General features: G+C 70.5%; 49 protein-coding genes and 2 pseudogenes. 29 read left to right on the forward strand and 22 right to left on the reverse strand.

Annotated elements, in window-relative coordinates; genetic code table 11:
- Both OV207_RS05475 and OV207_RS05480 read left to right on the forward strand, forming a co-directional pair.
- Window positions 1-646, forward strand: a pseudogene (locus OV207_RS05475) (hypothetical protein); the annotation flags it as partial.
- Between the two features lie 95 nt (window positions 647-741).
- A complete protein-coding gene (locus OV207_RS05480; RefSeq protein ID WP_267553191.1) occupies window positions 742-1,329 on the forward strand; it encodes a hypothetical protein in 588 nt (195 codons plus the stop codon).
- A 51-nt stretch (window positions 1,330-1,380) separates the two neighbouring features.
- Here OV207_RS05480 and OV207_RS05485 read toward each other — a convergent pair whose 3' ends face one another.
- Complete coding sequence (locus OV207_RS05485; RefSeq protein ID WP_267553193.1) at window positions 1,381-2,976, reverse strand: sigma 54-interacting transcriptional regulator; 1,596 nt, start codon at window positions 2,974-2,976, stop codon at window positions 1,381-1,383.
- Window positions 2,977-3,207: 231 nt separating this feature from the next.
- Here OV207_RS05485 and OV207_RS05490 point away from each other — a divergent pair, with 231 nt between their 5' ends.
- The 3 genes from OV207_RS05490 to OV207_RS05500 all read left to right on the forward strand — a co-directional run bounded on the left by OV207_RS05490 (window position 3,208) and on the right by OV207_RS05500 (window position 5,709).
- Window positions 3,208-3,762, forward strand: a complete 555-nt coding sequence (locus OV207_RS05490; protein ID WP_267553195.1) for a peroxiredoxin — start codon at window positions 3,208-3,210, stop codon at window positions 3,760-3,762.
- 6 nt (window positions 3,763-3,768) lie between these two features.
- Window positions 3,769-4,296, forward strand: coding sequence for a carboxymuconolactone decarboxylase family protein (locus OV207_RS05495; RefSeq protein ID WP_193347334.1), 528 nt, complete (start codon window positions 3,769-3,771; stop codon window positions 4,294-4,296).
- Between the two features lie 144 nt (window positions 4,297-4,440).
- Window positions 4,441-5,709 (forward strand): pyridoxal phosphate-dependent aminotransferase, encoded by a 1,269-nt coding sequence (locus OV207_RS05500; protein ID WP_193347333.1) that lies wholly within the window; start codon window positions 4,441-4,443, stop codon window positions 5,707-5,709.
- Between the two features lie 21 nt (window positions 5,710-5,730).
- Here OV207_RS05500 and OV207_RS05505 read toward each other — a convergent pair whose 3' ends face one another.
- A complete protein-coding gene (locus tag OV207_RS05505) occupies window positions 5,731-6,423 on the reverse strand; it encodes an SIMPL domain-containing protein (protein ID WP_267553197.1) in 693 nt (230 codons plus the stop codon).
- A 62-nt stretch (window positions 6,424-6,485) separates the two neighbouring features.
- On the opposite strand from OV207_RS05505, the gene OV207_RS05510 reads away from it, so the two are divergent.
- Together OV207_RS05510 and OV207_RS05515 are read left to right on the forward strand one after the other, a co-directional pair.
- On the forward strand, window positions 6,486-7,736 hold the full coding sequence (locus OV207_RS05510; protein ID WP_267553199.1) for an MFS transporter: 1,251 nt from the start codon (window positions 6,486-6,488) through the stop codon (window positions 7,734-7,736).
- 154 nt (window positions 7,737-7,890) lie between these two features.
- On the forward strand, window positions 7,891-8,250 hold the full coding sequence (locus tag OV207_RS05515) for a GFA family protein (protein WP_193347329.1): 360 nt from the start codon (window positions 7,891-7,893) through the stop codon (window positions 8,248-8,250).
- A gap of 105 nt (window positions 8,251-8,355) precedes the next feature.
- On the opposite strand, the gene OV207_RS05520 is transcribed toward OV207_RS05515, so the two are convergent.
- The 3 genes from OV207_RS05520 to OV207_RS05530 all read right to left on the reverse strand — a co-directional run bounded on the left by OV207_RS05520 (window position 8,356) and on the right by OV207_RS05530 (window position 11,187).
- Entirely contained in the window at window positions 8,356-9,051 is a 696-nt protein-coding gene (locus OV207_RS05520; RefSeq protein ID WP_267553202.1) for a DNA-3-methyladenine glycosylase family protein, read from the reverse strand.
- Window positions 9,052-9,101: 50 nt separating this feature from the next.
- Complete coding sequence (locus tag OV207_RS05525; protein ID WP_267553204.1) at window positions 9,102-9,590, reverse strand: hemerythrin domain-containing protein; 489 nt, start codon at window positions 9,588-9,590, stop codon at window positions 9,102-9,104.
- An 82-nt stretch (window positions 9,591-9,672) separates the two neighbouring features.
- Window positions 9,673-11,187: an FAD-dependent oxidoreductase gene (locus OV207_RS05530; protein WP_267553206.1), complete on the reverse strand. Its 1,515-nt coding sequence runs from the start codon at window positions 11,185-11,187 to the stop codon at window positions 9,673-9,675.
- Between the two features lie 222 nt (window positions 11,188-11,409).
- On the opposite strand from OV207_RS05530, the gene OV207_RS05535 reads away from it, so the two are divergent.
- From OV207_RS05535 to OV207_RS05550, 4 genes are read left to right on the forward strand one after another with little or no spacing between them, the layout of a single operon-like run.
- Window positions 11,410-11,628 carry a hypothetical protein gene (locus OV207_RS05535; RefSeq protein ID WP_267553207.1) on the forward strand — a complete coding sequence of 73 codons (219 nt, stop codon included), beginning with the start codon at window positions 11,410-11,412 and terminating at the stop codon, window positions 11,626-11,628.
- Between the two features lie 4 nt (window positions 11,629-11,632).
- On the forward strand, window positions 11,633-13,747 hold the full coding sequence (locus OV207_RS05540; protein ID WP_267553210.1) for a PAS domain-containing sensor histidine kinase: 2,115 nt from the start codon (window positions 11,633-11,635) through the stop codon (window positions 13,745-13,747).
- Window positions 13,744-14,154 (forward strand): response regulator, encoded by a 411-nt coding sequence (locus OV207_RS05545; RefSeq protein WP_193347324.1) that lies wholly within the window; start codon window positions 13,744-13,746, stop codon window positions 14,152-14,154. Before OV207_RS05540 ends, OV207_RS05545 begins: the two co-directional genes overlap by 4 nt.
- Before the next feature lie 32 nt (window positions 14,155-14,186).
- Window positions 14,187-14,951: a GvpL/GvpF family gas vesicle protein gene (locus OV207_RS05550; RefSeq protein WP_267553212.1), complete on the forward strand. Its 765-nt coding sequence runs from the start codon at window positions 14,187-14,189 to the stop codon at window positions 14,949-14,951.
- Here the strand turns inward: OV207_RS05550 and OV207_RS05555 are convergent.
- From OV207_RS05555 to OV207_RS05575, 5 genes are all read right to left on the reverse strand, one after another.
- Entirely contained in the window at window positions 14,932-16,128 is a 1,197-nt protein-coding gene (locus OV207_RS05555; RefSeq protein WP_267553214.1) for a hypothetical protein, read from the reverse strand. The genes OV207_RS05550 and OV207_RS05555 overlap by 20 nt on opposite strands.
- The gene (locus OV207_RS05560) at window positions 16,125-17,999 is read right to left on the reverse strand and encodes a Gldg family protein (protein ID WP_267553215.1); all 1,875 of its coding nucleotides are present in this window, start codon (window positions 17,997-17,999) and stop codon (window positions 16,125-16,127) included. The genes OV207_RS05555 and OV207_RS05560 overlap by 4 nt, the downstream gene beginning before the upstream one ends.
- A complete protein-coding gene (locus OV207_RS05565; protein ID WP_193347320.1) occupies window positions 17,996-18,718 on the reverse strand; it encodes an ABC transporter permease in 723 nt (240 codons plus the stop codon). Before OV207_RS05565 ends, OV207_RS05560 begins: the two co-directional genes overlap by 4 nt.
- Window positions 18,715-19,638 carry an ABC transporter ATP-binding protein gene (locus OV207_RS05570; protein ID WP_193347319.1) on the reverse strand — a complete coding sequence of 308 codons (924 nt, stop codon included), beginning with the start codon at window positions 19,636-19,638 and terminating at the stop codon, window positions 18,715-18,717. Before OV207_RS05570 ends, OV207_RS05565 begins: the two co-directional genes overlap by 4 nt.
- A gap of 69 nt (window positions 19,639-19,707) precedes the next feature.
- Window positions 19,708-21,126, reverse strand: a complete 1,419-nt coding sequence (locus OV207_RS05575) for a TIGR01777 family oxidoreductase (RefSeq protein ID WP_267553218.1) — start codon at window positions 21,124-21,126, stop codon at window positions 19,708-19,710.
- Window positions 21,127-21,157: 31 nt separating this feature from the next.
- On the opposite strand from OV207_RS05575, the gene OV207_RS05580 reads away from it, so the two are divergent.
- The 7 genes and pseudogenes from OV207_RS05580 to OV207_RS05605 all read left to right on the forward strand — a co-directional run bounded on the left by OV207_RS05580 (window position 21,158) and on the right by OV207_RS05605 (window position 26,133).
- Entirely contained in the window at window positions 21,158-22,123 is a 966-nt protein-coding gene (locus OV207_RS05580; protein ID WP_267553220.1) for an L-threonylcarbamoyladenylate synthase, read from the forward strand.
- A gap of 70 nt (window positions 22,124-22,193) precedes the next feature.
- Entirely contained in the window at window positions 22,194-22,952 is a 759-nt protein-coding gene (locus tag OV207_RS05585; protein WP_267553223.1) for a DUF5953 family protein, read from the forward strand.
- A 109-nt stretch (window positions 22,953-23,061) separates the two neighbouring features.
- Window positions 23,062-23,301: a type I restriction enzyme endonuclease domain-containing protein gene (locus OV207_RS05590; RefSeq protein ID WP_267553225.1), complete on the forward strand. Its 240-nt coding sequence runs from the start codon at window positions 23,062-23,064 to the stop codon at window positions 23,299-23,301.
- Between the two features lie 205 nt (window positions 23,302-23,506).
- Window positions 23,507-23,608 (forward strand): annotated as a pseudogene (locus OV207_RS37750) (IS3 family transposase); the annotation flags it as partial.
- Between the two features lie 212 nt (window positions 23,609-23,820).
- Window positions 23,821-24,375 carry a hypothetical protein gene (locus OV207_RS05595; RefSeq protein WP_267553227.1) on the forward strand — a complete coding sequence of 185 codons (555 nt, stop codon included), beginning with the start codon at window positions 23,821-23,823 and terminating at the stop codon, window positions 24,373-24,375.
- 4 nt (window positions 24,376-24,379) lie between these two features.
- On the forward strand, window positions 24,380-24,874 hold the full coding sequence (locus OV207_RS05600) for an SMI1/KNR4 family protein (protein ID WP_267553228.1): 495 nt from the start codon (window positions 24,380-24,382) through the stop codon (window positions 24,872-24,874).
- 212 nt (window positions 24,875-25,086) lie between these two features.
- Window positions 25,087-26,133 carry a hypothetical protein gene (locus OV207_RS05605; protein ID WP_267553230.1) on the forward strand — a complete coding sequence of 349 codons (1,047 nt, stop codon included), beginning with the start codon at window positions 25,087-25,089 and terminating at the stop codon, window positions 26,131-26,133.
- On the opposite strand, the gene hemH is transcribed toward OV207_RS05605, so the two are convergent.
- The 6 genes from hemH to OV207_RS05635 form a co-directional block, all read right to left on the reverse strand.
- Window positions 26,069-27,175 carry a ferrochelatase gene (gene hemH / locus OV207_RS05610; protein ID WP_267553232.1) on the reverse strand — a complete coding sequence of 369 codons (1,107 nt, stop codon included), beginning with the start codon at window positions 27,173-27,175 and terminating at the stop codon, window positions 26,069-26,071. The genes OV207_RS05605 and hemH overlap by 65 nt on opposite strands.
- 26 nt (window positions 27,176-27,201) lie before the next feature.
- Entirely contained in the window at window positions 27,202-27,585 is a 384-nt protein-coding gene (gene apaG, locus OV207_RS05615) for a Co2+/Mg2+ efflux protein ApaG (protein ID WP_193347312.1), read from the reverse strand.
- A 69-nt stretch (window positions 27,586-27,654) separates the two neighbouring features.
- Window positions 27,655-28,641 carry a TerC family protein gene (locus OV207_RS05620; protein WP_267553235.1) on the reverse strand — a complete coding sequence of 329 codons (987 nt, stop codon included), beginning with the start codon at window positions 28,639-28,641 and terminating at the stop codon, window positions 27,655-27,657.
- 111 nt (window positions 28,642-28,752) lie between these two features.
- Entirely contained in the window at window positions 28,753-30,897 is a 2,145-nt protein-coding gene (glgX, locus tag OV207_RS05625; RefSeq protein WP_267553237.1) for a glycogen debranching protein GlgX, read from the reverse strand.
- Window positions 30,894-34,007 carry a malto-oligosyltrehalose synthase gene (gene treY, locus OV207_RS05630; RefSeq protein WP_267553239.1) on the reverse strand — a complete coding sequence of 1,038 codons (3,114 nt, stop codon included), beginning with the start codon at window positions 34,005-34,007 and terminating at the stop codon, window positions 30,894-30,896. Before treY ends, glgX begins: the two co-directional genes overlap by 4 nt.
- 175 nt (window positions 34,008-34,182) lie before the next feature.
- Window positions 34,183-34,521 (reverse strand): SWIB/MDM2 domain-containing protein, encoded by a 339-nt coding sequence (locus tag OV207_RS05635; protein WP_193347309.1) that lies wholly within the window; start codon window positions 34,519-34,521, stop codon window positions 34,183-34,185.
- A gap of 379 nt (window positions 34,522-34,900) precedes the next feature.
- Between OV207_RS05635 and OV207_RS05640 the strand changes: the two genes are divergently transcribed.
- The 5 genes from OV207_RS05640 (at window position 34,901) to OV207_RS05660 (ending at window position 43,756) form a co-directional block, all read left to right on the forward strand.
- Window positions 34,901-35,899, forward strand: a complete 999-nt coding sequence (locus tag OV207_RS05640) for an NAD-dependent epimerase/dehydratase family protein (RefSeq protein WP_267553243.1) — start codon at window positions 34,901-34,903, stop codon at window positions 35,897-35,899.
- Between the two features lie 103 nt (window positions 35,900-36,002).
- Window positions 36,003-36,668 (forward strand): HAD family hydrolase, encoded by a 666-nt coding sequence (locus OV207_RS05645; protein WP_120533186.1) that lies wholly within the window; start codon window positions 36,003-36,005, stop codon window positions 36,666-36,668.
- Between the two features lie 28 nt (window positions 36,669-36,696).
- Window positions 36,697-38,307, forward strand: a complete 1,611-nt coding sequence (locus OV207_RS05650) for a lactate racemase domain-containing protein (RefSeq protein WP_193347307.1) — start codon at window positions 36,697-36,699, stop codon at window positions 38,305-38,307.
- A gap of 17 nt (window positions 38,308-38,324) precedes the next feature.
- On the forward strand, window positions 38,325-42,731 hold the full coding sequence (locus OV207_RS05655) for an AMP-binding protein (RefSeq protein WP_193347306.1): 4,407 nt from the start codon (window positions 38,325-38,327) through the stop codon (window positions 42,729-42,731).
- On the forward strand, window positions 42,728-43,756 hold the full coding sequence (locus OV207_RS05660) for an NAD-dependent epimerase/dehydratase family protein (protein WP_267553246.1): 1,029 nt from the start codon (window positions 42,728-42,730) through the stop codon (window positions 43,754-43,756). The genes OV207_RS05655 and OV207_RS05660 overlap by 4 nt, the downstream gene beginning before the upstream one ends.
- Window positions 43,757-43,806: 50 nt before the next feature.
- On the opposite strand, the gene OV207_RS05665 is transcribed toward OV207_RS05660, so the two are convergent.
- Both OV207_RS05665 and OV207_RS05670 read right to left on the reverse strand, forming a co-directional pair.
- Entirely contained in the window at window positions 43,807-43,980 is a 174-nt protein-coding gene (locus tag OV207_RS05665; protein ID WP_267553247.1) for a hypothetical protein, read from the reverse strand.
- A 5-nt stretch (window positions 43,981-43,985) separates the two neighbouring features.
- A complete protein-coding gene (locus OV207_RS05670) occupies window positions 43,986-44,867 on the reverse strand; it encodes a diguanylate cyclase (RefSeq protein WP_193347303.1) in 882 nt (293 codons plus the stop codon).
- A 218-nt stretch (window positions 44,868-45,085) separates the two neighbouring features.
- On the opposite strand from OV207_RS05670, the gene glgC reads away from it, so the two are divergent.
- Entirely contained in the window at window positions 45,086-46,315 is a 1,230-nt protein-coding gene (gene glgC / locus OV207_RS05675) for a glucose-1-phosphate adenylyltransferase (RefSeq protein ID WP_193347302.1), read from the forward strand.
- An 84-nt stretch (window positions 46,316-46,399) separates the two neighbouring features.
- Here glgC and OV207_RS05680 read toward each other — a convergent pair whose 3' ends face one another.
- The gene (locus tag OV207_RS05680; protein ID WP_267553250.1) at window positions 46,400-46,873 is read right to left on the reverse strand and encodes a hypothetical protein; all 474 of its coding nucleotides are present in this window, start codon (window positions 46,871-46,873) and stop codon (window positions 46,400-46,402) included.
- Window positions 46,874-47,021: 148 nt separating this feature from the next.
- Window positions 47,022-48,185 carry an adenosine deaminase gene (gene add / locus OV207_RS05685; RefSeq protein WP_193347301.1) on the reverse strand — a complete coding sequence of 388 codons (1,164 nt, stop codon included), beginning with the start codon at window positions 48,183-48,185 and terminating at the stop codon, window positions 47,022-47,024.
- Window positions 48,186-48,271: 86 nt separating this feature from the next.
- Between add and OV207_RS05690 the strand changes: the two genes are divergently transcribed.
- Complete coding sequence (locus OV207_RS05690) at window positions 48,272-49,339, forward strand: PQQ-binding-like beta-propeller repeat protein (RefSeq protein WP_324291500.1); 1,068 nt, start codon at window positions 48,272-48,274, stop codon at window positions 49,337-49,339.
- An 18-nt stretch (window positions 49,340-49,357) separates the two neighbouring features.
- On the opposite strand, the gene OV207_RS05695 is transcribed toward OV207_RS05690, so the two are convergent.
- Complete coding sequence (locus OV207_RS05695) at window positions 49,358-50,626, reverse strand: MFS transporter (RefSeq protein WP_267553255.1); 1,269 nt, start codon at window positions 50,624-50,626, stop codon at window positions 49,358-49,360.
- 196 nt (window positions 50,627-50,822) lie between these two features.
- Between OV207_RS05695 and OV207_RS05700 the strand changes: the two genes are divergently transcribed.
- From OV207_RS05700 to OV207_RS05715, 4 genes are all read left to right on the forward strand, one after another.
- Window positions 50,823-51,902 carry a hypothetical protein gene (locus tag OV207_RS05700; RefSeq protein WP_267553257.1) on the forward strand — a complete coding sequence of 360 codons (1,080 nt, stop codon included), beginning with the start codon at window positions 50,823-50,825 and terminating at the stop codon, window positions 51,900-51,902.
- Between the two features lie 44 nt (window positions 51,903-51,946).
- The gene (locus tag OV207_RS05705; RefSeq protein WP_267553259.1) at window positions 51,947-52,537 is read left to right on the forward strand and encodes an RNA polymerase sigma factor; all 591 of its coding nucleotides are present in this window, start codon (window positions 51,947-51,949) and stop codon (window positions 52,535-52,537) included.
- Window positions 52,537-53,349, forward strand: a complete 813-nt coding sequence (locus tag OV207_RS05710) for a tetratricopeptide repeat protein (RefSeq protein WP_267553261.1) — start codon at window positions 52,537-52,539, stop codon at window positions 53,347-53,349. Before OV207_RS05705 ends, OV207_RS05710 begins: the two co-directional genes overlap by 1 nt.
- Before the next feature lie 88 nt (window positions 53,350-53,437).
- The gene (locus tag OV207_RS05715) at window positions 53,438-54,634 is read left to right on the forward strand and encodes a DUF7305 domain-containing protein (RefSeq protein WP_267553263.1); all 1,197 of its coding nucleotides are present in this window, start codon (window positions 53,438-53,440) and stop codon (window positions 54,632-54,634) included.
- A gap of 10 nt (window positions 54,635-54,644) precedes the next feature.
- Here the strand turns inward: OV207_RS05715 and purU are convergent, their stop codons facing one another.
- Window positions 54,645-55,508, reverse strand: coding sequence for a formyltetrahydrofolate deformylase (gene purU, locus OV207_RS05720; RefSeq protein WP_267553265.1), 864 nt, complete (start codon window positions 55,506-55,508; stop codon window positions 54,645-54,647).
- Between the last annotated feature and the right edge of the window lie 114 nt (window positions 55,509-55,622).

Below are 55,622 nucleotides of genomic sequence, written 5' to 3' on the forward strand. Positions count from 1 at the left end.
CTACGCGCAGGCCATGTTCGAGAAGGACCCGAACAAGAAGGCCGAGCTGATGCTGCTGGCCAACAACACCGTGGGCCTGCACGAGCAGACCCAGCTCCAGTCCTTCGTGGAGAAGGCGCTCAACGCGCCCGTGAAGGAGGTCTTCCGCGGCATCCTCGACAAGAGCATCGAGGCGGGCGCCGACGCGCTGCCCTTCCCGGCGGACCTCGCCGCCAAGGCCGCCCTCAAGACGGGCGTGGTGGACCTGGTCCTCAACCCGCTGGTGGACAAGCTGGCGGAGGTGTTCCGGGGCATCGCCACCGAGCACATGATGAAGCTCGCGGTTCCCGGCGAGGCGCTGAAGCTGGGCAACGACCTGCCGCCGCCCGCGGGCATGGAGGACACCCTCTTCCCGCCGCACCTGCGCAGCATCGAGAACCCGAAGCTGCGCGAGCTGCTCGGGCGCATGGACGCCTCGCCCGACAGCCTCAAGGGCACGGGCGCGAACGACTGGAGCCAGTTGGATCAGCGGATGAACTACATCGTGGACCTCTTCCGCACGCGCCAGTCGGATCCGCGCCTGTTCGACCAGCCGTTCGGCAAGGAGGCCCACTACCCGGTGAAGCCCGCCGCGCCGCAGGCGACGGGCGCGCTCGGGGTGGCGTAGGCCCGGGTCGTACCCCATGGGGAGTCGGGGTCCTTTGAATGCGCGGCGCCCTGCCCCGTCCATCAGGGCAGACACGCTCTTGAAGGAGACTCCCCATGGCGAAGTGGCTGCTGGCAACGATGGCGCTTTCCCTCCCGGCCCTGGCCTACGCAGACGACTTCCGCAGGCCCACCGAGCAGGGCCAGAACCGGCAGGAGCTGCGACAGAACCAGCGGGAGACGCGCGATGATCACCACGACCTGCGCCAGATGGAGTCGCTGCTCGCCCGGTACGACTCGGCTCGCGGCCGCTCCGCGCGACGCGACCTGATGCAGGTGGAGCAGGACCTGCGCGGCTATGTCGCGTCGGAGCTGAACGAATCCCACCGCGAGCTGGCCCAGGACAAGCGCGAGGTGCGCTCCAGCACCCGCGAGGTGCGCTACGACGGCAACCGCCACGACGACCGCAAGGACCGCCGCGACGACGTGCGCGACGCCCGCCAGGAGTCCCGCGCCCTGCAGCAGACGCGCGGCATCGCCCAGCAGCTGGAGCGGCTCTACGGCCGCATGGACAGCGGCAGCGTCGCGCGCAAGCGCATGCTGATGGCGGACCTGGTGCAGCTGGCGCGCTCCGAGCAGTCGCAGAACCGCCAGGAGATGCGCGAGGACCGCCGCGAGGCCCGCGAGGACGGCCGTTGGTACTGAGCCGGCGCGCGAGTCATGACAAGAGGAACCGGGAGCGCGTGAAGAGGTCCTTCACGCCTCCTCGGCCGTGAAGCCCTCCAGCCGCGCGATGCCCAGCTTCTTCATCCGGCTCTGCAGCGTGGACGGCTTGAGCCCCAGCAGCGCCGCGGCGCCGCCCTCGCCGTAGACGCGGCCCCGGGTCAGCGTCAGCACCCGCAGGATGTGCTCGCGCTGCACGGCCGCCAGCGTCAGCACCGGCGCTCCGGCGGGCAGCGCCGCCGGGGCCTCCACGGAGGCCATCCGCGCACCCATCGGCCCCCCACCCACCGGCAGGTCGAACGCGCTCGCCGACAGCTCCTGGCCCTGCGTCAGGATGGTGGCGCGCTCCAGCGCGTTCGCCAGCTCGCGCAGGTTGCCCGGCCAGTCGTACGCCGCCAGCCGCGACAGCCCGGAGGCCGTCACCCGCATGCCCCTGCGGCCAATGCGCCGCGCCTGCTCCTCCAGCAGGAACACCGTGAGCTGCGGCAGATCCTCTCGCCGCTCGCGCAGGGGCGGCAGCCGCAGCGGGAACACGCTCAAGCGGTAGAAGAGGTCCTCGCGGAAGCGCTTCTGGGCAATCGCCTGGTGCAGGTCCACGTGCGTGGCCGCCAGGATGCGCACGTCCGCCTTCACCGTCTTGTCGCTGCCCACCGGCTCGAAGGACTTCTCCTGGAGCGCGCGCAGCAGCTTCGCCTGGAGCTCCACCGGCAGCTCGCCAATCTCATCCAGCAGCAGCGTGCCGCCGTTCGCCATCTGGAAGCGGCCCGCCCGGTCGCGGTTCGCCCCGGTGAAGGCGCCCTTCACGTGGCCGAACAGCTCGCTCTCCAGCAGGCCCGCCGGAATGGCCGCGCAGTTGAGCGACACGAAGGGATGGTCCCGGCGCGCGCTCCAGCGGTGGATGGCCCGCGCCAGCCGCTCCTTGCCCGTGCCCGTCTCACCGGTGATCAGGACCGGCGTGTCCGTCTCCGCCACCTGCCGCGCCCGCCGCGACAGGTCCCGCATCACCGGGCTCAGCGACGACTCCAGGATGCCCTCCGAGTCCCCGCCCAGCTGCGACTCCAGCAGCTTCGCGTGCTCGTGGTCCTGCCGGTGCAGCCGCTCCACCGCCACCCGCTGCTCGGCGCCCTGGAGCGCCGTGGCCAGCATCTGCCCGTACACCTCCACCAGGTCCACCACCGGCTGCGCGTACGCGACGCACTCCGCGCGATCCAACGTCAGCACGCCGTAGCAGCGCTCCCCCGCGCACAGCGGGACCACCATGCACGAGTGCCCCGCCGGCAGGTCCAGCACCCCGTCGAACGGGTCGCCGTCCCCGTGCGCGTGGTCCTCCTCCGTGAACGCCCGCGCGCGGCGCGTCTCCAGCGCGTGCCGCAGCGACGGGAAGTCCGACAGCTGGAGCGAGTGCTTGCGCACCGCCTGGTTGGCCAGCGGCCCGCGCGCAGCGACGGCCTCCAGCTTCCCCTCCTTCAGCAGGAAGAGCGTGGCCAGGTCGAAGGGCACCACCCGCGTCAGCCAGTCCAGTCCTCGACGGAGCAGCTCCCCCACCCCCTCTTCGGTGGTTGCCAGCTCGACCAGCTCCCGAGCATCCTGCGTCACTTCCGGGTGGCGCCCCATCAGTTCATCCGGCATGTGTTACCGATAATAAGGACTCACCGAAATTGCAGTGGCGAAAGGCACCGGGATTTCGTTAATCACCTTCCCGGCAGCACCGCCCCGCCGGTGCGAATTCGAGGGTCAGATGCAAGCCCCTGGAATCACAGCAGTTGAAGCATTGGCACGGCCGCTGCTTTACACCGTAGCAACCACAACCTCTGGGGTGGACCACGATGGCCCGCCCCCCATCCCAAGGAGTCGAATCCCATGCTGACCGTCGGCGACAAGCTTCCGAACTTCAAGCTGAAGGGCACCGTGAGCCTGGAGAAGAACAAGGAGTTCCAGGAGATCACGAACGAGACCTACAAGGGCAAGTGGACCGTCCTGTTCGCGTGGCCGAAGGACTTCACGTTCATCTGCCCCACGGAGATCGCGGAGTTCGGCAAGCACAACAAGGACTTCAACGACCGCGACGCGGTCGTCCTGGGCCTGTCCACCGACAGCGAGTTCGTGCACCACGCGTGGCGCACGCACCACCCGGACCTGAAGAACCTGCCCTTCCCCATGCTGGCGGACATCAAGCGTGAGCTGTCCGGCGCGCTGGGCATCCTCCACAAGGAAGAGGGCGTGGCCCTGCGCGCCACGTTCATCGCGGACCCCGAGGGCATCATCCGCCACGTGTCCGTGAACGACCTGTCCGTGGGCCGCAACGTCAAGGAGACCGTCCGCACGCTGGACGCGCTCCAGACGGACGAGCTGTGCCCGTGCAACTGGCAGAAGGGTGAGGAGACGCTCACCACGAAGCTGCAGAAGGCGGGGTAACCCACCATGGCCTCGCTCGAAGTCGTCCGCAGCGAACTCGCGGACGCCCACAAGGACACCCGCCTCAACCTCTCCGCCGTCCTGGAGAGCACGACCCTCACCCCGGAGCAGCGTTGGGGTACGGCCGTGGCATGCGCCTTCGCCGTCCGGAACGACCGGCTGAAGGAGGCGATGCTGAACGAGGCGAAGCAGGCGCTGGGTGAGAAGTCCGGGCCGGTCATCGAGGACGCGCGTGCGGCGGCCTCGCTGATGGCGATGAACAACGTCTACTACCGCTTCCGCCACATGATCGGGAAGGAGTCGTACGCGACCAAGCGGGCGGGACTGCGGATGAACCGGCTGGCGCAGGTGCTGACGAACAAGGTGGACTTCGAGCTGGTCTGCCTCGCGGTCAGCGCCATCAACGGCTGCGAGATGTGCATCCAGTCCCACGAGAAGGTCGTGCTGGATGGCGGCCTCTCCGAGGAGCACGTGCACGACGCGGTTCGCATCGCCAGCGTCATCCACGCGGCGGCGGTGGGCCTGGAGTCGTAGAGGTGGCCCGCTGCACCGTTTGAAATGAAGCGCCTGGCGCCCTCCGGTGGAGACACCGGGGGGCGCTTTGTTTCCGCCCCAGGACACGGTGGGGCTGGAGCGGAAAGGCTGCGCCGCGAGTGTGGGCGCGCTAGCGTGCCCTCCGTGAGCGACAGCGTCCCCCTGCATGCGTTCCGCACCGTGCCCCGCACGGGCGTCATCTTCGTCACCGCCGAGGCCACCCGCCGCGGCTACCGTCCCGGCGACCCGGACTGGTGCAACCTGGGCCAGGGGCAGCCGGAGACGGGCGACCTGCCCGGGGCCCCGCCCCGCGTGGGCCAGGTGACGGTGGACATGGCGGACCAGGAGTACGCCCCCGTCGCGGGTCTGTGGGAGGTGCGGGAGGCCATCGCCAGCCTCTACAACCGCCTCTACCGCAAGGGGATGCCTGGCCAGTACAGCGCGGAGAACGTGTGCCTGTCCGGCGGAGGCCGCGCGGCCCTCACCCGCGCCGCGGCCAGCCTGGGCAGCGTGAACCTGGGCCACTTCCTGCCCGACTACACCGCGTATGAGGAGCTGCTGGACGTCTTCAAGGCGTTCACCGCCATCCCCATCCTGCTGGAGGGTGAGCGCGGCTACGCCTTCACCCACGACGACCTGCGCCGCGAAATCCAGGGGCGCGGCCTGTCCGCCCTGCTCTTCTCCAACCCGTGCAACCCCACCGGCAAGCTGGTGCAGGGCGACGAGCTGGCGCGGTGGGTGGGCGTCGCGCGCGAGCTGGAGTGCTCGCTGCTCATCGACGAGTTCTATTCGCACTACATCTGGACGGGCCGCCCGGGCGTGCTGCCGGTGGAGAGCGCCGCGCGGTACGTGGAGGACGTGAACCGCGACCCGGTGGTGCTCTTCGACGGGCTCACCAAGAACTGGCGCTACCCGGGCTGGCGCATGACGTGGACGGTGGGGCCCAAGCAGGTCATCGACACGGTGTCGAGCGCGGGCAGCTTCCTGGACGGCGGCGGCAGCCGGCCCCTGCAGCGCGCGGCGATTCCGCTGCTCCAGGAGGACACGGTGGTGGCGGAGACGCGCGCCATCCACGCCACCTTCCGGGAGAAGCGCGACAAGTTCCATTCGCGGCTGGAGCGGCTGGGCATCCGCACGGACCGGGCGCCGGACGGGACGTTCTACGTCTGGGGCAACCTGTCCGGGCTGCCCGCGCCGCTCAACGACGGCATGGCCTTCTTCCGCGCCGCGCTGGAGCAGAAGATCATCACCGTGCCCGGCGAGTTCTTCGACGTGAACCCGGGCAAGCGCCGCGCCCGGGCCTCGCGCTTCCGCAGCTACGTGCGCCTGTCCTTCGGCCCCTCGTGGGAGACGCTGGACAAGGCGCTGCAGCGGCTGGAAGCGCTGGTGCTCCAGCACACGCCCGCGACCTGAGGCGCGGCGGGCCGGCCCCGCTCAGGACTCCGGGGTCGGCACGCTGCGGAACTCCGCCGTGGCCATCACGTGCACCTTCTTGCGGTGCGACAGGGGGAAGCCCAGGGACACGCGCCCCTTGCTGTAGCCGCCACCCACGGACATCGGCACCGAGGAGCCCTCGTCACCGACGTTGTAGCCCCCCCGCCCGGTGGCGAAGAGGTGCGCCTCCAGCGTCTTCTCGGAGAAGCGGTGCAGCCCCGCAAGCTTCACGCCCAGCCCGGCGGCCACGCGGCGGGCCTTCTTCACCGACTCGCGGGCCAGCGCCTCCAGCCAGTCCTGGCGCAGCTCCAGCTCGCGCGAATAGCCCCACTTGAGCTCGCGCAGCGCCGCCTGCTTCATCGCGCTGAGGGCCGCGAGCACGTCCCCCAGCCGCTCCACCTGCTCCAGCCGGATGCGCAGCATGTACACCGCCGTGGAGGAGCGCGTGAGCAGCCCCTCCGACATCTCCGCCTGCACCGACTGGAGGGTGACCGCCGTCCGGGGCACGCCCAGCTCCTCCAGGGCGCGCACCAGCACCGCCACCTCCCTCGCGTTGGTGAACGCCGCGTTGCCGGTGAAGAAGGCGGACGCCTTCACCTCCACCACCGCGTCCACGTGGTCCGCCTCCAGCTCGTGGTCGGCGGACAGCTCCACGACGATGAGTCCCGACTCGGCTCCAGCCTGCTCCGGCATGCGTCCCTCTCCTGCCCGTCCCCACACGCTGGGGGGCCGGGAGTATAGGCTCACGCGCGACCATGCGACGCATCCCGTCCCGGCTGTGGCTGTTGTGCGCCCTCTACTTCGTGCAGGGCCTGCCGTTCGGCTTCCAGGTGACCGCGCTGCCCGTCTACCTGCGCACGCGCGGTGTCTCCCTGGCCGCGCTGGGGTTCGTGGGCTTCCTGGCGCTGCCGTGGATGCTCAAGGCGCTGTGGGCCCCGCTCGTGGACCGCTACGGCTCCAGGCGCGTGGGCCGGCGCCGCTCGTGGATATTGCCCATGCAGGCGGGCCTGGCCGTGGCGTGCGTGGGGGCCGCGTTCGCCTCCCGGCACGAATCCCTGCCGCTGCTGTTGGGCCTCATCTTCGTGATGAACCTCTTCGCCGCCACCCAGGACATCGCGGTGGACGGCTTCGCGGTGGACCTGCTGCGTCCGGAGGAGCTGGGCCTGGGCAACATCGCGCAGGTCGTGGGCTACAAGCTGGGCATGCTCACCGGCGGCGGGCTGCTCGTGTGGGCCAGCGCGCGCATCGGCTGGTCGGGCCTGTTCCTGCTCATGGCCGCGCTGTGCCTCCTGGTCTTCACCGTCGTCCTCTTCGTGCGCGAGCCGCCCCCGCGGGAGCAGGAGGGCCCGGACGCCCCGAGGCTGGACTGGCCCGCGCTGCTCTCCCGCCTCAAGGCCGCGCTCACGCTGCCGGGCACCGGGTGGCTGCTGCTCTTCATCGGCACGTACAAGCTGGGCGAGTCCATGTCCGACGTCCTCTACAAGCCCTTCCTCGTGGACGCCGGCTACACCCCCGCGCAGATAGGCCTGTGGGTGGGCACGTGGGGCACCGCCGCGTCGCTCATCGGCTCCACCTGCGGCGGCCTCCTGGCCAGCCGCCTGCCGCTGCTGGGCGCGGTGGCGCTGACCGGGACGCTGCGCCTGCTGCCCCTGGGCGGGCGGTGGCTCCTCACGCAGGTGGGCGTCAGCGACGCGGGCGTGCTGGGCGTCACCCTCACCGAGGAGCTCTTCGGCGGCGCGCTCACCACGGTGATGTTCGCCTTCATGATGTCGCGCACCGACCGCCGCATCGGCGCCACGCACTACACGCTGCTGGCCAGCGTGGAGGCCGCGGGCAAGGGACCCGCGGGTCCGCTCGCGGGGCTGCTCGCGGATCCACGGTTCGGCGGCTGGGGCTATCCGAACGTGTTCCTGCTGGGCGTCGCGCTGTCCGCGGCGTTCCTCATGCTGCTCGCGCCCCTGCGCCGGCTCTCCCCCGCGCCCACGGCCCAGCCCGTGAGGACGTGAAGTCCTGACGCACCGCTAAAAGCGCCCCGGGGGCCCGCTGTGCTCCCGGGGTCGCTTGCGGTCGCGCCGCCGCTGTCGTTGATTCCCGCCCCTGTCCGGGTAGGCGGAGCACCTGCTGCCGGCCCGGGCCTCACGAACCCCTGGAGGAAGCGACATGGCGGAGATGAAGACGTACGCGGGCGGATGCCACTGTGGACAGGTCAAGTACGAGGTCCAGACGGACATGGCCCAGGTGGTGAGCTGCAACTGTTCCATCTGCTCCAAGCGCGGCCTGCTGCTGAACTTCGTGACGCCGGAGCAGTTCAAGCCCGTGTCCGGGGTGGACAGCCAGAAGCTCTACCAGTTCAACAAGAAGGTCATCGAGCACCTGTTCTGCCCCACCTGCGGCGTGGAGTCCTACGGCACCGGCGTGGGCCCGGATGGCAAGCGGATGTTCGCCATCAACGTGCGCTGCCTGGAGGGCGTGGACCTCTCCACCCTCACCCCGATGCCCTTCAACGGCCGGGAGATGTAGACCGCCACGCGGCCCGCCACGGCAGGCCGCTCAGCCCCCTGGGAGGCTGGGCAGTGCCGAACACCGGCACCTCCGCGTGCGGGTGCGCTCCCGGCCCCCGAGCGCCTAGTCGCCCGGGGGCGGAGCGAAGGTGCCCACGGGCAGGTCCGCCGCCCGCCACAGGTACCAGCTCACCACCGTGCGGTACGGCCGCCAGCGCTCGCCGTACGCCAGGAGCGCCTTGGGCTTGGGCATGTCCTTCAGCCCCTGGACGACCATGAAGCCCTTGCGCACGCCGTAGTCGTCCACGGGCAGGATGTCCGGCCGGCCCAGACGGAAGATGAGCAGCATCTCCACCGTCCACTGGCCAATGCCCCGCACCCGCGTGAGGTGCTCAATCAGGTCCGCGTCGGACATGCGGCGCACGCGGGCGAGCGACGGCACCGTGCCGTCCACCGTCTTGCGCGCCAGGTCCTGCATGGCCAGCAGCTTGTTGGCGGACAGGCCCGCCTCGCGCAGCGTCGCGTCCGGGAGCGCGAGCAGCTTCTCCGGGGTGAAGGCCCTGCCCTTCCCCACGCGCTCGCACACCCGCCCGAAGATGGTGGCCGCCGCGCGGCCGTGGAGCTGCTGGTAGACGATGGAGTGCGCCAGCGCCTCGAAGGGGCTGTGCAGCGGACTGCGCTCCATGCGGAAGGGGCCCACCGTCTTGAAGAGCGGCGCGAGCGTCGGGTCGGCCCGGAGCAGGGAGCGCCGCACGGCGGGCGTGTACGCTTCGGGGAGCACGGAAGGGGACGGAGCGGGAGCGCGCGGCATGGGCCGCATGCTGCCCGGCCCCCCGCCACGCGCAACCCCGTTTCCACCCCTGGCTGACGCTAGATGGGCGCGGCGCGGTCGGTCTCCTCCGGCACGTCCATGCGAGGCTCGCCGTCCATCAGCGAGTCGAACTCCTCCTCCATCTGGATGCCCAGGTCCTCCAGCTGCTCCTTGCTCAGCAGCTTGCGCGCGGACTTGAAGAGCTCCTTCTCCTCCTCCTCGACGTGGTGCTCCACGTTCTCCTGGAGGACCTTCATCTTGGCGTCGAACTCCTCCTCGTCCGCCTCCATGCTCAAGAGGTCCGCGATGAGGCGCTTGACGACGAGGTGCTCCTCCACGGCCTCGCGCAGCTCGTCCTCCGTGTCCTCCTTCTTGAGCGCCGGATAGAAGTACAGCTCTTCAATCTTCGCGTGCGCCCCGAGCCGGTCGGCGATCTGCTCGAAGAGCTCCTGGCGCTGCTCGTCGTCGTGATCCGCGAGCTTCTCGTACTTCTTGAACAGCTTCGCCACCTCTTCGTGCTGCTGCTTCAACAGCTCCAGTGCGTTCATGTCGTCCCCCAGGGTGGTTGAAATGCAGGTGCTGATAGATGGGGGTGGAGGCTCCTGAATGGAAGCCACCCACCTCCGCTTCTCACTTCACCGGCAATTTCCGCGACGGCAGGTCCTTCACGGCGGGGCCGTTGAGCACGCGGCCCGTGGGGCTGAAGCGGCCGCCGTGACACGGGCAGTCCCAGGAGCGCTCCGAGTTGTTCCAATGCACGTGGCAGCCCAGGTGCGTGCACACGGGAGACACGGCGTGCGCGGTGCCGTCGTCCTCGCGGTAGACGGCCACCTTGCGACCGTCCACTTCGAGAATCTTCCCCTCACCGGGGGCGACGTCCGCCAGGTGGTGGCCATCCGGCTTCGCCAGGCGGTCCGCGACGAAGCGGAAGGCCACCTCCGCGTTCTCCTGGATGAAGTCCTTCGCGCTGGCCTTCGGTGTCACCCGGCCCGGGGCGTACAGCGCGGCGTAGGGGTTCTCGTTGCCGAGGATGAGGTCCGACACCACCATGCCGGCCAGCGTCCCGAACGTCATGCCCGTGCCGGAGAAGCCCGTGGCCACGTACACGTGGCGGCTGCCCACGTTGCGTCCGATATAGGGCAGGCCATCCGCGGGTTCGATGACCTGTCCCGACCAGCGGTGGGTGAGCCGCTTCACCGGCAGGTGCTTGCGCGCGTACGCCTCCAGCGCGGTGAAGCACGAGGCCGTGTCCTCCTCGGCTCCGACCTTGTGGTCCTCGCCGCCCACGATGACGTACGGCACGCCGTCCACCTGCTGCGTGCGGATGTAGTGATAGGGGTCCCGGCTGTCGTAGTACTGGCCCGCCTCCAGGGGGCCCTCCAGCGGCCCCGCCACCGCGTAGGTGCGGTAGGGGAAGAGCTTGGTGTGCATGGCCACGCGGTTGAGCGGCGTGGTGGTGGCCTCCACCACGGCCTGGGCCGTGACGGTGCCCCGCTCGGTGACGACGCGGCAGGGCGCGCCGTCGTGGATCTCCACCACCTTGGTGTCCTCGAACAGGTGGCAGCCGTCCCCGGGCAGGCCGTCCGCGAGCGCGAGCAGGTACTCGCGCGGGTGGAACAGCGCCTGGTCCTCCACGCGCAGCGCGCCCTTCACCGGGAACGGCAGGGGCACGTCCTTCGTGAACGAGGCCAGCAGCCCTACCTGCCGCGCGGCGGACACTTCGTGCAGCAGCTCCCGCAGCTCCTGGTCCGTCTCCGCGTACTTGAACAGGGGCACCCGGGTGAAGCCGCACGGGATGGAGAGCGTCTCCACCAGCGAGGCAATCTGTTCGATGGCGGCCCGGCTGGAGGACGCGGCCAGGTGCGCGCCCTTGTCGCCGAAGTCCTGGAGGAGCGTGGTGTACGGCGTGTCCAGCAGCTCCGTGAGGTGCGCGGTCGTCTGCCCCGTCTGGCCGGAGAGGATGCGGTGCATCTCCAGCACCGCCACCTTCTTGCCGGCGCGCTTGAGCAGCCAGGCTGTCGTCAACCCCGCGATGCCGCCACCGATGATGGCCACGTCCACGGCGAGGTCGCCCTGCAAGGGGGGAAAGTCCCGGGGCGGGGTCGTGACGGTCCAGAGGGATCTGTTCAGGCGCTCGTCATTCATGGTGGAAGGCTAGGAATCCGCCTTCCCGGGCATAAGCCACGCCTGCCGTGCCCCGGCCGGCCGCCTGCCCAGCATGGGGTGTGTGCGACCCAACAGAGCCCCGCCCCGGGTGTTGGCAAGTCAGGCCCCCGGGAAGGACGGACTGGGGCACAGCGACCCCAGCGCGTTAGAACCCCAGGGGCCACAGGTCCGCGTGCCGGGCGGACCCAGGAGCGGTGTCGAATGCCCGTGGAACGCATCGCTGGCGCGGCCAGCCTGGTGGACCTGCTGGACCGGATGCTGGACCGGGGGCTGCGCTTCGCCGCGCGGGAGCCGACGGCGCGAAGCCCCGCGGCCTCCATGGAACGGGAGGCGCGCATCGTGGTGGCATTTTCGGAGGTCCGCACCGCAGACTCGCCGGAACGCGGTCTTCCGCCGCGTGCACCCTCACCCGGAGCCTAAGTTCGTGGCGTCTCCAGCCCCACTGCCCCCCGCCGACGCCGATGCCGGGGCGCGCCTCGTGCTCGCCGAGCACCTGCTCGCCTGCGAGTCCGCCACCGCCTGTGCGCGGGCAATGGTGGAGTGGCTCGCGCGGCAGTGCGGCATCGCGGTCGCCTGTCTGGGTCCGGGCGACAGCGGGGCGGCGTCCGCGTGCCTGGCGGCCGAGGGGCTCTCTGCTCCCCAGCAGCTCACGCTCGCGCGGGCGTGGGACGAGCCCGCCTCGCCCCTGTTCTCCTTCCGCACCCGGCCCGGGGCCCGGTGGCTGGCGGCGGACGCGCTGGAGGGGAGCACCTTCGCGGGTGGCGTCCTCGCGGTGCCGCTGGGCCGGCCCGGTTCGCCCGCGGTCGCGCTGCTGACCCTGGGGCTGTCCGGGCCGGGCGTGCCGCCGGACGTGGCGTGGGCGGCGGCGTGCGCGGGGCCGTTGCTCGCGCGGCTGTTGGCCTCGGATGCGCGGACGCCGCGCCGGCCGGAGCCGGACCGGCTCCTGCGCCGGGTCATCAACGCGGTGTCGGATCCGGTGCTGTTGACGGACCCGGAAGGGGCGGTCCTCTTCGCCAATGGCCGCGCGGAGGCGCTGCTGGTGGCGGGGCCGGACGCCAGCCCCGGCCGCGCGCGCGCGGTGGAGCTCAACCAGCGCCTGTTCCGGGACACGCTCGCGCAGGGCGGCGCCACGGGGGCGGGCGTGCACCGGCGCGAGGTGCCGCTGGTGGATCCGGTGGAGGGCATGGACCTGCTCTTCGAGCTGGTCACCACGCCGGTGCTGGCGCCGGACGGGCCCGCGGTGGTGGTGAGCGTGCTGCGCAACGTGACGGACCTGGGCCGCGCCGCGCAGGCGCTGGGCGAGAGCTACCGCAAGCTGCGCGCGACCGAACGCGAGGCGCGCAGTGAGCGCCACCGGCTGGACCGGGTGCTGGACTCGGTGGCGGCCCCCATCATCCTGTCCGACCCCACGGGCGGCATGGTGATGATGAACGACCCGGCCGAGCGCCTCTTCGCCCAGCTCCACGACACGGGCGAGGCCTCCGGACGCCGGGTGCGCGCCAACGACGCGCTCTTCGGCTCCTTCCTCTCCCACCTGCTGGGCCCCGAAAACGCGGGCGTGTCGCGGTGGAAGAGCCAGCTGACACTGGATGATCCCTCCACCGGCGCGCCCGTGCCCATGGAGGCCACGGCCAACAAGGTGCTGGGCGACCAGGGGGAGCTCACCGGCATCGTCACCGTCTTCCACGACCGCACGGAGGTGCTGGAGCGGGCGCGGCTGCTGGAGCGGGTGAAGGAGGTCTCCAGCGACTTGGAAGCCCGCGTGCTGTCGGCGACGGCGGAGCTGGCGGAGCAGAACGAGAAGCTGCGCCGGCAGGCCATCCAGTTGGAGCAGGCGAGCGCCGCCAAGTCCCAGTTCCTGGCCAACATGTCGCATGAGTTCAGGACGCCGCTCAACGCCATCCTCGGCTACACCAACATGCTGCTGCAGGGCGTGTCCGGGGAGATGACGCCCCCGCAGCGCAGGAACCTCACCCGCATCGACTCCAACGGGCGGCACCTGCTGGAGGTCATCAACGAGATTTTGGACATCACCCGCATCGAAGCGGGGCGGATGCCGCTGCACCTGACGGACTTCGGGCTGCCGGAGCTGCTGCAGGAGGTGATGGCGGAGATGGACCCCATCATCGCGCGCAGCAAGCTGACGGTGGAGACGCACCTGGAGGAAGGGCTGCCGGGCGTGTGGACCGACCGACAGAAGGTGAAGCAGATCGTCCTCAACCTGTTGTCCAACGCGTTGAAGTTCACGCATGAGGGCAGCGTGCACGTGTCGGCGGAGTATCAGAACGGCACCGGCATCCTCTCCATCTCGGTGAAGGACACGGGCATCGGCATCGACCTGTCGAACCAGGAGAAGATCTTCGAGGACTTCCAGCAGGTGGACAGCTCTCCCACGCGGGCCTATGGGGGCACGGGGCTGGGCCTGTCCATCTGCCGTCGACTGGCCACCATGCTGGGGGGGCGCGTCTCCCTCCAGAGCAGCCCGGGCCAGGGTTCGACCTTCACCCTGCACTTTCCACGACGCGCGAGACGGACATGACGAACACCCCGGAAAAACCCAAGCCGCTCGTGCTGGTGGTGGACGACTACCAGGATGCCCGGGAGATGTACGCGGAGTACCTGGAGTTCTCCGGCTTCCGCGTGGCGGAGGCGAAGAACGGCCAGGAGGCGTTGGACAAGGCCTTCGAGCTGGTGCCGGACGTCATCCTGATGGACCTGTCCCTGCCGGTGATGGACGGCTGGGAGGCGACGCGCCGGCTGAAGGGCGACGCGCGCACGCGGCACATCCCGGTGGTGGCGCTCACCGGGCATGCGCTGAAGGGCCACTCGGAGGACGCGAACCAGGCCGGGTGTGACGCGTACGTCACCAAGCCGTGCCTGCCGGACGCGCTGGTGGACCAGGTGAAGAAGATGATCGAACGGCGCGAGGCGGCCCAGGCACGCTGAAGCGCCGCCCCAGCCGAAAGGCGGAGCACGCCATGGCGACGAAGCAGCAGGCGGAAGTGTCGCGGGAAGGCAGGGCTCGCTACCTCTACGCCGTCGTGCGGGCGCGGAGCGGCTGGGCGGCGGAGCTCACGGGGCTGGGCCCGTCGCCGGTGCACGCGGTGCGCGAGGACGACCTGCTGGCGCTGGTGTCCGACACGGCGGGCCTGAGGGTGGCCCCCACGCGGGCGCACCTGCTGACGCACCAGCGCGTGACGGACGCGGTGCTGCGCGAGCACACGCTGGTGCCGGTGGCCTTCGGCACGGTGCTGCCGTCGGAGGAGCGCGTGCGGGAGCTGCTGCGCGTGGCCCACGCACCGCTCGTGCGCGCGCTGGACGTGCTGGAGGGGCGCGTGGAGCTGGGGCTCAAGGTGTACTGCCACCGCGACGCGCTGGCGCGCAGGCTGGAGGCGGAGCAACCGGAGCTGGCCCGGCGCCCCTCCGAGCCCGAGGAGGACCACGAGCAGCGGCTGGAGCTGGCGCTGCTGGAGCGCACCACGCGGGACATGGACGTGCTGCGCACCGGGCTGGCGCCGCTGGTGGCGGCCACGCACGAGTCCGCGCCCCTGGGGGAGCGGATGCTGCTCAACGCGGCCTTCCTGGTGGACCGCGCGGCGGTGGCCGCCTTCGAGGCGCGGCTGAAGACGCTGGTGGCGCGCACGGAGGTGTACGCCTTCCGCTTCACCGGCCCCTGGGCGGGCTACAGCTTCGTGGACGTGCGGCTGGACATGGAGGGCGGGCTCAGCGCGGGGGCGCGGTGAGCTTCACGGCCTCCTCGGCCAGGGACTCCAGGCCGCCGCCCATGCGCGTCCAGCCCGGGGTGAACTCCGTGCGCGCGTACCACATGTGGTCCGGCGTCTTCGCGAACGTGACGTCGCCCACGGGCTTGCCGGCGCGCTGGTACTCGACGCGGAAGGCGGGCGTGGGGGCGGGGCCCGGCGGGGACTCGCCCCGGCCCAGGAACTCCACCGGGGTGAGGCGCCACACGCGGTCGTGCCAGTTGCGGGCGAAGTCGTCCGGCGCGCCGGGGGCGTCCACGGGCGAGAGCTGCACGGCGCCCGGCGGGCTGCCGCTGGCCACGAAGGCGCGGGACGCGGTGCCAGCGCTGATGACCACGCGGTCGAAGCCGTCCACGTCAAAGGTGTGCAGGCGACGGTCCACGAGCCGGCTGGACGCGGCCTCCAGGTCCGACAGCAGCGCGGGGCCCAGGAGGAAGACGTGGCCGTCGGAGTCGCGCTGGAGGTAGGGCGCGCCCCAGCCGGAGGCAGGCGCCGCGATGCGGAAGGTCCTCGGGGTGCCGTCCAGGGTGAGCGTCAGCGCCCGTTCGGTCTTCGCGAGACCCATCTCCTCCAGCTTCTGGGCGTCCAGGACGCCCAGGTCGCGCTGAGCCCGCAGCGGGGCGAACCTCGCGAACAGCGTCTGGGCCAGGTCGTTGCCGCGCAGCTCGCGGGGCGGGGCCACGGGGGCGGGGGGAGCCTCGGAGCCCGGGGTCGCGAGGGCTCCCGCGTCCACACCGCGAGCAGCGACTCCGGCATCGGATGCTGCGCTCGAGCGAGAGGCCGCATCCGCGGCGCGAGCACCCGCGCCCGCATCGGACGCCGCGACCGTGAGGAACGCCGCATCCGCAGCACCCGCGTCGGACGCCGCGCGGACGAGCGCGCCCGCATCACCACCGGCGTCACCCGCATCCGCGGGCTTCGGCTTCGCGGGCTTGTTGCCCAGGCGGACCCAGATGGACTCCCGGTCCTGGGGGTCGCGGAACAACTCCACGAAGCGCGTCTCATCGTCGTAGCGGATCCGGTCGAGCGAGCGCACCTGCGCGTCCTCCACCGTCACCTCGCCCACCGCGCGGGACGGCTCGCGCTGCCACACGAAGAACGCGGCCACCAGGGCCACGCCCGCCAGGACTCCCTGCACGGCCACGTCGCGCGCCTTCATCGCGCACCTCCCACCGTCGCGGCGCTCCGGGGCGCCCGCCGCCCGCGCCTGCGCGTCACGAAGAAGCCCACCGCCAGCACCACCACCGGCGCCAGGAAGACGGTCGCGTAGAACCACGCGACGTCCTGCGCGCGCGTGTGCTGCAACGGCACGTCCTCCTCGCTCGTCGTCACCCCGGAGAGCGCCTCCTCCCCGGAGAGCCAGCGCAGCGTGTCCACCGCGAGGTACGCATTGCCCACGTTGCCCAGGATGCCGTCGCCCAGCGCGTCCGCGTCCGCCAGCACCACCGCGCGCGGCGCGGGCTTGCCCTCCCCCGCCGCCGGCCTCTCCACCGCCACCACCAGCGGCCACGCCCGCGTGACTTCACCGGCCTGGGGCTCGAAGTCGCCGTTGAGGTCCGCGAAGGTCTCCGCATGCGCACGCACGCTCGTGTCCAGCTTCACGCCGGCCACGGGCGGCGACACCAGCTCCAGCGCCACCGCGCCCGGGAACGCCACCGCCGCCTGGGAGCCCAGCGCGGACAGCGACGTGACGGACGGGTGCGAGGAGAAGCTCGCCGTGCCCAGGTTGCCCCGGTCACTCACCTGACGCGCGGTGCGGAAGTAGACGCGGTCGTTCGCCAGCGGCACGCGCAGCGACCGGAGCCCCAGCGGCTTGAGCAGCGACTCCAGCCCCGCGCCCTCCGGCTCCAGTCCAATCCACAGCCGGCCGCCCTGCGCCCAGTACTCGTGCAGCGCGGTGACCTCCTCCGGGCGCAGCTCGCTCGTGGGCCCCAGCACCACCACCATGGCCGCGTCGCGCGGCACCTCCGTGCCCAGCCCCTCCGCCACCGTGAGCGTGCGCACGTCCACGTTCTGCGAGCGCAGCAGCTCCTTGAACTGCGACACCGACGGTCGGGCCGCCTCGCCGGGGACGGGCCGCGTGTCGGCGCGCTCCCCATGGCCGCCCGTGAGGTAGACGATGCGCCGGGGCTTCGCCACCGACAGCATCCGCCGCTGCACCTCCGCGTCCAGCCGCTGGAGCTGCCCCCGCGCGCGCTCCAGGTCCATGCCCAGGGTCAGCACCTCCTTGCGGTCCCCGCGCGACAGCACCACGGAGCCGTTGTTGCTGACGCCCAGCGCCTTGCCCCGCGCGGGCTCCACCGCCTGGTCCAGCGCCTCCACGCCGAGCAGCGGGCTCTGCGGCTCCAGGTCGCGGAAGTACTGCCGCACCGCCTCCCCCACCTCGTTGGCGGGCGGGAAGAAGAGCGTCACCTGCAGGGGCTCGTTGAGGCCGAGCACCAGCTTGCGCGTCGCCTCGCCCGGCCGGGCGGTGCGGAAGTACGACAGGTCCCAGGTCGCGTCCGCCTTCCTCGCCACGTAGGTGGCCGCGAACGCGAACACGCCCACGAACGCCATGCCCAGGCCGGAGAACAGCGCGCTGCGCACCCGCCCCGTCTCCGGCACCGGCGCGCGCGCCATCGCCATGAGCGCGGCCTCCACCAGCGCCAGCGGCAGGAGCGAGCACACGAGCAGCGCCGGGAACAACACCGCCAGCACGCCCGCCAGCCTCGGAGCGGAGCGCGACAGCGGGGCCCCGAAGAGCGCCGTGCCCACGTCTCCCTGGAGGAAGTAGAGCACCAGCGCCGCCAGCCCCACGCCGTACAAGGCCAGGACCCACCGCTCCGCCGGGCGCCGCGCCGGAGGGGCCGCCAGCATCCGCACCCCTCGCCAGCCCGTGGCGCCCACGGCGACGGCGGTGCCCAGCGCGGCCAGGGCCACGCGGCCGGAGCCCGCGCCCAGCACGCGCTCCGCGAGGAAGACCGCGACCAGCCCGGAGACGAAGGCCACCGTCGCGGCCAACCCGGTGCCGGAAGAACCCGTCGTGCTCATCGCCACCTCCGCGCTTCCAGCACCCGGGTCGCCGCGAACAGCGCCACGTACGTCACGGCCAGGTAGTAGACGACGTCCCGCACGTGGATGAGCCCCGCCTGGAACGGGGGAAAGTGCTGGTTCCACAGCGACATCGCGCTGAAGACGTCCGACAGGGGCTGCTCGGTGATGCGCGCGAGCAGCCAGCACAGGATGAGCGCCACCAGCATCACCGCGGAGAAGATGGCCGCGAGCAGTTGGTTCTTCGCCAGCGACGAGCCGAACGTCCCCACCGCCAGCGACGCGCTGCCCAGCAGCAACAGCCCCAGGTAGCCCGCCGCGACGTGCCCGAAGGACACCTTGCCGTTCACCAGCACCAGCAGCGGCATGTACAGCGTGCACAGCAGGTAGAGCGCGAGGAACGCGAGCCCCGCCAGGTACTTGCCCAGCACGATGTCCCGGTCGCGCACCGGCGACGCGTAGAGCAGCGGCAGCGTGCCCGTCTGGCGCTCCTCCGCGAGCAGCCGCATGGACACCAGGATGGCCGCCACGATGGTGAACCCGCTGGAGTAGTAGAAGAAGCCGGACAGCACCTCCGCGGAGCGCTTGCTCGCGCCGCCCAGGGCGTACGCGTTGAAGAACAGCCCGTTCACCGCGAGGATGACCGCGAGGATGACGTAGCCGCTGAGCGTGCGCAGGTAGCCGGCCAGCTCGCGGCGGGCAATCAGGAGCGCCTTCACGCGCGCACCTCCTGCCCCGTCAGCTTGAGGAAGAGCGCTTCCAACTGCCCCGCCCCCGCGTCCAGCCGCAGCAGCTCCAGGCCCGCGCCCACCACCGCCCGCGCCACCTGGGGCCGCAGCTCCGGGGACGCCGCCACCTTCAACCCCAGCACCTCGCCCTCCCCCGGCCGCGCCTCCACCGCGCCGAACGGCTGGAGCACCTCCAGCGCGCGCGCCCGCGAGCCCCGCACCTCCAGCTCGATGGACGGGCCGCCCAGGCTGCGCGACAGCTCCTCCTCGCTGCCCTGCGCGAGCAGCGCGCCCTTGTGGATGATGAGCAGCCGGTCACACGTCTGGGAGATCTCCGGGAGGATGTGGCTGGACACGAGCACCGTGTGCGCGCCCTTGAGGCCGCGGATGACGTCGCGCATCTCGACGATCTGGAGCGGATCCAGGCCGCTGGTGGGCTCGTCCAGGATGAGCAGCGCGGGCCGGTGCACCAGCGCCTGCGCCAGGCCCACGCGCTGGCGGTAGCCGTGGCTGAGCGTGGAGATGACCTCGCCGTGCACGTCGCGCAGGCCCGTCTTCTCCTCGGCCTCGCCCACGTGGACGGCGGTGGCCTTCGCGGGCACGTCGCGCAGACGGGCGACGTAGGCCAGGTACTCGCCCACCGTCATCTCCTCGTAGACGGGCGGCACGTCGGGCAGGTAGCCGATGCGCTGGCGCACCTCGTGGGACTGGCTCACCACGTCGTGCCCGTCGATGACGACGCGCCCCGACGTGGGCAGCAGCACGCACCCCAGGATCTTGAGCGTCGTCGACTTGCCGGCGCCGTTGAGGCCCAGGAAGCCGATGACTTCACCCTGACCGATGGTGAACGCGAGGTCGCGGATGGCCGCGTGCTCGCCGTAGTACTTCGTCAACCCTTCGACCTGGATCATCAGGACTCCTCGAAGCGAGGGGAAACGGCGCACTTCTGGCCCCCCGCCCCGGGAGTGTCAAGCACGGGCCTACGTGTGGCGGAATTCCGCGCCCTCCGTGGTGCGGCCCAGGGTGAAGCGCAGCGCGCCCTCCAGGTCGGGGAACAGGAAGGGGAACCCGTGGGCCTGGGCGACCGCAGGCAGGACGTGGGCGCTGGAGAGCAGGGTCTCCTCCCCCATCTGCCCGAACAGGGTCTTCACCACCGCCGCCGGCAGCGGGAACAGGGAGGGGCGGCGCAGCACCTTGCCCAGCACCCGGGCCAGGTCCCCCTGGCGCACGGCGTTGGGGGCCACCGCGTTGAGCGGGCCGCGCACGGCCGGGGTGCCGATGGCGAAGTGGATGAGGCCAATCACGTCCTCCAGTGACACCCAGCTCATCCACTGCTTCCCGGAGGCGATGGGCCCACCGCCTCCCGCGAGGAACGCGGGCGCAAGCTTCGCGAGCGCCCCGCCGCTCGCGTCCAGCACCACGCCGATGCGCAGGTGCACCACGCGGATGCCCGCGGCCTCCGCGGACGCGGTGGCGGCCTCCCACTGGCGCGTGACGTCCGCGAGGAAGCCCCCGCCCACGCCGGACGTCTCCGTCAGCTCCTCGTCGCCCCGGCTCCCATAGAGGCCGATGGCGGAGGCGCACACCAGGACGCGGGGCTTGCGCTCCATCCGGGCCAGGGCCTCGCACAGCACGCGGGTGCTCTCCGTGCGGCTCTTGAGGATCTCCTGCTTGCGCTCCTCCGACCAGCGCCCCTCCGCGACGTTGGCCCCGGACAGGTGCACCACGGCGTCCACGCCCTCCAGGCCCGAGGCGTCCACGGTGCCCTTGTCGGGAGCCCAGGCGATGTCGCCCCGGGCCACGTTCGCACGGCCGCGCACCAGCCGCTTCACGCGGTGGCCGCCTGTGGTGAGGAACGACGCCAGCGCCTTGCCCACCAGGCCCGAGGCGCCGCCGATGGCCACCGTCATGGGGCCCTGCTCCTTGAAGGCGGCGTGGCGGTCCAGGTCCATGCGGGTGAGGGTGTGGCGGTACGCGAACACGCGCTCCAGGCGCTTTCGCGCGTAGCCCCCGCCGAAGGTGTCGCCCAGGGCGCCCACGGGCAGCACGTACTCCACCGCGTCCTCCAGGACGGACGCCTGGGGGGTGGGGCCTGGGTGCACGCGATGGTTGTGGACCCACTTCGTGAAGGGCCCTTCACGCTGGGTGTCCTGGAAGGAAGCCCCCTCCTCGTAGCCGGTGTGTTCGGCGACCAGGCGCTGGGGGATGGGGCCCAGGTGGATCTTCACGACGACGCGGGCGCCGGGGCGGATGCCGTCGCCGGTGCGCTCGACGACCTCGGCGGGCTCCCAGGGGGGCGACAGGCGCTCGAAGGCGCCCTCGCGGGTGTGCCAGGCGAAGAGGTCGGCGGTGGGGACTGGCATCTGGCTGCGCGCATCGAAGACGTGCGACTTGCCCATGGGTGCTCCTGGGGGGAGATTGCGACCGAGCATGCTTAATCCCGACCTCCTCGACCGTGCAGTCGAATTGCTGCGACGCGGCGGTGTCATCGCCCTGCCAACAGAGACGGTCTACGGACTGGCCGCCAACGCCGAGGACGAGCTGGCGGTCCGTCGCGTTTTCGCCATCAAGGGCCGGCCGGCCACCCACCCGCTCATCGTGCACATCCCCGGGGCGGAGCACCTGTCCCAGTGGGCCCGGGTGATTCCGGACGAAGCGCAGGCGCTGGCGAAGGCGTTCTGGCCGGGGCCGTTGACCCTGGTGCTGCCGCGCACGGCGAGGGCCACGGACGCGGTGACGGGGGGCCAGGACACGGTGGCCCTGCGGGTCCCGGGGCATCCGGTGGCGCTGGAGGTGCTGCGCAGGATGGGCGGAGGCGTGGCCGCGCCGAGCGCCAACCGCTTCGGAAGGGTGAGCCCGACGACGGCGGAGCACGTGCAGCAGGACCTGGGCGGCGACGTGGACCTGGTGCTGGATGGGGGCCCGTCCACGGTGGGCGTGGAGTCGACCATCGTGGACCTGTCGTCCGGTGCGCCCGCGATTCTCCGGCCGGGAGGCCTGGCGACGGAGGAGGTGGAGCGGGTGCTGGGCAGGGCGGTGCCGGTGCGCGCGTCCACAACGGTGCGCGTGTCCGGTTCGCTGGCGTCGCACTACGCGCCCCGCGCGGGCGTGGTGCTGGCGGAGCCCTCCGAGGTGGGTCAGCGGGTGGAAGCGCTGCGGGCCCAGGGCCTGCGCGTGGGCGTGCTGGGCCCTGTGTCGCTGTCACTGCCCGGAGACGTGCAGCGGTTCGACGTGCCAGGGGAGCCAGCGGAGGCCGCGCGCGTCCTGTACGCAAGGCTGCGGGAAGCGGATGAGCAGGGCCACGACGTGCTCGTGGCCTGTCTGCCTTTGGCGAGTGGATTGGGCATCGCCGTGCGGGATCGGCTGTCGCGTGCGGCAGCGCCCCGGAAGGAGTGAGCGCCCGGGCGAAAGACGCGCTGGAGCGTGCGGCGCCCGAACTGGAGATCGTCGTCACGGGGTGCACGCGATGACGACGCGAAGCACTCTCGACGTCATTGTCTACGCGCCGTCGCTCCTCGCCATGGGCGGTCGCACGCTCGCTGTCGTCCATGGAATGGAGCGGGCACTCCCCGGTTTGCGCCTGGAGTGCAGAGTCACCGAGGAGCGGCGGCTTGCCGCGTTGCCTCAGCGCGATGCGTGGTTGGCTGAGGCGACCGCGAGCGGCAAGTTCCCGCTGCTATGCAACGCAGATGAGAGCTACCCCGTGATGATTTCCGGGGTGAAGCGATCCGCGAGTGCGAGCCCAGGCGGCCAGCCACTGTTCCAAATCCATGCGGAGTTGCCATTGGATGCGGCGGTTATCGCCGCGGCGGCGGATGTGCTTGAAGGCGTGGCAGAGGCGGCCAACGCGTTTTGGGGGCATGCGACGCCATCTGGCGCGGGGGTGGAGATCGCAAGGCAAACGCGTGATTCGGTACATAAGCCAGGGATTCCGCCCCGGGGACTGCCAGCACTCAAGCTGCCAGAGAAGATCCGCTCGCCTGAGATTCCGCAGCGCCTCGGATGGCTGAACTACTGGTCTGCCGCTGCCGCGCATGCCATCGGGTTCCCGGATCCATCGCGCGATACAGACCTGCTCTCTCGGGCGCGGCGCACTGCGACGGGGGGGTGGGTTGCTCGGCTCACCGATACACCGCTCGAACTCGACAACCCCTCGCACCTTGATGCGCTGATGCGCGCGTATGAGCGCTTCCCGGAGATTGGCGGGCGCATGACTCCGCGCTGAGTGCGACTGCTGGGGCTCGTGGTGAGCATCCAGGCCGGACGCGTCATGCGCGGACCTCAGCACCGCGAGCAGCAGCCCCAGAGCGTCACCAGCGCTCTGTGATAGCGCGGTGAAGGACCTCGGTGATGAAACGCCAAGAGCCCTCGCGCGTGAATTGGTGGAAACCGTGCGCCGCAACGTCACCATCGACTGGACCGTGAAGGAGTCCGTGCGAACCAAGCTCCGCGTCATCGTGAAGCGCACCCTTTGGAAGCATGGCTACCCGCCGGACAAGCAGGAGTCGGCCACGGACACCGTATTGCAACAGGCCGAACTCTTGTCGGACTACTGGACTGAAACAACTGCATGAGAGGCCTTCGAGCGGTTTCCGTCTCGGACGCCAGAGGCCGACGACAGCGGAGTTCGTGGAGCAGTACCTGGGAAACGACGTGGACTTGGTGCTGGAGGGGGCCCTCCAGGGTCGGCGTGGAGTCGACCATCGTGGACCTGTCGTCCAGTGCCCCACGATTCTCCGGCCGGGAGGACAGGCGGAGGCCGCGCGCCTCGCGACCCACGCTACCGTCCTCACCGCCGCCTTCGCCGCCCACCCCGAGCGCTTCTCCCACGGCCCTCCGAAGCCCCAGGCTCTTCCGAACGCCGTCTGGATCAACAACCCCGCTCCGCTTCCCAAATCACAGGGGGCTGCTCACCCATCTCTCAGTTTCGCTGTCTCATTCATGTTGACAGGTTTCGTATCCCATCTGGGGTAGCGGGCTTGTCGGCGCCGCCAGTAGGGTCCGCGCCCATGAAAAATATGAACAACACGCCTTCCCGGCATTGTCTTGCGGTCCTGGCCCTCGCGTGCCTCACGGCATGCGCCGAGGGCGCAATGACCACCACGGGCGGTATCCGGAAGTGGGTTGGCCCCCAGGTGAACGTGCCCGGTGGCGGGCAGTTCCGCACCGTCATCTTCTACGGCCCCTGGCAGTGCAGCTCCAGCATCATGAACTACTGCCGCGACAAGTGCTCCGGGGAGGGATTCGCACTCCAAGGCTGCATCTGGCTTGCGGACGTGAAGATGGACTTCACGGGCGACATTGTGCGGGCCGGAAGTCGGTTCGGGATGGCGAACTGCTGCTGCAACTACTCGACGCTCAGCAACGCTCAGACCGAGGCATCCCGTAGGAAGTGGAACAACATCCGCACGGGGTTTCGGGAGCGGTGGTCAGAGAAGTTCGGGGAGTGGCCCCGCGAGGCCAACGGGGACCCGTACCAGGGGCACCACATCCGCGACCTCAAGCATGGAGGCAATCCCACCGACTGGGACAACATCATCCCGTTCCCCAAGGATCTCCACGAAAACCTGCTTACGCCCTACAACCAGTGCTACGCGAACCAGCCCCCGTGGACGAGTCCCGGGGGGAGCTACCCCTACGGAGAGTAGCCGCATGAGAATGACCGCCTTGCTCGAAGAGGTTTCACGCCTGCACCACGCCCCCCGCCCTGCGACGCCTGCGCAAATCGATGCGTTCGAGCAATGCATGGGGTGGCGCCTGGACGCGGACATGCGCGCGTTCTACCTGCACTGCGACGGCGCCGAACTCTTCGGCCAATGGAGTCCCGAACACGGTCGGGTCATCGACCCGGCATTCCGCTTCTTTCCGCTGGCGATGATTCGGCGTGCGCGGGTGGTCATGCTCAAGGATGACTCCGACAGGGCCGGACCCGCGTCGTGGTACGCGACATGCGAGGTCCGGGACAGCAACTACATCATCGTGGACGTGAGCGAACAGCACGACGGGCGGTATCCCATCATCGACGGCTACCGCGAGGCATTCCCGGACCCGTACTACTGCCGCCGCATCGCGGGCTCGTTCGGGGATTTCCTGGCGGGCGCGCTGGCATCGAACGAACAGTGGTTCTGGCTTCGCGACGAGGAGTAGCTGCCAGGGCGCGGCGCCAACGCGACGCCTTCCATGGCGCGGCAGTCCACCTGCGGTGCCGTGTCCGCGGCCATTTGCCTGCTCGAACCGCCACCCCTGAACGGAATGGGTTGAGAGGGCCATGGGCCCTGACGGGCCGCGTCATTCCACCTTCTCCCTTTTACAACCGCCGGCCGCTCCGCTATCCCGCGACCGTCACCAGGAGTGTCCCCGTGAAGCGAAGTCTGTGCGGTCTGCTCGTTGCCCTCGCGTTCACCGCCTGCAAGCAGGAGGAGCCCGGGAAGATCGAGCCCCTCCAGCGCCCGGCGGGCGCACCCTCGACCCCGCCTTCCACGGAGGCCCCCGAGCCCGCCGCCGCCGCGCCCGCCGTCCCCAAGGACGCCGTGCTGCTGCGCTGGAACCTCGTGCAGGGCACGCCCGTCGCCTACCGCCTGTCGCTCACCCTGGATCGCGGCGCCCCCGCCTTCGAGTCCGCCCCGGCGGAGCCCCGGGCCGACAAGAAGAAGAAGGGCGCCAGGGCCTCCCCGGCCGCGCCCACCGCCGCCGCGCCCAGCGTCCCCGGCGAATACACCTTCGTGCTGGACCTGGACCGCGCCGGTGAGCGCCACCTGCGCCTGACGCCCTCGGGCGGCGCCGCGCCGGAGGACGCCACCGTGAGCGACCGGGGCTTCATCATCGACGGGCTCCCCGTGCTGGAGCGCAACCTGGCCACGCTCGTGCTGGAGCTGCCCCGGGACCCCGTGCGCCCCGGAGAGACGTGGTCGCTGGCCACCGCGCTGCTCGTCCCGGACGCCCTGGGCACCCAGTTCCGCCGCGCCACCGGCGGCGCCGAGCGGCGCAACCGCGTGAAGCTCGTCTCCGTCACCCCCGGCGACAATGGCGAGCAGGTGGCCACGCTCGAATACGACCTGCTGGAGCAGTTCGGCGGCATCCTCGCCCCCGCCCGCGCCATCCCCGGCAAGCGCCCCCCCGTCCCCACGGCCCCGGAAGGCGCCGACAGCGACGACGACGCCTCAGGCCCGGCCGGAGGCGCCGAGCTGGGCGCCACCGTGAAGGTGACCGGCCGGGGTGAGTTCCTGGTCAAGGCCGGGCAGTGGCGCTCCTGGGAGGGCACCCTCGCCACCAGCATGAAGGGGCCGGCCCAGCCCGCCATGGGCCTGCCGGTGGGCACCTACCAGGCCCGCCTCGCCCCCGTCAGCGCTCCGCAGGCTCCCGCGGCGCCCGCACCGGCGACTCCGTCAGCGACGCCCGCGCCGTAGCCGGCGGCCCGTCCGACGCGCGCACCAGCCGCACCACGGCGTCCACCCACTCCGGGTGGGCGTTGAGGGACGGCACCAGCGTCAGCGCTTCGCCCCCGGCCTCCACGAACTGCTCCTTCGCGCGGATGCCCACCTCCTCCAGCGTCTCCAGGCAGTCCGCCACGAAGGCCGGGCACATCACCGCCAGCCGCTTCACGCCCCTGGCCGCCAGCTCCGGCAGCACGATGTCCGTGTAGGGCTTCACCCACGGCGTGCGCCCCAGCCGCGACTGGAAGGACACGGTGTAGCCGCCCTCCGGCAGCGCCAGCCGCCGGGCCAGGCTCCTCGCCGTGTCGAAGCACTGGGCGCGGTAGCAGTGCCGGTTCGCGTCCCCCAGCACGTCGCAGCAGCCCGCGGACGCCAGGCAGTGCTGCCCCGAGGGGTCGCTCTTGCGCATGTGGCGCTCCGGCAGCCCGTGGAAGCTGAACAGCACGTGGTCCGCTCTCGCGTCATCAATCACCGGCCGGGCCACGGAGGCGAACGCGTCCAGGAAGCCCGCGTCGTCGAAGAAGGCCGGCACCGCGCGCACGTTGGGCACGTCCCAGCCTTGCGCCAGCACCTCGTACGTGCGCGCCAGCGACGACGACGCGGACGACGCGGCCTCGTGCGGGTACAGCGGCAGCACGGTGAATTCCGACACGCCCTTCGCCTTGAGCCGCGCGATGACGTCCGGCAGGGACGGGTTGCCGTAGCGCATGGCGAGCGCCACCTCGTAGTCCCCCTTCAAGCGCTCGGCCACCGCCGCCTCCAGCGCGCGGCCGTACACCAGCAGCGGCGAGCCCTCCTGGGTCCACACCTTGCGGTACGCCTCCGCGCTCTTGGCGGGGCGGAACGGCAGGATGAAGAGGTTCAAGAGGAACCAGCGCCCCACCGGGTGGATGTCGATGACGCGCGGGTCGTTGAGGAACTCCCGCAGGTACCTGCGCACCGGCCCCGACTCGGGCGCGTCCGGCGTCCCCAGGTTGATGAGCAGCAATCCCCGCTTCGTGCTCGGCAGGCCCATGCGCTTGAGGACTCCGGTAGGGGTTTTCAGTGCAGCGCGTGCGGCAGCGTGAGGGCGAACTCGGCGATGCGGGCCTCGAAGCGGGTGCCGTCCGGGCGCACCATCTCGTAGGTGCCGCGCATGGTGCCGAAGGGCGTCTTCAGCATCGCCCAGCTCGTGTACTCGAAACGCTCGCCCGGCCCCAGCCGGGGCTGGCGGCCCACCACGCCTTCGCCCTTCACCTCGTCCACGTTGCCCTGGGCATCCGTGATGAGCCAGTGCCGGGCGTGGAGCTGCGCGGGAGCGTCGCCTTCGTTGACGATCTCCACCTTGTACATGAAGGCGAACTGCCCGGCCTCGGGGGTGCTGCGCTCCGGCCAGAAGGTCGGCTCCACGGTGACGCGGATGCCATCGGTGGTGGCGGTGGACATGGCGGGAGACTTGGCAGCGACTCCCGCCCGATGCAAGGGAAACACTGGGCCCCGCTGGGACCGCCGGTCCTAGCCGCGCTCCTGCTCCCGGGCGGGGGCCTCCGGCTGCTTGCCGGCCTCCGGCGCCGAGGCCACCTCCGGCGGCTTGGGGAACACCAGCGACCCCACGACGGCCAGCACCAGGCACCCGGCGATGACCGCCAGCGAGACGCCAATGGGAATCTTGTAGAAGTACTCCAGCAGCATCTTCACGCCGACGAAGCCCAGGATGACGCCCAGGGCGATCTTCAGCAGGTGGAACTTCTCCATCAGGCTGGAGACGACGAAGAAGAGCGAGCGCAGGCCCAGGATGGCGCAGACGTTGGACGTGTAGATGATGAAGGGGTCCTTGCTGATGCCCAGCACCGCCGGGATGGAGTCCATGGCGAAGAGCAGGTCCGTGGCCTCCACCACCATCAGCACGATGAACAGCGGCGTCACCTTGCGGCGGCCGTCCTCCAGCGTGAAGAAGCGGCTGCCCTCGCCCTGGCGTGCCACCGGCAGCAGGCGCCGGGACATCTTCACGATGAAGCCCGCCTCCGGGTCCACGTCCTCGTCGTCCTTGGCCACCAGCATCTTCACGGCCGTGAACACCAGGAACGCGCCGAAGATGTAGATGAGCCAGTGGAACTTCGCGACCAGCGCCGTGCCCGCGAGGATGAGCACCGCGCGCATCACGAACGCGCCCAGGATGCCCCAGAAGAGCACCCGGTGCTGGTGCTGCGGGGCCACCCGGAAGTAGCCGAACACCATCAGGAAGACGAAGAGGTTGTCGACCGACAGCGCGTACTCCACCACGTACGCCGTCAGCCACTCCAGCGCCGGGCCCTGGCCGCCGTAGCGCCAGACGCCCCCGCAGAACGCGAGGCTGATGCTCACCCAGACGAGCGTCCAGAGCGTCGCCTCCTTCGGCGACACCGCGTGCTCCTTGCGGTGGAACAGCCCCAGGTCCATGGCGAGCATCGCCACGACGAAGACGTTGAAGCCCACCCAGGGCCAGACTGAATCGGTAAGCACGTGCGCCCGTTCCCGGTCCGAAGACGCCGCGCGAAGCAGGGAAGGCCCCCAGGGGGAGGGGCCCGCCTCGCGCGTTCAAGCCCGCTGCCTACACCGGGGCGGCGCCGGGGGCTACTCCCATTCCGTCGTCGGCCGGCGCAGCACCACCACGGAGCGCCCCACCGCCTGCACCTTGCCGCCAGCCGGGGTGTGCGTGCGCTGCGACTCGCCCGTGGCCGCCGTGTCCACCACCAGCTCCCAGTCCGCGCCCCACTCCAGCGCGGGCAGCAGGAACGTGATGGGTTCATGGTGCGCGTTGAGCAGCACCAGCAGCGTGTCCCCGACGATGCGGTGGCCCTCGTCGTCCGGCGTGGCGATGGCGTCCCCGCCCAGCAGGAAGGCCAGGGAGCGCACATAGGGCTTCTCCCAGTCCTCCCGCTTCATCTCCTTGCCGTCCGGCCGGAACCACGCCAGGTCCTTCAGCTCGCTGTCCCAGATGTGGGCCCCGCGGAAGAAGCGGCGCTTGCTCAAGACGGGCTGCTCGCGCCGCAGCTTCGTCATGCGGACGGTGAACTCCAGCAGCTGGCGCTGCTTCTCGTTGAGCTCCCAGTTCACCCACGACAGCTCGTTGTCCTGGCAGTAGGCGTTGTTGTTGCCCTTCTGCGTGCGGCCCATCTCGTCGCCGGCCACCAGCATGGGCACGCCCTGCGACAGGAAGAGCGACGCCAGGAAGTTGCGCTTCTGCTGTTCGCGCAGCGCGTTCACCTTCGCGTCCGTCGTCTCCCCCTCCACGCCGCAGTTCCAGGCGTGGTTGTCGTTGGCCCCGTCGCGGTTGTCCTCGCCGTTGGCCTCGTTGTGCTTCTGGCTGTACGTCACCAGGTCGTGCAGCGTGAAGCCGTCGTGCGCGGTGACGAAGTTCACGCTCGCCGTGGGCTTGCGCCCGGACAGCGCGAACAGGTCCGAGCTGCCCGTCAGCCGCGAGCCGATCTCCGCCGCCTGCCGGTCATCGCCCTTCCAGTAGCGCCGGATGGTGTCGCGGTACTTGCCGTTCCACTCGCTCCACAGCACCGGGAAGTTGCCCACCTGGTAGCCGTAGTCGCCCACGTCCCAGGGCTCCGCGATGAGCTTCGCGCGGCTGAGCACCGGGTCCTGGTGGAGGATTTGGAAGAAGGCCGCGCGGGTGTCGTAGCCGTGCCTGTCCCTTCCCAGCGTCGTCGCCAGGTCGAAACGGAAGCCGTCCACGTGCATCACCTCCACCCAGTAGCGCAGCGAGTCCGCCACCAGCTTCAGCGCGTACGGGTGCGTGGCGTTCCACGAATTGCCGCACCCCGTGAAGTCCATGAAGTAGCGCGGGTCCTTCTCGCTGAGCCGGTAGTACGCGCCGGCGTCCAGCCCCTTGAAGGACAGCGTGGGGCCCAGGTGGTTGCCCTCGCAGGTGTGGTTGTACACGACGTCGAGGATGACCTCGATGCCCGCGCGGTGCAGCAGCTTCACCATCCCCTTGAACTCCGCCACCTGTTCGCCCAGCGAACCGGAGGCGCTGAAGCGCGCGTCCGGGGCGAAGAAGTTCAGCGTGTTGTAGCCCCAGTAGTTGGAGCGCCCCTTCTGGGTGAGGAAGGGCTCGTCCACGTACGCGTGGATGGGCAGCAGCTCCACGGACGTCACGCCCACCTTCTTCAGGTGTTCGATGGAGGCCGGGTGCGCCAGGCCCGCGTACGTGCCGCGCAGGTGTTCGGGGATGCGCGGGTGCAGCTTCGTGAAGCCCTTGACGTGCAGCTCGTAGAGGACCGTCTTGTGCCAGGGGACCTCCGGCCGCCGGTCCCCCTCCCAGTCGAACGCGTCCGTCAGGATGACGCCCTTGGGCACGCCCCAGGCGTCGTCCTGGGTGTCCATGGCCAGGTCCTCCTCCTTGCCCCCGTGCACGTAGGCGTGGAACGGGGCCTTGGGGTCCACCTTGCCGTGCAGCGCCTTCGCGTACGGGTCCACCAGGAGCTTGTGCGGGTTGAAGCGCAGCCCCTTCTTCGGCTCGTACGGCCCGTGGACGCGCAGGCCGTACAGACACCCGGCGTGCACGCCCGGCATGTAGCCATGAAAGACGTGGTGCGTCGTCTCCAGCAGCGGGAAGCGCCGGGTCTCCTTCGTGGGGTCCCCGGGGTCGAAGAGGCAGACCTCCACCTTCTTCGCGTGCTCGCTGAACACGGCGAAGTTGACGCCGCTCCCGTCATACGTGGCGCCCAGGGGAAACGGCTTCCCTGGAAGCACCTCGGCCCTCCTCATCCAGTGCTCCTCTCCATCTCCAGCAGCACCACCGGGAACTCCGCGAGGAGCGGCCCCAGGGCCAGCCCCGCGCCTCCCGGCCCCTGCTGGGGACGGACCTGGCGCCCGGTGAAGACGTTGCGGAACATCATGCCCGCATATGCCTCCGGAAGGTCCAGGAACGTACCGTCATACGCCTGCGCCAGGCCCCCGGCCTCCAGGGCCTCCAGGGTGTAACGCGGCGCGCAGGCGAGCAGCACCGTGTCGCCGTGCGTGCGGACGAAGCCCACCGCCGCGGGCGCGCGGGGGCCGGAGATCTCCAGGGCCGCGTAGCCCCCCATCCGGAACAGGTCCGCGTGCTTCTGGCGCAGCCGCAGCGCCTCCGCCGTGAGGAACAGCTTCACCTGCCCGTCGTCCATGTCCTTGGACAGCCGGGCGCACAGGGCGGCCCGGTCCTTCGCGGCCTCCGCGTCCAGCCCCGCCAGCAGCCGCTCCCGGAGCGCGTAGTCCACCGGCCGGCGGTTGTCCGGATCCACCAGGGACAGGTCCCACAGCTCGCAGCCCTGGTACGTGTCCACCACGCCCGGCGACGCGAGCTTCAGCAGCAGTTGGCCCAGCGCGTTGTGCTGGCCCGCGCGCTCGATGCGGCGCTTGAACGCGCGCACGTCGTCCAGGAAGGCCTGGCCCTTCTTCGGGTCGAAGCACGCGTCCACGTAGCGCGCCATCGCGTCGTCGTAGGCGGCGTCCGGGTTGGTCCACGCGGTGCGGACCTTGGCCTCCTTGATGGCCTTGGCCATGTACTCGCGCACGCGGCGGTGGAAGTCCTCCAGCTCCTTCGGGGACGCGTGCTCGCCCATGGGCCACGCGCCCACCACCGTCTGGAAGAAGAGGTAGGTGTCGTTGGCGGACGGCGCGGGGCCCGAGGGCAGGTGGGAGACGAAGGGCTGCGTCAGGTCCGCCCACGCGCGGGCGCGCTCGCGCCACGCCTCCGGCAGCTCCGTGAGGACGTTGATGCGCGCGCGCACGTCCTCGCTGCGCTTGGTGTCGTGGGTGCTGGAGGTGAGCATGCTGCCCGGCCAGCGCTCCGCGCGCTCCTGGTTGCGCAGGTGGAAGGTGGTGGCGCGCATGCCGAAGTGCTCCGGCTCGCCGCCCACCTCGTTGAGGCTCACCAGCCGGTTGTAGATGTAGAAGACCGTGTCCTCCAGGCCCTTGGCCATGACGGGCCCCGTCACCTGCTGCAGCTTCATCGCGAAGCGCAGCATCACGGCCTTCTCCTCGTCCCCCACGTGCTCCGGGTAGCGGCCCAGGAGGATGTCGCGCAGGAAGTCGAAGATGGACGCGTTGGTGTTGGTGTTGCGCTCCTTGGCCCGCTGGAGCGTCCACTCGATGTACTGCACGTCGCGCGCGTCCAGCTCCTGCCGCCAGCCGTCCACGTAGGTGCGGTAGACGGGGAACAGCGCGATGAATTCGATGAGCGCGCGCCGCAGGCTGTTGAGCGTGAAGTCGCGCGTGCGGCGGTTCATCTCCGAGATGCGGTTGAGCTCGTGCGCCAGGACGTTGATCTCGCTCGCCATGGACACGCGCATGATGAGCAGCTTCTTCTGGTACACGAGCTCCGCGAAGTCCTGCGTGCCGCCGGCGAAGCGCTCGTACGTCTCCGTCAGGTGCGCCTCCGCCGCCGGGTGCACGAACAGGCCGCTGACCGCGTTGGCGAAGCGGTAGCCGGTGGTGCCGTGCACCGCCCACGCGTCCGGGATGCGCTCGCGGCCGCCCTGGATCTTCTCCACCGACACGAAGAGCGCCTTGCGCAGCGGGCTGTCCGGGGTGTCCATCACCTCCTGACGCCACTTCGCGCGCAAGAGCGCCTCCACCTGCGGCCAGCGGGCGTCCCCCCCTGCGTCCAGGTCCGCCTCGAACCGCGCCCGCGCGCGCTCCACGAAGAAGCGCTCCTGCAGGTCCAGGAAGTAGGCGGTGGGGTCGAACAGGCCGTCCGGATGGTCGATGCGCAGGCCGGTGACGCGCCCCTCGCGCAGCCACTCGAAGATGAGCTGGTGGGCCTCCAGGAAGACGTCCGGGTCCTCCACGCGGATGGCCGCCAGGCCGTTGATGTCGAAGAAGCGGCGGTAGTTGATCTCCTCGCCCGCCACGCGCCAGTGCGCCAGCCGGTAGCTGCACTCCTGGAGGAGCGCGTCCAGCATGTCGAAGGAGCGCACGTTGCCGGGCGTGCCGTTGAACACCCGCACGTTCTCGTGGATGTAGGCCGTGAGCTCCGGGCTGTCCGCCGCCACCGTGGCGAGCCGCCGCTTGATGACCTCCTTCTCGCGGTGCCGCTCGATGACCTTCGAGCGCTCCACCTCCGTGCGCGGCGGCAGGTGCTCCAGCGCGGTGAGGATGGAGAGCAGCTCCACCAGGTGCGGGTGCTCCGCGCCCAGCTGGGCCTCCAGCCGCTCCAGGCCGTGGCACAGGATGCGCGCGTACTGGCGCGGGGCCACCGGCAGGCGGTGGTCGTAGTAGTGCAGGTGGAAGGCGCCGGCGTCGAAGGACAGCTTCAGCTCGCCGCGCTCCAGCACGATGCCGTACTGGTCGCCCAGGATGGGCAGCAGCACCTTGTCCGCCAGCTCGTCCTTCACCGGCCGCCAGTCGATGTCGAAGAACTTCGCGTAGACGGACGACGGGCCGTTCTCCAGCACGTCCAGCCACAGGCGGTTGTCGCGTTCGATGCCCATGTGGTTGGGCACCACGTCCAGCAGCTGCCCCAGGCCGTGCTCGCCAAGGGCCCGGCAGAAGTCCGCGTGGTCCTCCGGCGTGCCCACCTCCGGGTTGAGCCGCTGGTGGTCCACGCAGTCGTAGCCGTGGGTGCTGCCCGGCGTGGCCTTCAGGTAGGGGGACGCATAGAAGTCACTGACCCCCAGCCGGGCCAGGTAGGGCACCACGGCCTTGGCCTGCTGGAAGGTGAAGCCCTGGTGCAGCTGCATCCGGTAGGTGGACAGCGGCGTGACGCGCCGTGCCTCCAGCTCCTGGCGCACCTGGCCGAACAAGCCCTCCGCCAGCGCCTCCACCGTCGCCTGCGTGCCTTCCGCGTCCGCCTGCTTCGCGGTGCGCGCCCCTGCCTCGAGTCCGTCCTGGAACATGGTGCCCACAGGTAGGCCCGGCGCGGCGCGTCCGCCAGGGCGGAGTGAGGGGTCCGCCCCCTTTTCAACGCTCGGCCCGCCCCAAAAGCAGAGGGCCCGTCCCGCGCGATGCGTGACGAGCCCTCATGAGGTCCTTCGGGCGGCCGACGACGGCCCCCGACGGCCCGGATGCCAATCAGCTCAGCTGCTTGTTCACCAGCGAGGTCATCTCGAACATGGTGACGTTCTTCTTGCCGCCAAAGATGGGCTTCAGCTTGTCGTCGGCGTTGATCTGCCGCTTGTTCTTCGCGTCCTGGAGGTTGTTCTTCTTGATGTAGGCCCAGAGCTTCTTCACAACCTCGGTCCGGGGCAGCGGCTTGGGACCGACGATCTCCGCCAGCGCGGCGGAGGGCGTCATTTCCTTCATGAACGCCGCGTTCGGCTTGCGCGCACCATCAGCGGACTTCTTCGCGGTGGTCTTCTTGGCGGCGGGAGCAGCAGGGGTCTTCTTCGCAGCGGCTTTCTTGGCGGCCATTCGTCTTGTGTCTCCTCCCCTCCGAAGGGGACGTTGCACGGCGTGCTTGCATCTTCAAGCTAGAGCCGATGGCGCGTAGTAGCACGGTCAAGCTTGAAAAACAGCGCTCTTCGCGTGGTTTTTCCCTCGGGGAACGCCCGAAGCGACGTGTTCGGAGGCTAGAACTCGGCCCCGCAGCGCATTCTTCCCTCGGGAGCGGAAGCCCCTCGGCGCGTCCGGAGCCCTAGAAACCGGCTCCGGAAGGCGTTTTCCCTCGGGGATTGGGCCAATGAACACGTCTGGAGGCGATTTCCCGGCCCCGCGGCAGCGTGCCCCCTCTGGAGGACAGAGCCCATTTCGGCGGTGGACGGGATGTGGCTTTTCGGATGAAACAGCCCCCATGAATGCCCTCATCACCGGCGCCGGCGGCTTCCTGGGGACCTGGCTCGCACGCGCGCTCGTCGCTCGCGGCGACCGTGTCTCATGCCTGTTGCGCCCCTCCACCGACGCCCGCGAACTGGAGAAGGCGCTGGCGGGCCACACTTGGAAGCGGGTGCTGGGGGACGTGACGGACCGGGCCTCCCTGGAGGAGGCGGTGAAGGGCGTGGACGTCGTCTTCCACCTGGCCGGCATCCGCCGCGCGGCGCTGCGGGACGAGTTCCTCCGCGTCAACGCGGGCGGCACCCGGCAGCTCTGCGAGGCCCTGGCCGCCCTGCCTGGCCCCGCCCCGAAGCCCCGGCTGGTGATGTGCGGGTCGCTGGCCTCGCACGGGCCCTCCACCCCGGAGCGGCCCCACGTGGAGGAGGACGCCTTCCATCCCCACGAGTGGTACGGCGAGAGCAAGGCGGAGGCGGAGCAGATTGCCTTCTCCTTCAAGGACCGGCTGCCCGTCACGGTGATCCGCCCGCCCCGCATCCTGGGGCCCGGTGACCGGGAAAACCTGTCTTTCTTCAAGATGGCGAAGCAAGGCATCCGCCTGGAGCTGGTGGGCGGGCCGCGTCCGCTGTCCCTGGTGGACGTGGAGGACGTGGTGGACCTGCTGCTCGTCCTGGCGGAGCGGCCGGAGGCGCTGGGCGAGGCGTTCTTCTGCGCCGGCCCGGAGCGGCTGACCCTGGAGCAGATGCAGGACCTGGGGGCGAAGGCGCTGGGCTACACGCCCCGCACGGTGCGGATGCGCCCGGCGGTGCTGACGGCCCTGGCGACGGCGGCGGACGGGGTGACGCGGCTGACGGGCAAGAAGCTGCCCCTGAACCGGAAGCTGGCGCGGCAGCTGCTGGCGCCCGCCTGGACGTGCTCGGGGGCCAAGGCCGAAAGGCTGCTGGGCTTCCGGCCGCGAAGGAACCTGGCCGACTCCATCACCCGCAGTGGTGAATGGTATCGCGCGCAGGGCTGGTTATAGCCCCATTCGCTCCAAGGGCAGCCGCCCTGCCCCGCCCCTTCCGGCGTCGTTGACCGGACCCCCTCCAGGATGGGAGGAAGCCCGACCGCCCATGCCCCCCAAAGTGCCCGCCAAAGCCGCCTTCTTCGACGTCGACGGGACGCTGGTCCGGACGAACATCGTTCACGTCTACGCCTACTACGCCATGAACCGGGGCTCGCTCCGGGGCATCGCGGGCCGCACCCTGGGGACCGCCCTGGGGTTGCCGGTGTTCGGCATCCTGGATGCCGTCAACCGCAAGGCCTTCAACGAGTTCTTCTACCGCTACTACTCGGGGCTCAGCGAGGACCGGCTGGTCACCATCGCGGAGGACATGTTCGAGGACGTCCTCAAGCCCGCGCTCTACGAGCAGACGCAGGACCTCATCGACGAGGCGCGGCGCGCCGGCTGCCGCATCGTGCTCGTCACCGGGGCCCTGGACTTCACCATGCGCCCGCTGGCCCGGCACCTGGGCTGCGACGACGTCATCGCCAACAAGATGCAGTTCGTGGGCGGCAAGGCGACGGGCAAGGTGATTCCGCCCATCATCGAAGGCGCCAACAAGGCCAACGCCATCCGCGCCTACTGCGAGAAGGAGGGCCTGGCCCTCAACCAGTGCCACGGCTATTCGGACAGCGCCTCCGACTACGCCATGCTCGCCGTCGTGGGACGGCCCACCGCGGTGAACCCGGACCTGCGGCTGCGCTCGCTCGCGCGCGCGTACAACTGGCCCATCCTGGACTTGAAGTAACCCCCCTCTTCCCCCCCGGCCCAAGCCCATGCGCCCGCTCAAGACGCTCCAGAAGCTGTACGACGAGGAAAGCCAGGTGGTCATCACGGAGAAGGGCAGCCCCCCCCGGGCGCTCTTCTACGGTGAAGGCTTCCTGCAGGAAGACCTGCCCGTGGGCACCCGGGTCATCTTCCCCCGCCCCCCGCTGGAGGGCGTGCCCAACGTGAAGGCCGCCATCCGCTGGGCCATCAACCACCCGGAGGGCATGGACCCGCTGCACGCGCTGCTCAAGCCCGGCATGCGGCTGACCTGCGTCATCGACGACATCAGCGTGCCGCTGCCGCCCATGGTCACGCCCGACGTGCGCCAGTCCATCCTGGAGGTGGTGCTGGAATTGTGCGCGGACTCCGGCGTGGATGACGTGCACCTGGTCATCGCCAACGCGCTGCACCGCCGGATGACCGAAGGCGAGATGAAGCGCATGGTGGGCGAGAAGATCTACGACGCCTACTACCCGGACCGGTACTACAACCACGACGCGGAGGACCCGGACGGCATCACGGAGCTGGAGCGCACCAGCCACAACGAAGTGGTGGCGGTGAACCGGCGCGTCGCGGAGAGCGACCTCATCGTCTACGTGAACATCAACTTCGTGCCCATGAACGGCGGGCACAAGTCCATGGGCACGGGCGTGACGAACTACGCGTCGCTCAGGCACCACCACAACCCGAAGACGATCCGCGACTCCGACAGCTACATGGAGCCGAAGGCGAGCGCGCTGTACACGAAGAACACGCGCATCGGGACGGTCATCGACCAGAACCTCAAGGTCTTCCACATCGAGACCACGCTGAACAACCGCATGTTCGGCGCGCCCACGGACTTCCTGGCGAAGAAGGAGGAGGACTACACGGAGGCGGACCGGCTGAAGTTCCAGGCCCTGCGCTTCACGCTGTCCAAGCTGCCCCGCGCCGCCGCGCGCAAGGTGCTCAACGCCATCCCCGCGCCCTACGACGTGACGGGCGTGTTCGCGGGGGCCACGGAGCCCACGCACCAGAAGACGCTGGAGCAGAGCTGGAAGCAGTACGTGGTGCCGGTGGAGGGACAGAGCGACATCGTCATCTTCCCCATCCCGTTCGTCAGCCCCTACAGCGTCAACTCCGTGCTCAACCCGCTGCTCGTGCAGGTGATGGGGCTGGGCTACTTCTACAACCTCAACCGGGGCGTGCCGCTGGTGAAGAAGGGCGGCGTGCTCATCCTCCTGCACCCGGCCTACGACGAGTTCGACCCCGTGCAGCACCCCAGCTACATCGAGTTCTTCCACCGGCTGCTGCCGGAGACGCGCGACTCCATGAAGCTGGAGCACAAGTACGAGAAGGAGTTCGCGGAGAACCCCAGCTACGTGCACCTGTACCGGAAGGGCAACGCCTACCACGGCGTGCACCCCTTCTACATGTGGTACTGGGGCGAGAACGGCCGTCAGCACGTGGGCAAGGTGATTGTCGCGGGCGCGGAGAACAACCACGTCCCGGCCCTGCTCGGCTGGGATCGCACCGACACCCTCTCCGAGGCGATTGAAGAAGCGCGCGGCTTCATGGGGCGCTCGGCGTCCATCAGCCTGCTGCGCATCGCGCCCACGGTGATGGTGGACGTGAAGTGAAAGGGTCGCACACGGACATGGCCACGCCCTCCGAGCTGAACGTCACCGAGGTCTTCACCGGCAAGAGAATCGTCTTCGTCGGCACCACCGGCTTCGTGGGCAAGGTGACGCTGTCGATGTTGCTCTTCCACTACGGCGACGTGCTGGACCGGGTCTACGTCGTGGTGCGCAAGGGCAGCGCCGCGTCCGCGGAGCGCCGCTTCTTCGACAAGGTGGCGCCCAGCGAGCCCTTCCAGCCGCTGCGCGACCGGCTGGGCGACGACGGCGCGATGCAGTACCTGCGCGACAAGTGCACCGTGCTGGACGGCGACATCACCGACCCCTGGGTGGGCCTGGAGGAGGCGGACGTCGCGAAGATGACGGGGCAGGTGCACGCCATCGTCAACTGCGCGGGCCTGGTGTCCTTCAACCCGTCGCTGGAGGTGGGCCTCAACGTCAACACCCACGGCGTGAAGAACGCGGTGGAGCTGGCGCTGCGCTGGAAGGTGCCGCTCATCCACATGTCCACCGCCTTCGTCGCGGGCAACCGCAGCGGGCTCGTCTTCGAGGACGAGCAGGTGGCGGGCTACTTCCCGAAGATGGAGGAGATGGACGGGCGCGACTTCAGCCTGGAGCAGGAGCTGGTGGACGCGGAGAAGACCGTGGCCCGCCTGCGCGAACAGGCGGACGACAAGGCCCTCACCTCCATCTTCCGCAAGAAGGCGCTGGACCGGCTGGAGGAGGAAGGCCGCGACGCCACGGATGAGAAGACGCTGCGGCTGGCGGTGGGCCGTGAGCGCAAGCTGTGGCTGTCCGGGGAGCTGGTGCGCGCGGGCATGGAGCGCGCGCTGCACTGGGGCTGGCCCAACACGTACACGTACACCAAGCACCTGGGCGAACAGGTGATGGCCGGCACGCCGGGGCTCCGCTACTCCATCGTGCGGCCCTCCATCGTGGAGAGCGCGGCGCACTTCCCGTTCCCCGGCTGGAACGAGGGCTTCACCACGTCCGCGCCGCTGGCGTACGCGGGCATCAAGGGCCAGCGCGGCATCCCCGCGGGGGACCACGCCATCCTGGACATCATCCCGGTGGACCAGGTGGCGGGCGCCACGCTGGGCATCACCGCGCACGCCATCCAGGTGGAGGAGCGCCGCGTCTACAACCTGGCCTCCGGCGACGTGAACCCGTTCCTCGCCAGCCGCTCCGTGGAGCTGGTGGGCCTGTACCGCCGCCGCTTCTACCGCAACCGGGAGACGGGCAACTCGCTGGTGAACTCGCTGCGCTCGCGCATCGAGCCGCAGCCGGTGAGCAAGCAGGAGTTCCAGTTGCTCAGCGCGCCCATGCTGCTCAAGGGCGCGAAGCTCTTGCGCAAGACGCTGGGCGAGGTGCGGCCCGCCTGGGGCGCGCCGCGCATCCAGGCGATGGTGGACAAGGCCGTCACCGCGCTGGACGAGGTGGAGTCGCAGGCGGGCAGCCTGTCCGGCCTCATCGAGCTGTTCCTCCCCTTCCTCTGGGAGAACCGCTACGTCTTCCGCTGCGACAACACGCGCTCCGTCTACGAGCGCATGGTGCCCGCGGACCGCGCGAAGATTGACTGGGCGCCGGAGCGCATCGACTGGCGGGAGTACTTCCTGGGCACGCACCTGCCCGGCCTGGAGAAGTGGGTGTTCCCGGGCCTGGACGAGGAGCGCGAGAAGCGCACCGCCATCCCCGCGTCGCGCGACCTGCTGGAGCTGTTCGAGGCCACCGTGCACGCGTGGCGTCACCGGGTGGCCTTCCGCATGGCCGCGGGCGAGAAGGAGGAGCGCTTCACCTTCGGCGAGGTGCACCGCTACGCCGCGCGCGTGGGCAGCCACCTGCTGGCCTCCGGCATCCAGCGCGGCGACCGCGTGCTGCTGGTGTCGGAGAACCGGCCGGAGTGGGCCATCAGCTACTTCGGCATCCTGCGGGCGGGCGCCACCGTCGTGCCGGTGGATCCCGCCCTCACGGAAGCGGAGGTCGTCAACATCGCGAAGCGCGCGGAGGCGAAGCAGTGCCTCATCTCCGAGCAGGCCGCGGAGGACTTCCCCGGCCTCTTCAGCGCGCTGGGCGAGGGCGTGCGCGTGACGAGCCTCGCGGAGGCCATGACGGGCGACCCGGCGTACCCGGACCGCATCGGGCCGGTGAGGAAGACGGCCGCCCCCGACGACGTGGCCAGCGTCATCTTCACCTCCGGCACCACCGGCACGCCCAAGGGCGTGATGCTCACGCACCGCAACTTCACGTCGCTGGTGGCGAAGCTGGCGGGCGCGTTCAACGTGGGCGTGGGCGACGGCGTGCTGTCCGTGCTGCCGCTGCACCACACCTTTGAATTCTCCGCCGGCTTCCTCACGCCGTTCTCGCGCGGCGCCGAAATCACGTACATCGACGAGCTCACGTCGGACCGGCTGGGCGACGTCTTCGAGACGGGCCGCGTCACCGCGATGATTGGCGTGCCCGCGCTGTGGCAGCTCCTGCACCGGAAGATCACGCAGGAGATGGCCGCGCGTCCGCCGGTGGTGGAGCAGGCGCTCAAGGCGCTGATGGCGGCCAACGGGGAGCTGAGAAACCGCAGCTCGCTCAACCTGGGCAAGCTCCTGTTCTGGCCGGTGCACCGCAAGTTCGGCGGCCGGGTGAAGGTGCTGGTGTCGGGCGGCTCCGCGCTGTCGGACGAGGTGCACCAGGCCTTCCACGAGCTGGGCTTCACCATGCGCGAGGGCTACGGCCTGACGGAGGCCGCGCCGGTGCTGGCGGTGTCGGAGGCCACCAACAAGCGCATCCGGGGTTCGGTGGGCAAGGCGCTGCCGGGCATCGAGTTCCGCATCCTCACGCCGGACAACGACGGCATCGGCGAGGTGCTGGCCAAGGGCCCCAACGTCATGGCCGGCTACTTCGGCGACCGCGAGGCCACCGAGGCCGTGGTGAAGGACGGCTGGCTGCACACGGGCGACCTGGGCCGCATGGACGACGAGGGCCGGCTGTACCTGATGGGCCGGGCCAAGGACGTCATCGTCGACGCCAACGGGAAGAACGTCTACCCGGACGAGCTGGAGGAGCTGTACCAGGAGCACCCGCACGTGAAGGAGCTGTCCATCGTCGGCCTGCCGGACGAGTCCGGCGGCGAGAAGGTGGCCTGCCTCTGCGTGCCGGACTTCAAGGACCGCCCGCGCGAGGAGGTGCGCCACGAACTGGAGGAGCACTTCCGCAAGGTGAGCGCGGGCATGCCCTTCTACCGGCGCGTGAAGACGGTGCGCTTCTACGACGGGGAGCTGCCCCGCACGTCCACGCGCAAGGTGAAGCGCAAGCGCGTGGTGGAGGAGCTGCAGCGGTTGGACCGCGTGGCCGCCAACGCCGGCCGCGTGAAGGAGAAGGCGCAGGCCACGTCCACTGGCGGCGTCGCGGACTGGCTCTACCCGCTGGTGGCGGAGGTGTGCCACCGCCCGGTGTCGGACGTGCGTCCGGACGCGCAGCTCATCGGCGATCTGGGCTTCGACTCGCTGATGCTCACGGAGATGTCCGTGGCGCTGGAGGGCGCGGGCGTGCCGCTGCCCGCCATCGAAGACCTCACGCAGGTGCAGACGGTGGAGGACCTGCGCAAGCTGGTGGTGGTGTCCGGCCGGCGGCCTTCGCAGGAGACGCGGGCGCGCGACATCCTCAAGGAGAACGAGCGCGCGGAGGCCCAGGAGATTCCGGTGCCGGAGGCCGTGTCCGCGGTGGGCCGGCAGCTTTTGTCCTTCGGGCAGAAGGTGCTCTACGGCGGCGTCTTCGACGTGAAGGTGACGGGCAAGACGTTCATCCCGCAGAACCGCAACTTCCTCGTCATCGCGAACCACGCCAGCCACCTGGACGCGGGGCTGGTGCGCGTGGTGCTGGGCGAGCAGGGCGAGCGCATGGTGTCGCTGGCCGCGCGCGACTACTTCTTCGACACGCCGCTCAAGCGCGCCTGGTTCGAGAACTTCACCCACCTCATCCCCATTGATCGGCAGGGCTCGCTGCGCGAGTCGCTGCGGGTGGCGGGCGAGGCGCTCCGGCAGGGCTTCAACGTCCTCATCTTCCCGGAGGGCACGCGCTCCACCACCGGCGAGCTGATGGAGTTCAAGCCGACGCTGGGCTACCTGTCGCTCACCTACGGGGTGGACGTGCTGCCGCTCTACATCCACGGCGCCTACGAGGCGCTGCCCAAGGGCTCCATGTTCCCGAAGACGAAGGAGCTGGAGGTGCACGTGGGCCCGGCGCTGGAGTACGCGTCGCTGAAGGCCCGGGCGCAGGGCATGGCGCGCTCGGAGGGCTACCGCTACGTGACGCACATCGCGGAGGAGGCGGTGCGCACGCTGCGCGCGGGCAAGGTGCTGGACCTGGAGCAGGTGGGCGCCGACCGCGTCTTCACCCCGCCGGCCCGCGCCCTGACGGGAGGGAAGGACTCGTGAAGCTGCTCGTCACTGGAGGCACGGGGTTCCTGGGCACGCACCTGGTGCCCAGGCTTGTGGCCGCGGGCCACGACGTGCGCCTCATCGCGCGCTCGAAGCCGGCCGGCCCCGCATTCGACAAGACGGAGGTCCTCCAGGGGGACCTGAAGGACCGGGACGCCGTGCGCCGCGCGCTGGTGGGCGTGGACGCCGTCTACCACCTGGCGGGGCTCGTCTCCTTCCAGAACAAGGACGCGCGGCGGATGTACGAGCTGCACGTGGACTGCACGCGCGAGTTCCTGCGCGACGTGCGCGAAGCGGGCGTCAAGCGCGTCATCCTGGGCTCCACCTCCGGCACCATCGCGGTGTCCAAGGAGGAGCGCGTGGGCACGGAGGACGACGACTACCCCATCACCACCGTCGCCAACTGGCCCTACTACCTGTCGAAAATCTACGAGGAGAAGCTGGCACTGGAGTACTGCCGCAAGCACGCCATCCCCCTCGTGGTGATGAACCCCAGCCTGCTGATGGGGCCCGGGGATGACCGGCTGTCGTCCACCTGGACGGTGTTGAAGTTCCTCAACCGGGAGATTCCGTCCATGCCCGGCGGCGGCATGTCCTTCGTGGACGCGCGCGACGCGGCGGACGCCTTCGTCCAGGCGCTCACCCGGGGCGAGGTGTACGGCCGCCACCTGATGGGCGTGAACATGTCCCTGGCGGACTTCTTCGACAGGCTCCAGCGCCTCACCGGCGTGCCCGCCCCGCGCATGAAGCTGCCCCGCGAGCTCAACATCCTGGGCGGCAAGCTGCTGGAGCAGTGGGCCAAGGTGCGCGGCACCGTGTCGAAGCTCGACCCGCAGGAGGTCGAGATTGGCGAGCACTGGTTCTACCTGGAGCCCGCCAAGGCGGAGCGCGAGCTGGGCTTCAAGGCCCGCGACGTGCACGAGACGCTGCTCGACACCGTGCAGTACCTCTACGGGAAGATGCCGCCGGACAACCTGCCCGGCACGCGCGGCCGGCTGGCCGGCACCCGCGAAGGCACCTGAGCTGTCCCGGGGTTCCGGAGTTCGGAGGTGAAGCGGCGCGGTGTCTCCCCCTACGGGGCGGACGCCGCGCCGTGCTGCTTTCCGCTCACCCGCTCCACCCACCGGGCGGCGCGCGGGTCGCTGTCCTTGCGGTACCAGACCCAGGCCGCGCCGAAGAAGGCGATGCCCACCAGCACGAAGAGCAGCCGCGCCAGGAAGGACGGCCCACCCGCTTCGGACGCCATGGGCTTCAGCCCACCACGCGGTTGCGGCCCGTCTTCTTGGCCTTGTAGAGGTTCATGTCCGCCACCTTGATGAACTGGGTGGGCTCCGACATCTCCGGGGCCACTTCCGCGACACCCAGGGAGATGGTGACGGGGATGACCTTGTCCTCGAAGGTGAAGACCTTGTCCTCCACCAGCTTGCGGATCTTCTCCGCGAACAGGCGCGCCTTGTCCGGCCCGTCCTCCGGCATGACGACGGCGAACTCCTCGCCGCCGTAGCGGGCGAAGCACTGCTCGCGGCGCACCAGCCGCTTGATGGACTGGGCCAGCTCCCGCAGGACGTAGTCCCCGGCCAGGTGGCCGTGCACGTCGTTGATCTGCTTGAAGTGGTCGATGTCGAACATGAACATCGACAGCGTGCGCTGGTACCGGTGGGAGCGGCCCATCTCCCGCTCCAGGTACTCCAGGAAGTAGCGCTTGTTGTTGATGCCCGTGAGACCGTCCGCGATGGTCAGCGTGTAGATGGTCTCGTGGTACTGGGTCTCGATGTTGTCGCCATCGAGGAACTTGAAGATGGAGCCGCCCACCTTCACCAGGTCCCCGCTGCGCAGCGGCTGGGCCTGGAGCACCTCCTTGTCGTTCAGGTAGGTGCCGTTGGTGGACTGGAGGTCCTCCACGAACATCTTCCCCTGGCGACCCCAGATGCGAGCGTGGCGGCGGGACACGTTGTCCAGGTCCACCACGATGTGGTTGTGCTGGTCGCGACCGATGGTGAATTCGGTCTCTTCCAGCACGTACTTCTTGCCCAGCTCCGGTCCGTGGATCTGCACGAGGCAGCACTCCGTGCCGCGCTCGGGTCCTGGGGTGAGGCTGGAGATCTTGGTGACTCGGGTTTGGTCGCCAGACATCGCGGGGTCCACGCTAGCACGCCAGGTCCAGGGAAGCCACGCAAGCAGGGGCAACGTCCAGGGTTGCGCCCCTCCTCCTACATCCTCTGAAACCAGGAGGAGAATGGGACCTGGGTCCAGCGCTACACGGCCGCGCGGTTGGGGACTCAACGGAACGTGAAACGGGGCCCGCGCGGGCATTGTGGGACGCCGGGCGGGGGCTAACGTGGCTGGCACCTATGTCAAAGCTGCTGGCCATGATTCTGGCGGGAGGCGCGGGCACGCGCCTGGAGCCGCTGACGCGTGAGCGGGCGAAGCCCGCGGTCCCGTTCGGCGGGCGCTACCGCATCATCGACTTCGTGCTCTCCAACTTCGCCAACTCCGGCGTGTACCGGATGAAGGTGTTGACGCAGTACAAGAGCGACTCGCTCAACAACCACCTGTCACGCGCGTGGCGCATGACGGCGTTCCTGGGCCACTACGTGGAGGCGGTGCCCGCGCAGATGCGCACCGGCCTGGACTGGTACAAGGGCAGCGCGGACGCCATCTACCAGAACCTCAACATCATCACGGACGAGGAGCCGGACCACATCTTCGTGTTCGGCGCGGACCACGTGTACCGGATGGACGTCCGCAAGATGCTGGACTTCCACATCGAGCGGAGGGCCGCGTGCACCGTGGCGGCCATCCCCGTGCCCATCGAACAGGGGCGCGAGTTCGGCATCATCGACGTGGGGCCGGACGGGCGGATGCTCCAGTTCCTGGAGAAGCCCAAGGACCCGCCGCCCATGCCGGGCAACCCGAAGATGTGCCTGGCGTCCATGGGCAACTACCTCTTCAGCACGGACACGCTGGTGAAGGAGGTGGTGCGGGACGCCGCGGACGAGAAGAGCGCGCACGACTTCGGCAAGTCCATCATCAGCGAGCTGTACAAGCACGAGCCCGTGTACGTGTACGACTTCGCCCAGAACACGCTGTCCGGCCAGGAGGACAAGGAGCGCGGCTACTGGCGCGACGTGGGGAACATCGACGTGTACTACCAGTCCAACATGGACCTGGTGGAGGTGGACCCCATCTTCAACCTCTACAACGACCGCTGGCCCATCCACACGCAGCCCAACAACTATCCGCCGGCGAAGTTCGTCTTCGCGGACGCGGACAACAAGCGCGTGGGCAAGGCGACGGACTCCCTGGTCGCGGAGGGCTGCATCATCTCCGGCGGCAGCGTGCACCGCTCCGTGCTGTCGCCCAAGGTGCGGGTGAACTCGTATTCGGAGGTGGAGGACTCCATCCTCTTCGAGAACGTCACCATCGGCCGGCGGTGCCGCATCAAGCGGGCCATCATCGACAAGAACGTGGAGATTCCGCCCGGGATGACCATTGGCTACGACGCGGCCGAGGACAAGCGCCGCTTCCACGTCACCTCCGGTGGCGTCGTCGTCATCCCCAAGGGGATGAAGGTCACCTGAGCGGCAGCCGCCTCCCAGGCTCCGGAACACGACGGGCGTCCCAGGAGCATCCTCCCGGGGCGCCCGACGTGCTTCAGGGGGACCTCAGACGCCAGGGGCCGAGGAGAAGGCGGCCTTCACGTCCGGGCGGTTGAGCACGATGAGCGACCAGATGCCCGGGATGAGCGACAGGCAGGAGCACGGGCCGCAGCACGGGATGCAGCAGATGATGGCGGCGGCCAGGGACCAGCCGTAGCTCTGCAGGTTCTTCATCTTCCAGGCGCCGAAGGCCACCACGCCGTTGAGCACCAGCCCGGGCACCGTGAGCAGGACGCGCCCCATGGGGGACAGCATCCACGTCATCGCGTCCTTCCACTGCTGCGGGATGTCCGGGTTCTCCAGGAAGGGCGCCAGCTGCTCCGTGTTGGCGGGGCTCGCCATGCTCACCAGCGAGTACAGGAGCGTGAGGCCGGCCATCACCAGCATCAGGATGGAGGGGACCGACAGGTCCTGGGCCGCCTTCGCGCGCGAAGGGCCGGGGTCCGACGTCGGGGGTGTGCCGTAGGTGTCGTCCATCATCCCTCCACGCGAGGCGTGGCACGCGCGTCGGCGGAAGTGCCCGCGCCATGCGGGGGGCATTCCACCCGGCTCCGGGCACCGCGCGCCAGGACAAACGACCACCCGCCGCCCGGTGCCTTCACACCGGGCGGCGCGTGGGGGGCCGCGCTCAGGCGGGCTTGCGCAGCGCCGCGGCGGGGCGCTTCTCGAAGGCGGCCAGCGTGGTGGCGATCTCCTGGTTCACCTGCCGGAGCATGTCCTGCTTCTCCCGGAAGGGCAGGAAGGCGCTCTTGAAGCCGGAGACGATGATGGTGGTGAGGTCCTCCAGCGACAGGCCCAGCTCGCGGTGGGCGAGCCACAGCTCCTTGGTCACCGTGGTGTCGGTGATGAGGCGGTTGTCGGTGTTGATGGTCACCCGCAGGCCGTAGTCGAAATAGAACTTGAGCGGGTGGGACTCCAGCGACGGCACCGCGCCCGTCTGGACGTTGGAGGACGGGCAGACCTCCATGGGGATGCGGTGGTCGTTGACGTAGTTGAGCAGGTCGCCGTCCTCGCGCAGCCGGGTGCCGTGGCCGATGCGGTGCGCGCCCAGGGAGTGGATGGCCTGGGACACGGACTCGGGGCCGTAGGCCTCGCCCGCGTGGGCGGTGCAGTTGACGTTGTTCTTGAGGATGAGGCGGAAGGCGTCCAGGTGGTCCTTGGCCGGGAAGCTGGCCTCCGCGCCCGCCAGGTCGAAGCCGACGACGCCGCGGTTCTTGTACGCGACGGAGAGCTCCGCGAGCCGCATGGACGTCTGGGGGTTGATGTGGCGGATGCCGCAGACGATGACGGCGCACTTGATGCCCGTCTCCCTCTTGGCGGCCCGCAGGCCCTCCAGCACGGAGTCGATGACCGTGGTCATCTTCAGGCCCTTCTGCAGGTGGAGCGCGGGCGAGTAGCGCACCTCCAGCCAGCGCACGTTCTCCGCGGCGGCGTCCACGGCCAGCTCATAGGCGGCGCGGTAGAGGGACTCGGCCGTCTGGAGGACGGAGAGCGTCACGTCGAACGCGACCAGGTACTCCTCCAGGCTCTTGCACACCTGGCCCATGTGGATGGCCTTGGCCAGGCCGTCCTCGGTGTCCGCGAGCAGCTTCACCTTCTGCTGTTCGGCCAGCTCCAGGATGGTCTTGAGCCGCATGGACCCGTCCAGGTGGCAGTGCAGGTCCGTCTTGGGGAGCGCGTGGAGCAGCTCCTCCGTCACCGCGAGCGTCGGGGGCGGGATGATGTCCGAGCGCCGGGCGGACGACGGGATGCCGGTGGCATTGGGGGTTTCGTCTTCACGAATCGAGGGCATGGTCGAAGTTCCTTGCTTGCGTCATCCTCCCCCAAACCATGTCGTCCCGCGCCTGTCCACGCCTGCCCTGGTTGCCCTGCCTGACGTTGACGCTGGCCGTCATGGCCTGCCAGCGCGCGCCGGTGGACCCGGCGTTCCAGTTCTCCAGCGACGCCTCCTCCCGGACGGGGCTCACCGCCGTGGCGGACGGGGTGCTGCTGGGCAACGAGGCAGGCACGGTGCTGCGCCTGGACCGCGAGGGCCGGCCCGTGTGGCGCGTCTCCCTGGGCCGCGAGGTGGCGGTGGCGCCCGTGGAGGCCGCGGGCGGGGTCATCGCCGGGACCGTGGTGGGCGACGTCGTCTGCCTGACGTTGGAGGACGGCAAGGAGCGCTGGCGCCTGGGCGGCGAGCCCCCCGTGCTGACGCCGCCGGTGGTGGACGACGCCCAGCGCACGGTGTTCCTGGTGGCGCCCGACGGGGCGGTGCGCGCCCTGGCGACGGACTCCGGGCAGGTGCGCTGGAAGCGGCCGGCCCCGAAGGCCCCCTCGCCCGCCCCCGCCGTGCCGGCGCCCGCGACCGCGCCGGACGCCCGGCCGCCGCCCGCGCCGGTGATGGTGGAGGGCGTGCTGGTGGTGGCGCTGGGGGGCTCCGGGCTGTGGGCGGTGGACCCGGAGACCGGGGCGACGCGGTGGTCCCTGCCGGTGACGGACGTGGTGGGCCTGGACTCGGAGCGGGGCACCGTCTTCGTCGCCACGCGCCCCGGGCGGGTGCTGGCCCTGTCGGTGAAGGACGGCAGCACGCGCTGGGAGCAGTCGCTGGCGGACGGGGTGACGGGGCCTCCGGCGCGGGCGCTGGGCGCGCTGTGGGTGGGCGCGGGGCCGTCGTCGCTGGTGGGGCTGTCCACGTCCGAGGGGCGGGAGGTGGCGCGGGTGGCGCTGCCGTCGCCGCTGCTGGGCCGGGTGCAGGTGGGGCTGGAGGATTTGCTGCTGGTGCCCACGTCCGGACGCGAGGGCCAGCTCGTGGCGCTCCGGGCCCCGGGCTGGACGCCCGCGTTCACGGTGCGCGCGGACACGCCGCTGCGCACCCGGCCGGTGGTGCGCGGGCCGTCGGTGTTCGTGCTGGGGCTGGATGGCCGGGTGCTCGCGTGGCGGCTGCGCGTGCCCCCTCCGCGCTGAAGCCCCCTCCCCTCCTCCCTAGCCCACGGCTCCCGGCTGGGAGTCCGCGCCCGCGCGGGCGCCTTCGGGGGACTCCACGAAGTCCAGGTCGCGGTGGAACGTCTCCGTCAGCCGCGACAGGGCCAGCAGCGCCAGCGCGAAGCAGACGGCGCCCACGGTGAGCGCCGCGTGCGCGACGGTGAGGTGGCCCTTGAGCACGCCGAAGCCGCTGGCCGCGAGCACCGCGGAGCCGCGCACGAAGTTGGGCACCGTCGTCGCCACGGTGGCGCGGATGTTGGTGCCGAACTGCTCCGCGGCCATGGTCACCAGCACCGCCCAGTAGCCCACGCACAGGCCGATGAGGAGGCTCAGCGCGTAGATGAGCGTGGGGGTGAGCCCGGGCACCAGCCCGTACACCATCACCAGCGCGAACCACGCGCACAGCCCCAGCGCCACCGCGCGCTTGCGGCTCTGGAGCCACTGGCTCAGCAGGCCAGACAGCAGGTCGCCCAGCGTCAGGCCCACGCTGCCGAAGAGGATGGCGTTGCCCGCCGTCACGGTGCCCTGGACGTTCAGGCCCGCGGTCAGCTCCGGCGCGAAGACGAAGAGGATGCCGGTGGTGAAGTAGATGGGCACGCCCACCCCGATGCAGCAGAGGTACTTGAGGAAGCGGCCCCCTTGCAGCAACAGCAGCGGGTTCGCCTTCGCGGGGCCGGCCTTGTGGGTGAAGAGGGCGGACTCGGACACCTTGAAGCGGGTGAAGAGCAGCGCCAGGCCCAGCACGCCGCCCAACACGTAGGCCGTCTTCCAGTGCAGGTGCTGGGCGACGAGCGCCGCCACGACGACGCCCAGCATGCCCAGCGTCGCGACCACGGTGGTGCCCAGGCCGCGCTTCTCCTTCGGCAGGGACTCGGCGACCAGGGTGATGGCCGCGCCCAGTTCGCCCGCGAGCCCCAGCCCGCCCAGGAAGCGGCAGACGGCGTAGCTCGACACGTCCCAGACGAACGCGTTGGCCAGGTTCGCCACCGAGTACAGGAGGATGGAGCCGAACATCACCGACAGCCGGCCCCTCCTGTCCCCGAGCATTCCCCAGAAGAGCCCGCCCACCATCATCCCCGCCATCTGCGCGTTGTAGATGAAGAGCCCCTTCTCGAGGATGTCCGCCGGGTCGGTGATGCCCAGGTCCTTCAGCGAGGCGACGCGCACCACGCCGAACAACGTGATGTCGAAGAGGTCGACGAAGTACCCGAGCCCCGCCACCAGGACGGTGAGGTTCAGGACCGAGCGCAAATCCCGCAGCCGTGTCATGGCGCGGGATTAGGGGGGTTCGCCGGGCCCGGGGCAATGGCTTTTGCCCCATGAATCACAGACATCCACCGCCTCCGGCTCCCGGGGGCAGGCAGCGGCTGGCCTTCGCCTTCCTGGCCTCCCCGTCAGGGGGTGCAGGGCGATCCGCACGATGCGGTGCTTCCGTACGGATTCCCTGGAAGGTAGGTTTTACTGCATGTCCCAGTGGGAGGTCCGGGTGTGGCAGCGCGTGGTGGGGCTGGCCATGGTGCTGGCCCTGGGGAGCCCGGCGTGGGCGGCCGAAGCGTGGCGGGCCGTCGCGCGGGTGGCGTCCCCCGAGGACCGCGCACTCCTGGAGCGGGTGCGGGGACAGAGCAGCGACCTGCCGGTGGTGTTGACCGGGGAGGACGGCCCTGCCCTGGAGGCGAGCCCCGACGGGGCGTGGCGTGAGGCGGAGCGGGTGGCGGCGCGGCAGGACGCTCGCGCGGTGCTCTGGTTCGTGCGCGAGGGGCCGGCCCTGCGCGTCTGCGTGGCGGCGCCCCGCTCGGGGCATCTCTTCGTGCGGAGCGCTCGGGTGGAGGGCACGCCGGAGACGCTGACGTGGTCCGTGGGGGCGGAGGCGCTGGCGCTGGCGGTGCGCTCGGCGCTGCGCGCGGTGGATGCGGGAGAGCCCCTGGGAGAGGTCGTCGCGCCTCCGCCTCCGCCTCCTGTCGTGGCGGCGCCTCCGGAGCCCCCGCCTCCTCCGGCGCCCGTGGCGGAGGAGCGTCCCTCCTTGGGGGTCTTCGTCCAGGGAGGGCTCCACGCGGCGCTGGACGGCTACCACCCCGGAGGACAGCAGGGGCTGTCCCTGGGCGCGGGGTGGGCGGGGCGCGCGTTGCGGCTTCATGCGCAGGTGCTGGCGGCGCTGCCTGTCCACCTGCGCGATGCGTACACCGACGTGCGGTTGGCCCAGGGGGCCGCGCTGGTGTGGGCGGACGTGCCCTTCGGGCAGGTGGGGGCGCTGGAGGGTTCGGTGGGCCTGGGCGCGGGCGTCGCCGGCTTCTGGCGGCGCACGGAGGCCCTGGGCACCGACGTGGAGGCCTCGCCGTCGCGCCTGCTGGCGGCCTTCGTGGTGGGGCCGGCGGTGCGGGCGTGGTGGCGGGTGGGGTCGGCGCTCGCGCTGGAGGTGGCGCTGTCCGGGGAGCTGCTCCTGGGACGGCCCCGGCTGGGCTACGCGCGGGACGGTGACTTCGTGCTCCGGGAGGACGGCTGGTCCGTGCGACCGCGACTGGGAGTGGGAATGGTGATTTTTCCGTGAGCCCCGATGACCCGATTCCGCCGCGTGTCGCCTCCGTATCGGACATGAGGAGCTCGGGCTCACATGCCACCGTCGCCCCCCGCGCTCCAGAGGACGCCCGGCTGGCGGCGGCCATGCGGGGCCAGCGCGACGCGACGGAGTCCCTGCTCCTGGAGCTGCTGCCCCGGGTGCGCAACCTGGTGCGCTACCTGGTGCGGGGGGACTCGGACGTGGAGGACATCGCGCAGGAGTCCCTCATCGCGCTGGTGCGGGGCCTGCCCACCTATCGCGGAGACGGGCGTTTCCACGGCTGGGTGGACCGGGTGGTGGTGCGCACGACCTTCGCGTGGCTCAAGCGCTCACGCGGGCGCGAGGCCCGCTACAGTGGGGATCCGGTGGAGTTGCTGGCGGTGCCATCCGATGAAGCACCGGCGGATGAATACGTGCATCGTCGTCACATGGTGACGCTGCTGGACCGACTTTCAACGGAGCAGCGGCATGCGCTGGTGTTGCATCACGTCCTGGAATTGAGCGTGCAGGAGATCTCCACGGAGCTGGGCGTCCCCTTCGAGACCGTGCGCAGCCGGCTGCGGCTGGGGCGCACCGCCCTGCGCGCGCTGGCGGCGGATGGCGACGGGCCGGAAGGGGGAGCGTGATGGGCGCGCTTCCGCCGGGAGATGGGGACGGGGGGCCCGGGCCGTTGGACGACCTCCTGCGCCCGCTGGACGAGGAGCCGGGGCCGGCGCGGCGGCTGTCCCGTCAGCGCTCGAGCGCGCTCGTCGCGGCGGCGCTGGACGCGGCCCTCCAGCCTGGCGCGCCCGCGCCGAAGTCGCGTCGCAGGCGGCCTCCTGTGTGGTTGATGGCGGGCGCGGCGCTCGTCTTCACCGGGGCCGCGGCGGCCGCCGTGTGGCGCCTGTCGCATCCGGCGTCCGCGAAGTCGCAGGTGCTGACGCCCCATGTGCCCGAGCCGACCCAGCTCGCCACGCTGGAGCCGGTGCCCCTCCCCCAGCCCGCGCCGTCCGAGCCCTTCGTCATCGAGCATCCCCGCCCTGCCCGTCCGGCCGCAGTGGGCCCGCGCGAGCCCGCCCGTCCGGAGGACCTGCTGCGGCAGGCCAATGGCTTGCGTTCGGAGGGCAGATGGAAGGACGCGGAGGCGCTCTACCTGCGCGTCATCCGCGCGCAGCCATCCTCCCTGGCGGCCTACGTGGCGCGCGTGGCCTCCGGGTCGCTCCGACTGGAGCACCTGGGCGACGCGCGCGGAGCGCTGCGCCAGTTCCAGGACGCGCAGCGCTTGCAGCCCGGAGGCATGTTGGATCCGGAGGCCCTGCACGGCGAGGCGGAGGCGCACCGCGCGCTGGGCGACACGGCGTCGGAGGCCCGGGCGCTGACGGCGTTCATCGCCCGGCATCCCGACTCTCCGCTGAGCGCGGCGTCGCGCAACCGCCTGCGAGAGCTGTCCGCGCCATGAAGCCTGAGGTGGGGGACGTCATCCCGGCACCCCGACTCTCCGCTGAGCGCGGCGTCGCGCGAGCTGGCCGCGCCATGAGCACGGACGCATGAAGCCCCGGTTCGTGGCCTTCCTGCTGGGCACCGCGCTGCCAGGCACCGCGTGCACCGTGAATGATCCGGTGGCCATCCTGCACGGGCCCGACGCCGGCACCGACGTGCCGGATGCGTGGGCCGACCACTGCGCTGGCAGCGGACCTCCGCTCCTGCTCGGAGACCCTGCTTCCGGTCCCCCGCGGTGCAGTGGCGAGCTGGCGCAGTCCTTGTTCGTCCGCGCGGCGTGCTCGTGCGAGGGCCTGACGTTCAGCGCCCCCTTCGTCGCGAATGCCTTCCGGAGCAGCGCGGGCCCGTACGCGCCCGGGGGCACGGGCGGCGACGTGGGCGTGAATGGCGGGCTGTCCGCGAACGACCGCGTCCAGGTGGGCGGCACGCTCCAGGTGGGCGGCGCCTCCGGCCTCCAGCTCAACCGCCCGCTCACCGTGGGCAGAAGCCTTGTCAGCAACGGCCCCCTCTCCGGGCCGGGCGCGTCCGCCACCGTGGCCGGGGATGCGCGGGTGAACGGCGACGTGGCGCTCGCCTCCCTCACCGTGGGCGGCGTGCTCACGGTGCCCCCGGAGTTCACCCCGGGCCCGGCCCAGGCGGCCGGGCTGCTCCGTGAGCCCGTGGCCCCCGTCGTCCCCTGCGACTGCGATGCCGCGACCCGCTTCGACCCGGGCGCGCTCATCGCCCACCACACGCGGGACAACGACAACGCGGCCATCGGCCTGGACCCGGCGGTGCTGGAGGACGTCAGCGGCGAGCGCGTGCTGGAGCTGCCCTGCGGCCGCTTCCTGCTCACGCGCGTGGCGGGCACGGGCCACGCGACGCTGCGCATCCGGGGTCGCACCGCGCTGTTCATCCCCGGTGGCGTGAACCTGGTCGAAGCCTTCACCGTGGACGTCCAGCCCCCGGGAGAGCTGGACCTGTTCCTGGCGGGCGGCTTCGTCGTGTCCGGGCAGCTCACGCTGGGCTCCGCGGCCCTGCCCTCGCGCGTGCGCGTCTACGTGGCCGGCACCCAGGCCCTGGACGTCTCCGCCGGCAGCACGCTGGCCGGCAACCTCTACGCGCCCCAGGCCGCGCTCAACCTGAGCGGAAACGCGGAGGTGTTCGGCTCGCTGTTCGTGCGCCACCTGGAAGCCTCCGGCGCGGTGCAGGTGCACCACGACGCGGACGTGCTGGACGCGGGCGCCGCCTGCCCCGCCGGATAGCGCGCGCTCGTCAGCGGAAGACGACCGTCTTGTCGCCGTTGAGCAGGATGCGGTGCTGCACGAACCACGTCACCGCGCGGCCCAGCACCACGCTCTCCACGTCCCGGCCCATCGCGGTCAGCGCCTCGGGCGACAGGGTGTGGTCCACGCGCTCCACGTCCTGTTCGATGATGGGTCCTTCGTCCAGGTCCCCGGTGACGAAGTGGGCCGTCGCGCCAATCAGCTTCACGCCCCGGTCATACGCCTGCTGGTAGGGCCTCGCGCCCTTGAAGCTGGGCAGGAACGAGTGGTGGATGTTGATGAGCCGCCCGCGCAGCGCATCACACGTCCGCGCGGAGAGGATCTGCATGTACCGGGCGAGCACCACCAGGTCCACGCGCTGCTCGCGAACCAGCTCCAGCAGCCGCGCTTCCTGCTGCTCCTTGTTCTCCGGCGTCACCGGCAGGTGGTGGAACGGGATGTCGTGGGACGCGGCCAGTTGGTAGAAGTCCCGGTGGTTGGAGACGATGGCGGGGATCTCCACCGGCAGGATGCCGCTGCGGTAGCGATACAGCAGGTCGTTCAGGCAGTGGCCAATCTTCGAGACGAGCAGCAGCACCCGGGGCTTCACCGCCGCGTCGTGCAGGTGCCAGTCCATGGTGAAGCGCGGCGCGAGCTGAGCGAACGCCTCGCGCAGGGACGCGGGGTCCGTCTTCGAAGCCTCGTCCACGAAGTGCACGCGCATGAAGAACAGCCGCGTCCGCGGATCTCCGTACTGCGCGCTGTCGAGGATGTTGCAGCCGTGCTCGGTCAGCCATCCGGAGACGGCGTGGACGATGCCACGCTGATCCGGACACGACAGCGTGAGGATGTACTCGGAGGGGCGCTCGGTCATGGACGGCGCCGACTCTAGCGGCCATCCGCCCCGCTGGCGCCAGGGCCTCCTCTGGAACGGGAGGGCAGCGTGGCGTGCCTGACGTTCGCGCACGCCCCCCCCTGGCCCGCGGCC

It is taken from the genome of Corallococcus sp. BB11-1, assembly GCF_026626625.1.
GTDB lineage: Bacteria > Myxococcota > Myxococcia > Myxococcales > Myxococcaceae > Corallococcus > Corallococcus soli.

Excerpts from the sequence above, each read along its gene's own strand:
- OV207_RS05480 (WP_267553191.1), top strand. The coding sequence starts at position 742 with ATGGCGAAGTGGCTGCTGGCAACGATGGCGCTTTCCCTCCCGGCCCTG.
- OV207_RS05485 (WP_267553193.1), bottom strand. The coding sequence starts at position 2,976 with ATGCCGGATGAACTGATGGGGCGCCACCCGGAAGTGACGCAGGATGCT.
- OV207_RS05490 (WP_267553195.1), top strand. The coding sequence starts at position 3,208 with ATGCTGACCGTCGGCGACAAGCTTCCGAACTTCAAGCTGAAGGGCACC.
- OV207_RS05495 (WP_193347334.1), top strand. The coding sequence starts at position 3,769 with ATGGCCTCGCTCGAAGTCGTCCGCAGCGAACTCGCGGACGCCCACAAG.
- OV207_RS05505 (WP_267553197.1), bottom strand. The coding sequence starts at position 6,423 with ATGCCGGAGCAGGCTGGAGCCGAGTCGGGACTCATCGTCGTGGAGCTG.
- OV207_RS05510 (WP_267553199.1), top strand. The coding sequence starts at position 6,486 with ATGCGACGCATCCCGTCCCGGCTGTGGCTGTTGTGCGCCCTCTACTTC.
- OV207_RS05515 (WP_193347329.1), top strand. The coding sequence starts at position 7,891 with ATGGCGGAGATGAAGACGTACGCGGGCGGATGCCACTGTGGACAGGTC.
- OV207_RS05520 (WP_267553202.1), bottom strand. The coding sequence starts at position 9,051 with ATGCGGCCCATGCCGCGCGCTCCCGCTCCGTCCCCTTCCGTGCTCCCC.
- OV207_RS05525 (WP_267553204.1), bottom strand. The coding sequence starts at position 9,590 with ATGAACGCACTGGAGCTGTTGAAGCAGCAGCACGAAGAGGTGGCGAAG.
- OV207_RS05530 (WP_267553206.1), bottom strand. The coding sequence starts at position 11,187 with ATGAATGACGAGCGCCTGAACAGATCCCTCTGGACCGTCACGACCCCG.
- OV207_RS05535 (WP_267553207.1), top strand. The coding sequence starts at position 11,410 with ATGCCCGTGGAACGCATCGCTGGCGCGGCCAGCCTGGTGGACCTGCTG.
- OV207_RS05545 (WP_193347324.1), top strand. The coding sequence starts at position 13,744 with ATGACGAACACCCCGGAAAAACCCAAGCCGCTCGTGCTGGTGGTGGAC.
- OV207_RS05550 (WP_267553212.1), top strand. The coding sequence starts at position 14,187 with ATGGCGACGAAGCAGCAGGCGGAAGTGTCGCGGGAAGGCAGGGCTCGC.
- OV207_RS05555 (WP_267553214.1), bottom strand. The coding sequence starts at position 16,128 with ATGAAGGCGCGCGACGTGGCCGTGCAGGGAGTCCTGGCGGGCGTGGCC.
- OV207_RS05560 (WP_267553215.1), bottom strand. The coding sequence starts at position 17,999 with ATGAGCACGACGGGTTCTTCCGGCACCGGGTTGGCCGCGACGGTGGCC.
- OV207_RS05570 (WP_193347319.1), bottom strand. The coding sequence starts at position 19,638 with ATGATCCAGGTCGAAGGGTTGACGAAGTACTACGGCGAGCACGCGGCC.
- OV207_RS05575 (WP_267553218.1), bottom strand. The coding sequence starts at position 21,126 with ATGGGCAAGTCGCACGTCTTCGATGCGCGCAGCCAGATGCCAGTCCCC.
- OV207_RS05580 (WP_267553220.1), top strand. The coding sequence starts at position 21,158 with ATGCTTAATCCCGACCTCCTCGACCGTGCAGTCGAATTGCTGCGACGC.
- OV207_RS05585 (WP_267553223.1), top strand. The coding sequence starts at position 22,194 with ATGACGACGCGAAGCACTCTCGACGTCATTGTCTACGCGCCGTCGCTC.
- OV207_RS05595 (WP_267553227.1), top strand. The coding sequence starts at position 23,821 with ATGACCACCACGGGCGGTATCCGGAAGTGGGTTGGCCCCCAGGTGAAC.
- OV207_RS05600 (WP_267553228.1), top strand. The coding sequence starts at position 24,380 with ATGAGAATGACCGCCTTGCTCGAAGAGGTTTCACGCCTGCACCACGCC.
- hemH (WP_267553232.1), bottom strand. The coding sequence starts at position 27,175 with ATGGGCCTGCCGAGCACGAAGCGGGGATTGCTGCTCATCAACCTGGGG.
- apaG (WP_193347312.1), bottom strand. The coding sequence starts at position 27,585 with ATGTCCACCGCCACCACCGATGGCATCCGCGTCACCGTGGAGCCGACC.
- glgX (WP_267553237.1), bottom strand. The coding sequence starts at position 30,897 with ATGAGGAGGGCCGAGGTGCTTCCAGGGAAGCCGTTTCCCCTGGGCGCC.
- treY (WP_267553239.1), bottom strand. The coding sequence starts at position 34,007 with ATGTTCCAGGACGGACTCGAGGCAGGGGCGCGCACCGCGAAGCAGGCG.
- OV207_RS05635 (WP_193347309.1), bottom strand. The coding sequence starts at position 34,521 with ATGGCCGCCAAGAAAGCCGCTGCGAAGAAGACCCCTGCTGCTCCCGCC.
- OV207_RS05640 (WP_267553243.1), top strand. The coding sequence starts at position 34,901 with ATGAATGCCCTCATCACCGGCGCCGGCGGCTTCCTGGGGACCTGGCTC.
- OV207_RS05650 (WP_193347307.1), top strand. The coding sequence starts at position 36,697 with ATGCGCCCGCTCAAGACGCTCCAGAAGCTGTACGACGAGGAAAGCCAG.
- OV207_RS05655 (WP_193347306.1), top strand. The coding sequence starts at position 38,325 with ATGGCCACGCCCTCCGAGCTGAACGTCACCGAGGTCTTCACCGGCAAG.
- OV207_RS05665 (WP_267553247.1), bottom strand. The coding sequence starts at position 43,980 with ATGGCGTCCGAAGCGGGTGGGCCGTCCTTCCTGGCGCGGCTGCTCTTC.
- OV207_RS05670 (WP_193347303.1), bottom strand. The coding sequence starts at position 44,867 with ATGTCTGGCGACCAAACCCGAGTCACCAAGATCTCCAGCCTCACCCCA.
- glgC (WP_193347302.1), top strand. The coding sequence starts at position 45,086 with ATGTCAAAGCTGCTGGCCATGATTCTGGCGGGAGGCGCGGGCACGCGC.
- OV207_RS05680 (WP_267553250.1), bottom strand. The coding sequence starts at position 46,873 with ATGATGGACGACACCTACGGCACACCCCCGACGTCGGACCCCGGCCCT.
- add (WP_193347301.1), bottom strand. The coding sequence starts at position 48,185 with ATGCCCTCGATTCGTGAAGACGAAACCCCCAATGCCACCGGCATCCCG.
- OV207_RS05695 (WP_267553255.1), bottom strand. The coding sequence starts at position 50,626 with ATGACACGGCTGCGGGATTTGCGCTCGGTCCTGAACCTCACCGTCCTG.
- OV207_RS05700 (WP_267553257.1), top strand. The coding sequence starts at position 50,823 with ATGTCCCAGTGGGAGGTCCGGGTGTGGCAGCGCGTGGTGGGGCTGGCC.
- OV207_RS05705 (WP_267553259.1), top strand. The coding sequence starts at position 51,947 with ATGAGGAGCTCGGGCTCACATGCCACCGTCGCCCCCCGCGCTCCAGAG.
- OV207_RS05710 (WP_267553261.1), top strand. The coding sequence starts at position 52,537 with ATGGGCGCGCTTCCGCCGGGAGATGGGGACGGGGGGCCCGGGCCGTTG.
- OV207_RS05715 (WP_267553263.1), top strand. The coding sequence starts at position 53,438 with ATGAAGCCCCGGTTCGTGGCCTTCCTGCTGGGCACCGCGCTGCCAGGC.
- purU (WP_267553265.1), bottom strand. The coding sequence starts at position 55,508 with ATGACCGAGCGCCCCTCCGAGTACATCCTCACGCTGTCGTGTCCGGAT.